47 protein-coding genes and 2 pseudogenes are annotated in these 57,671 nt (G+C 57.8%); 19 read left to right on the top strand and 30 right to left on the bottom strand.

Going from position 1 to position 57,671, the window contains the following annotated elements; genetic code table 11:
• Positions 1 to 147: 147 nt before the first annotated feature.
• Positions 148 to 1,458 (top strand): preATP grasp domain-containing protein, encoded by a 1,311-nt coding sequence (locus BM222_RS32595; protein ID WP_092237742.1) that lies wholly within the window; start codon positions 148 to 150, stop codon positions 1,456 to 1,458.
• Positions 1,459 to 1,744: 286 nt separating this feature from the next.
• Here the strand turns inward: BM222_RS32595 and BM222_RS32590 are convergent, their stop codons facing one another.
• The 13 genes from BM222_RS32590 to BM222_RS32530 all read right to left on the bottom strand — a co-directional run bounded on the left by BM222_RS32590 (position 1,745) and on the right by BM222_RS32530 (position 17,224).
• Positions 1,745 to 2,422, bottom strand: a complete 678-nt coding sequence (locus tag BM222_RS32590) for a 2OG-Fe(II) oxygenase (protein ID WP_092237740.1) — start codon at positions 2,420 to 2,422, stop codon at positions 1,745 to 1,747.
• A 6-nt stretch (positions 2,423 to 2,428) separates the two neighbouring features.
• Positions 2,429 to 3,571, bottom strand: a complete 1,143-nt coding sequence (locus tag BM222_RS32585; protein WP_244547351.1) for a GFA family protein — start codon at positions 3,569 to 3,571, stop codon at positions 2,429 to 2,431.
• A gap of 911 nt (positions 3,572 to 4,482) precedes the next feature.
• Positions 4,483 to 5,343 carry an electron transfer flavoprotein subunit beta/FixA family protein gene (locus tag BM222_RS32580; protein WP_092237737.1) on the bottom strand — a complete coding sequence of 287 codons (861 nt, stop codon included), beginning with the start codon at positions 5,341 to 5,343 and terminating at the stop codon, positions 4,483 to 4,485.
• A gap of 279 nt (positions 5,344 to 5,622) precedes the next feature.
• Positions 5,623 to 7,437, bottom strand: a complete 1,815-nt coding sequence (nifA, locus tag BM222_RS32575) for a nif-specific transcriptional activator NifA (protein WP_092237735.1) — start codon at positions 7,435 to 7,437, stop codon at positions 5,623 to 5,625.
• Positions 7,438 to 7,619: 182 nt separating this feature from the next.
• A complete protein-coding gene (locus BM222_RS32570) occupies positions 7,620 to 8,456 on the bottom strand; it encodes an SDR family NAD(P)-dependent oxidoreductase (RefSeq protein WP_092237732.1) in 837 nt (278 codons plus the stop codon).
• A gap of 690 nt (positions 8,457 to 9,146) precedes the next feature.
• Entirely contained in the window at positions 9,147 to 10,133 is a 987-nt protein-coding gene (locus BM222_RS32565; RefSeq protein ID WP_092237729.1) for a nodulation protein NodZ, read from the bottom strand.
• A gap of 330 nt (positions 10,134 to 10,463) precedes the next feature.
• Positions 10,464 to 11,252: an ABC transporter permease gene (locus tag BM222_RS32560; RefSeq protein WP_092237726.1), complete on the bottom strand. Its 789-nt coding sequence runs from the start codon at positions 11,250 to 11,252 to the stop codon at positions 10,464 to 10,466.
• A gap of 3 nt (positions 11,253 to 11,255) precedes the next feature.
• A complete protein-coding gene (gene nodI, locus BM222_RS32555; protein ID WP_092237722.1) occupies positions 11,256 to 12,176 on the bottom strand; it encodes a nodulation factor ABC transporter ATP-binding protein NodI in 921 nt (306 codons plus the stop codon).
• Position 12,177: 1 nt separating this feature from the next.
• The gene (gene nodU, locus BM222_RS32550; RefSeq protein ID WP_092237719.1) at positions 12,178 to 13,887 is read right to left on the bottom strand and encodes a nodulation protein NodU; all 1,710 of its coding nucleotides are present in this window, start codon (positions 13,885 to 13,887) and stop codon (positions 12,178 to 12,180) included.
• 13 nt (positions 13,888 to 13,900) lie between these two features.
• A complete protein-coding gene (gene nodS / locus BM222_RS32545) occupies positions 13,901 to 14,533 on the bottom strand; it encodes a nodulation methyltransferase NodS (protein WP_092237716.1) in 633 nt (210 codons plus the stop codon).
• A gap of 11 nt (positions 14,534 to 14,544) precedes the next feature.
• Positions 14,545 to 15,921 (bottom strand): chitooligosaccharide synthase NodC, encoded by a 1,377-nt coding sequence (gene nodC / locus BM222_RS32540; protein WP_143106129.1) that lies wholly within the window; start codon positions 15,919 to 15,921, stop codon positions 14,545 to 14,547.
• Positions 15,922 to 15,935: 14 nt separating this feature from the next.
• A complete protein-coding gene (gene nodB / locus BM222_RS32535) occupies positions 15,936 to 16,595 on the bottom strand; it encodes a chitooligosaccharide deacetylase NodB (protein ID WP_092237713.1) in 660 nt (219 codons plus the stop codon).
• The gene (locus BM222_RS32530; RefSeq protein ID WP_092237710.1) at positions 16,592 to 17,224 is read right to left on the bottom strand and encodes a NodA family N-acyltransferase; all 633 of its coding nucleotides are present in this window, start codon (positions 17,222 to 17,224) and stop codon (positions 16,592 to 16,594) included. Before BM222_RS32530 ends, nodB begins: the two co-directional genes overlap by 4 nt.
• An 813-nt stretch (positions 17,225 to 18,037) precedes the next feature.
• Here BM222_RS32530 and nodD1 point away from each other — a divergent pair.
• From nodD1 to BM222_RS32490, 7 genes are all read left to right on the top strand, one after another.
• On the top strand, positions 18,038 to 18,982 hold the full coding sequence (gene nodD1 / locus BM222_RS32525; RefSeq protein ID WP_092237706.1) for a transcriptional regulator NodD1: 945 nt from the start codon (positions 18,038 to 18,040) through the stop codon (positions 18,980 to 18,982).
• Between the two features lie 558 nt (positions 18,983 to 19,540).
• On the top strand, positions 19,541 to 20,530 hold the full coding sequence (locus BM222_RS32520) for a LysR family transcriptional regulator (protein WP_092237703.1): 990 nt from the start codon (positions 19,541 to 19,543) through the stop codon (positions 20,528 to 20,530).
• A gap of 895 nt (positions 20,531 to 21,425) precedes the next feature.
• Positions 21,426 to 22,130: a MerR family transcriptional regulator gene (locus BM222_RS32510; protein ID WP_092237697.1), complete on the top strand. Its 705-nt coding sequence runs from the start codon at positions 21,426 to 21,428 to the stop codon at positions 22,128 to 22,130.
• A 311-nt stretch (positions 22,131 to 22,441) separates the two neighbouring features.
• Positions 22,442 to 23,572, top strand: a complete 1,131-nt coding sequence (locus tag BM222_RS32505) for a branched-chain amino acid ABC transporter substrate-binding protein (protein ID WP_244547349.1) — start codon at positions 22,442 to 22,444, stop codon at positions 23,570 to 23,572.
• A 1,438-nt stretch (positions 23,573 to 25,010) separates the two neighbouring features.
• On the top strand, positions 25,011 to 25,373 hold the full coding sequence (locus BM222_RS32500; RefSeq protein ID WP_092237695.1) for a NolY: 363 nt from the start codon (positions 25,011 to 25,013) through the stop codon (positions 25,371 to 25,373).
• Positions 25,374 to 26,059: 686 nt separating this feature from the next.
• Positions 26,060 to 26,314, top strand: coding sequence for a hypothetical protein (locus BM222_RS32495; protein ID WP_244547348.1), 255 nt, complete (start codon positions 26,060 to 26,062; stop codon positions 26,312 to 26,314).
• Between the two features lie 578 nt (positions 26,315 to 26,892).
• Positions 26,893 to 27,606 carry a hypothetical protein gene (locus BM222_RS32490; protein WP_143106128.1) on the top strand — a complete coding sequence of 238 codons (714 nt, stop codon included), beginning with the start codon at positions 26,893 to 26,895 and terminating at the stop codon, positions 27,604 to 27,606.
• A 497-nt stretch (positions 27,607 to 28,103) separates the two neighbouring features.
• Here BM222_RS32490 and BM222_RS32485 read toward each other — a convergent pair whose 3' ends face one another.
• Together BM222_RS32485 and BM222_RS32480 are read right to left on the bottom strand one after the other, a co-directional pair.
• Positions 28,104 to 29,084 carry a hypothetical protein gene (locus BM222_RS32485; RefSeq protein ID WP_092237689.1) on the bottom strand — a complete coding sequence of 327 codons (981 nt, stop codon included), beginning with the start codon at positions 29,082 to 29,084 and terminating at the stop codon, positions 28,104 to 28,106.
• A 180-nt stretch (positions 29,085 to 29,264) separates the two neighbouring features.
• Positions 29,265 to 29,774: a toll/interleukin-1 receptor domain-containing protein gene (locus BM222_RS32480; protein ID WP_349509892.1), complete on the bottom strand. Its 510-nt coding sequence runs from the start codon at positions 29,772 to 29,774 to the stop codon at positions 29,265 to 29,267.
• A gap of 98 nt (positions 29,775 to 29,872) precedes the next feature.
• On the opposite strand from BM222_RS32480, the gene BM222_RS43140 reads away from it, so the two are divergent.
• Entirely contained in the window at positions 29,873 to 30,010 is a 138-nt protein-coding gene (locus tag BM222_RS43140) for a hypothetical protein (protein WP_349509891.1), read from the top strand.
• A 5-nt stretch (positions 30,011 to 30,015) separates the two neighbouring features.
• Here BM222_RS43140 and BM222_RS32475 read toward each other — a convergent pair whose 3' ends face one another.
• The 4 genes from BM222_RS32475 to BM222_RS32460 all read right to left on the bottom strand — a co-directional run bounded on the left by BM222_RS32475 (position 30,016) and on the right by BM222_RS32460 (position 31,861).
• Positions 30,016 to 30,201: a YjzC family protein gene (locus BM222_RS32475; protein ID WP_092237683.1), complete on the bottom strand. Its 186-nt coding sequence runs from the start codon at positions 30,199 to 30,201 to the stop codon at positions 30,016 to 30,018.
• 337 nt (positions 30,202 to 30,538) lie between these two features.
• Complete coding sequence (locus BM222_RS32470; RefSeq protein ID WP_177243595.1) at positions 30,539 to 31,015, bottom strand: helix-turn-helix domain-containing protein; 477 nt, start codon at positions 31,013 to 31,015, stop codon at positions 30,539 to 30,541.
• Between the two features lie 13 nt (positions 31,016 to 31,028).
• Positions 31,029 to 31,436 (bottom strand): DUF4258 domain-containing protein, encoded by a 408-nt coding sequence (locus BM222_RS32465; RefSeq protein ID WP_092237680.1) that lies wholly within the window; start codon positions 31,434 to 31,436, stop codon positions 31,029 to 31,031.
• 158 nt (positions 31,437 to 31,594) lie between these two features.
• Complete coding sequence (locus BM222_RS32460; protein WP_092237677.1) at positions 31,595 to 31,861, bottom strand: helix-turn-helix domain-containing protein; 267 nt, start codon at positions 31,859 to 31,861, stop codon at positions 31,595 to 31,597.
• Positions 31,862 to 32,934: 1,073 nt separating this feature from the next.
• Between BM222_RS32460 and BM222_RS40515 the strand changes: the two genes are divergently transcribed.
• Both BM222_RS40515 and BM222_RS32455 read left to right on the top strand, forming a co-directional pair.
• Entirely contained in the window at positions 32,935 to 33,327 is a 393-nt protein-coding gene (locus BM222_RS40515) for a hypothetical protein (protein ID WP_143106127.1), read from the top strand.
• A gap of 217 nt (positions 33,328 to 33,544) precedes the next feature.
• Positions 33,545 to 34,267 carry an outer membrane protein gene (locus tag BM222_RS32455; RefSeq protein ID WP_092237674.1) on the top strand — a complete coding sequence of 241 codons (723 nt, stop codon included), beginning with the start codon at positions 33,545 to 33,547 and terminating at the stop codon, positions 34,265 to 34,267.
• Positions 34,268 to 34,593: 326 nt separating this feature from the next.
• Here BM222_RS32455 and BM222_RS42465 read toward each other — a convergent pair whose 3' ends face one another.
• From BM222_RS42465 to BM222_RS40510, 3 genes are all read right to left on the bottom strand, one after another.
• Positions 34,594 to 35,007 (bottom strand): LuxR family transcriptional regulator, encoded by a 414-nt coding sequence (locus tag BM222_RS42465; protein ID WP_244547347.1) that lies wholly within the window; start codon positions 35,005 to 35,007, stop codon positions 34,594 to 34,596.
• Positions 34,967 to 35,146 (bottom strand): autoinducer binding domain-containing protein, encoded by a 180-nt coding sequence (locus tag BM222_RS42460; RefSeq protein WP_244547346.1) that lies wholly within the window; start codon positions 35,144 to 35,146, stop codon positions 34,967 to 34,969. Before BM222_RS42460 ends, BM222_RS42465 begins: the two co-directional genes overlap by 41 nt.
• A 582-nt stretch (positions 35,147 to 35,728) precedes the next feature.
• Positions 35,729 to 35,995, bottom strand: a complete 267-nt coding sequence (locus tag BM222_RS40510; protein WP_177243594.1) for a hypothetical protein — start codon at positions 35,993 to 35,995, stop codon at positions 35,729 to 35,731.
• A 699-nt stretch (positions 35,996 to 36,694) separates the two neighbouring features.
• Between BM222_RS40510 and BM222_RS32440 the strand changes: the two genes are divergently transcribed.
• The 3 genes from BM222_RS32440 (at position 36,695) to hemN (ending at position 40,447) form a co-directional block, all read left to right on the top strand.
• Positions 36,695 to 37,411, top strand: coding sequence for a sulfite exporter TauE/SafE family protein (locus BM222_RS32440; protein WP_092237671.1), 717 nt, complete (start codon positions 36,695 to 36,697; stop codon positions 37,409 to 37,411).
• 1,021 nt (positions 37,412 to 38,432) lie between these two features.
• Positions 38,433 to 38,735 carry a DTW domain-containing protein gene (locus BM222_RS32435; protein WP_502690973.1) on the top strand — a complete coding sequence of 101 codons (303 nt, stop codon included), beginning with the start codon at positions 38,433 to 38,435 and terminating at the stop codon, positions 38,733 to 38,735.
• A gap of 374 nt (positions 38,736 to 39,109) precedes the next feature.
• Positions 39,110 to 40,447, top strand: coding sequence for an oxygen-independent coproporphyrinogen III oxidase (hemN, locus tag BM222_RS32430; RefSeq protein WP_092237668.1), 1,338 nt, complete (start codon positions 39,110 to 39,112; stop codon positions 40,445 to 40,447).
• Positions 40,448 to 40,821: 374 nt separating this feature from the next.
• Here hemN and BM222_RS32425 read toward each other — a convergent pair whose 3' ends face one another.
• Positions 40,822 to 41,271, bottom strand: coding sequence for a hypothetical protein (locus tag BM222_RS32425; RefSeq protein ID WP_244547345.1), 450 nt, complete (start codon positions 41,269 to 41,271; stop codon positions 40,822 to 40,824).
• Positions 41,272 to 41,761: 490 nt separating this feature from the next.
• On the opposite strand from BM222_RS32425, the gene BM222_RS32420 reads away from it, so the two are divergent.
• Complete coding sequence (locus BM222_RS32420) at positions 41,762 to 42,130, top strand: hypothetical protein (protein ID WP_092237662.1); 369 nt, start codon at positions 41,762 to 41,764, stop codon at positions 42,128 to 42,130.
• Positions 42,131 to 42,240: 110 nt separating this feature from the next.
• Positions 42,241 to 43,836, top strand: a complete 1,596-nt coding sequence (locus tag BM222_RS32415) for a carbohydrate porin (RefSeq protein WP_092237659.1) — start codon at positions 42,241 to 42,243, stop codon at positions 43,834 to 43,836.
• Between the two features lie 301 nt (positions 43,837 to 44,137).
• On the opposite strand, the gene BM222_RS32410 is transcribed toward BM222_RS32415, so the two are convergent.
• Both BM222_RS32410 and BM222_RS32405 read right to left on the bottom strand, forming a co-directional pair.
• Positions 44,138 to 46,132 (bottom strand): hypothetical protein, encoded by a 1,995-nt coding sequence (locus BM222_RS32410; RefSeq protein WP_244547344.1) that lies wholly within the window; start codon positions 46,130 to 46,132, stop codon positions 44,138 to 44,140.
• 860 nt (positions 46,133 to 46,992) lie between these two features.
• Positions 46,993 to 48,708, bottom strand: a complete 1,716-nt coding sequence (locus BM222_RS32405) for an NEL-type E3 ubiquitin ligase domain-containing protein (RefSeq protein ID WP_092237656.1) — start codon at positions 48,706 to 48,708, stop codon at positions 46,993 to 46,995.
• 682 nt (positions 48,709 to 49,390) lie between these two features.
• Between BM222_RS32405 and BM222_RS32400 the strand changes: the two genes are divergently transcribed.
• The 3 genes from BM222_RS32400 to BM222_RS32390 all read left to right on the top strand — a co-directional run bounded on the left by BM222_RS32400 (position 49,391) and on the right by BM222_RS32390 (position 52,869).
• Positions 49,391 to 51,217, top strand: coding sequence for an NEL-type E3 ubiquitin ligase domain-containing protein (locus BM222_RS32400; protein WP_092237653.1), 1,827 nt, complete (start codon positions 49,391 to 49,393; stop codon positions 51,215 to 51,217).
• Positions 51,218 to 51,398: 181 nt separating this feature from the next.
• Positions 51,399 to 51,593, top strand: coding sequence for a hypothetical protein (locus BM222_RS32395; RefSeq protein WP_092237650.1), 195 nt, complete (start codon positions 51,399 to 51,401; stop codon positions 51,591 to 51,593).
• Positions 51,594 to 52,245: 652 nt separating this feature from the next.
• Positions 52,246 to 52,869 (top strand): DnaJ domain-containing protein, encoded by a 624-nt coding sequence (locus BM222_RS32390; protein WP_092237647.1) that lies wholly within the window; start codon positions 52,246 to 52,248, stop codon positions 52,867 to 52,869.
• A gap of 355 nt (positions 52,870 to 53,224) precedes the next feature.
• Here the strand turns inward: BM222_RS32390 and BM222_RS32385 are convergent, their stop codons facing one another.
• From BM222_RS32385 to BM222_RS32365, 5 genes and pseudogenes are all read right to left on the bottom strand, one after another.
• Positions 53,225 to 54,223: a pectinesterase family protein gene (locus BM222_RS32385; protein WP_244547343.1), complete on the bottom strand. Its 999-nt coding sequence runs from the start codon at positions 54,221 to 54,223 to the stop codon at positions 53,225 to 53,227.
• A 256-nt stretch (positions 54,224 to 54,479) separates the two neighbouring features.
• Positions 54,480 to 55,778: a glycoside hydrolase family 28 protein gene (locus BM222_RS32380; RefSeq protein ID WP_092237640.1), complete on the bottom strand. Its 1,299-nt coding sequence runs from the start codon at positions 55,776 to 55,778 to the stop codon at positions 54,480 to 54,482.
• Between the two features lie 263 nt (positions 55,779 to 56,041).
• Positions 56,042 to 56,629, bottom strand: a pseudogene (locus tag BM222_RS32375) (flavin reductase family protein); the annotation flags it as partial.
• A 61-nt stretch (positions 56,630 to 56,690) separates the two neighbouring features.
• Complete coding sequence (locus tag BM222_RS32370) at positions 56,691 to 57,437, bottom strand: GntR family transcriptional regulator (RefSeq protein ID WP_092227309.1); 747 nt, start codon at positions 57,435 to 57,437, stop codon at positions 56,691 to 56,693.
• A gap of 3 nt (positions 57,438 to 57,440) precedes the next feature.
• Positions 57,441 to 57,671 (bottom strand): annotated as a pseudogene (locus BM222_RS32365) (aromatic ring-hydroxylating dioxygenase subunit alpha); the annotation flags it as partial.

The following is a 57,671-nucleotide window of genomic DNA, read 5'->3' as shown; positions in this document are numbered from 1 at the left end:
CGACCGGCCGTTCTCTGCCGCTTCATTAGGGTGACAGCGCGACGGCGGGGACACCTTGGCCTCAGAGCCTCACAACAGCACGGCCAGCGGATGGTGGGTGCCATGACGATCCCATCCTGATCACGTCCAGATGCCCGGAGGTCGCGAATGCCGCGGATCCTAATTATGAATGCCGGTACGCCTCAGATGTCGGGCGGCCATCTAACAAAAGCCCAACTCTCGCTGGCCGCCAACTCGGCGTACCGTTCAGCGTGGTTTGCTCAGGAGGGTGACTTGATAGTCTCACCCAAAGAGATCCCGGCAAATCTACTATCCTTCATCGGAGCGACGCTCGATTTCGATGCATCGAGTGTTCGCCTGGTTGTACCTGCGAGCCGCCAACCGGCCATCCTCGATGATTGTACGTTGCTGTCCAGGGCTGTTGTCGAGCGAATTAGAAGACACGTTCGTCAGCAATCCGCCTGGCGACTATGTCCCTGCTACTCTACCGAAGGCGTCGCGCGCCTGGCAGCCAGGTTAGGCATACCGAACACCGGCGACGACTTCGCTTTACAGCGCGGGCCTGATCTGTTGAATCGCAAGAGCCACTTCCGTCAGTTGGCAACAAGCGTCGCACTTCCGCTCCCTCACGGATCAGTCGCGACAGACCCACAGGAACTGTTAGACGCGGTCACCTACCTCAGATCCGAGACCGGCATGGTCATCGTAAAGTTGGATAATGGTGCTGGTGGAGTAGGAAACGTTATCTTGACCAGCAATAAGAGCGATCCCTTACCTGGAGCCAGAGATACCCGGTTGATTTCGTGGCCATCTTTTGATCCCCAGGCACTTTGGTTCGAGATGACAACAGCATCGTGTAAGACGCTGGTCGTGGAATCGTACCACCTAGCTCGATCTTTATTCTATCTCGAGTATGCAATCCAGGATGATTCATCAATCGTCTTTGTCAACAGTGGAAACATCCGTCTGCGTAAAAGCACAGATCGCTCCGAGAGAACTTTGATTTGGACAGGGCTTGAGCTTCCAAGCGACTTGGAGAACGAGCAATGGTTGACCGCCCAAGCGCATGCTTACCGATTTGTGGCACTGGCGCGCGACCTGGGATATCGCGGAATGATCAACATCGACGCGATTTTTGCAAAAGATGGCCGGTTGCTGTTCAATGAAGCTAATGGCCGCTGGGGTGGCGGTTCGGTGTTACACAACATAGCGATCCGGCTGCTAGGCTTCGACTATTCCCATCGCAACGTTATCTTGTCCGTAAGAAATGTGCGATCACCATCCTTCGAAGCGGCGCATGCTCGTTTTATCAAAGACGGACTTCTATTCGACCGCACACGTAAGAAAGGCGTGATCCCGCTTGCCGCCGATGAAGAGGCTGGCACCGTGGAGTGCGTCGTGATTGCGCCTGACAGGCCGGCCGCGCACGATCAGCAGCACCGACTGTTGGGGTCTTAGAAATCAGTCGTGATCCGCTCATTTCTTCGCCCGCTGCCCGGATAGTTCTCCCGCAGCCCCGACGCCTCCCCTGGTTTCACACAGCGAAAAAGATCGCTACAATCACCCGAGCTCGCGTTGCTCAGATGACCGTGGTGGTCTGTTTATAGATCACTGCTACCCACGCCATCGGACCAGAGGTGTCTTAGACTGTTCGGCGTACTGCCTGCCCACGAGATGAAAGGTATCAATTCCCCGGAGAGCTCGCTCGCCATCTTCTCAGAAGGACCATATCAGGCGCGCCACTTCATACCCGCGCAGTAGAGCTTTCGATGATCCGGCGGTTCGCGCCACCGCGTTTTGAACAGAAGTACACGAGGGATCTACGTTCCCCGCTTGAGACCGGCTTGACCTCGTGCCGGACCCTACATGTCGTGACAATCACGGAACTAAATGGAGGGCGGAATACGTGCTGCTCGTACCCCGTTGGATATACCACAAATTCACCGCCTTCGAAGTCTCTCGCTAGCTGCACAATTACCGCGTACTCGAAATCCGGATCACTCTCCGCATCCAAATGGATACCGACGAATGAACCTGGCGGCAGGCGATGGATTTGGCATCGGCGAACCACGTAATCTGAGGATGATCCGAAGATCTTTCTTAGCGCGAAGCTGCGATCTCTACTTTCAATTAGCTCCATGATCTGGGCTGAAGCTGTACCACTCACGTTTATCGGCGCGTGGCCGGGCGGGTCTACCCGAACGCGCTTGACGAAGACGCTGTGCAAGTCGCCCGCATCTCCCTCCCGCACTTCCTCTTCCGGAATCTCCGATTGAAGCTGATCGATCTTGATCAAGTCCTCCTGGGTGAACAATATCTGCGGGGCGATTACGACCGTCCCTTTTACCAATAGCTCTACGCGGTACTTTGTCAGTACTTCTTCTGAAAGCAGACGGGATTTATCAGTCATCGTGCGTGCCATTCAAGCTCACTCCTTTGAATCTTCGACGCATGATTGCGGGTCCTGGTGCATTGACGCGAATGCTCGCTCCCAACGCTCGCCGTCGAACTCAGTTATTCTGATGCGCTCGATCGTCTTTCCATCCAAACATCGGATATTTATGCTGAATCCCGAGGGGTTCGACCTCGGCCTATAGAACGGCTTTACGCCACAAACTCGGCAAAACGTGTGACGGGCAATGTTCTTGTTGAACTGATACGTAGTGAGGCATTCCTCACCACACTCGATGTGGAGCTTGTCGCCAGTTACGAGCAAGTGGACAAATCCGGACATCTGACAAATTGAGCAGTTGCATCGAACTGCCGAGAGCTCGCGCGGCGCGCTTACGTGGAACTTGACAGAGCCGCAATGGCACCCGCCATGATGGGGGATTTCCAAGTGATCATCTTCCGCGCGTGAGACAATTCCCAGAAGATCGCAGCACCACTGGACGTTGAGGCGATAGGCTTGATCGAATTCATCCAAAAAGCGGTCACTCCGGTTCGGCTGCACGAGTTCACCAATCAGCCGGCCTGTCATTTCTCCATGGTACTTCTCCGCGGGATCTTCTCCGCCGACATGGTCGCTAAAATACTCCAGATCGTCCGGCCGCACTCTAAAGGTGCTGGCCAGACTGGTCCAAAGCGACTGGATCATGTCCGCAGCATGGAGCTCAAAAGCGACCATATAGGCGCAACGAACCAAGGAGTCGTTCGAGGACAATCCGGCGTAGAGAGAATGCAAGTACTTCCTCGTCCTGAAACTGTAGTTTGGCGCTATTGCTCTGCCGAGTAGATGCGAGGCATCTTTTCTCAAGACGTTGGAGTGAAACCTTTCGGTCAACAGAATATCTGGTAGCGCTGATTTGCCGCCCTGGAGAATTCTTCCATGGCCGCCGGTCTCGTCCCAACAGATGAAATTCGCGACCACGCTGGTCAGTTCGATATCTCTTGCAATATCGCGGTTGTGATTCATTGCATCGAATATGAGCTCCCTTTGCGACCCCGCCTGCAGGTACGGGAACGCCTGTGACATCGCCAAGTATTCAGGCAGCAGGCTGGCGACCTGATCCTCCGACATCTGCGCAGCGAATGGATGTGGGCCGAAGACGGCTTTCGCGCGCTCAGTCAAATACCCGCAGGATATCCTCGGAGGCTGCTCCGGTACAAATCGAGATGCTTGAGTTGTCATTTGACCTCTGCGGATGAGAAGCGAACGGTCCCTGACGAAGCAACTTCGTCCCGCCCGACTGTTTAGGGGCTGCCAATGCGTTGCCTTAGGACAAGCGCTTCGTGATTACCTTCGCGATGGTAGATCTGGCATGATTAGCCCTGCTCATGCGCATCGAAGCAAAAGTCGTCAATAGTGGACCCGTGGGAGTCCTGGCGAGTTCTGGCCCACCTGCGGACCATTGCCGCGAACGCTCGCCGATTCTCATGGGGACACTTTACTGCGTGCTCCGTCTTGCAGCTAATGTCGTGTGTGCGAATGCCACGCCTGGTCTCTGGACGCGCGTGCGAATTTCGCCATCTAGGGCGAACGGTTCAAGCCCTCGCGGCGGCTGCTGGCGCCTTTTTCCCGATTGGCTGTCAGCGTAGTACAGCATTGTCAGTTCCAATTGTAATTACGAGCTCTTAAGGTCTTCGCTTCGTGGTCGCACACCGCTCCGGCCGGCACGAAGCATCTCAAAGGAGCCCTCGCCCGTTCTACGCGCTCGCGACGACACCCCTCAAAGTCCTCACGGACTCGCAGCAATCATCGTGCCAGGTCTCGATTTCGCTCAGACTGCATGCCGGCATCAGAAACAAGAGCGGAGAGCGAGCGGGCAGTCATACTCGTTCAGGGCTGTGGAATTTCGGCAATGCCGCACAGGCGCGCGGAGCCAGCGACAGCGCTTGGCATGGAGACGGCAGTGCTACCAGGGTGATCGGATCCGCCGATGTATTCTGCTTCGCTCGCGGCCATTCCGCGCCAAGCAATGGCCTTCCACGACACCGAACGCGGCCAACGCCCCCTTCACTCTGGATCGTCCTTAGCTACCGTCACATGGACGCTCCAGATCGAGCGCTGCGAGCAAGTGTCGCCAGATCGGTTTCGAGCTGCGGTTGATGCGTGAAAATTGCCTCTATCAACGCCTGCGCCGGTTGCTCGGCAGCCTCAACCAGGGCCGCCCTCTCGGCCCGCGCGGAGGGGGCGAACACACGCTTGACGACCGTCGGCGAGCCCTTGAGTCCGCATTTAGAGATGTCTTCGATACCGGCATCTTGCGCGCTCCATTTTACGATTTGGGCACGCGCGGCACGCAGCGCATCCGTCATCGCGCCGCGCCGAATCTGATTCGTCGCCTCAAGCATGGTGATGAGGCAGGGCAATTTTGTCTGCAATATCTGAACACCGCCCTCGGCGCGTCGCTCGGCTTCAATTGTTCCAGCAGCCAGGTCCAACGATTTGATCTTGGCAACGTACGTCAGCTGCATTACGCCCAGTCGCTTTGCAATGCCCGGCCCAACCTGAGCAGTATCGCCGTCGATGGTTTGCTTTCCCGTGAAGATCAGGTTTGTCGGGCCATATTCCTTGCCGATTTTCCGGATGGCGGTTGCAAGTGCATACGTTGTGGCCAGCGTGTCGGAGCCGGCAAACCAGCGATCGGTGAGTAGGACGGCTCGATCGGCACCGAAAGTCAACGCCTTTCGCAAGGACTCTTCTGCCGATGGTGGTCCCATGGTAAGCACGGTTATTTCGCCGCCGAACCTGTCGCGCAGCACGAGCGCTGCCTCGAGCGCGAAGAGATCATAGGGATTGATGATGGTCGGCACTCCCTGACGCATGATTGTATTGGTCACCGGGTGAACACGGATTTGCGCCGAGTCCGGAACCTGTTTGATGCAGACGACATTGTGCACGGTGTTGCTCCCAAAGTGGCGATAGCTGCGAGGAGATCAGCAAGTGTTGTACCATCGCCGCCTCTTTGGAATCGACACGCGGTCCCAAAGCTTTAAGGCGGGTGGTGCGCCGCTCGACGCGAAAAAGGGACCGGCGGCCTGATGACTGCCGCTATCACCTACGGCCCCCCGGTTTGCTCCGCAGACAACGCCTTCTCTCGGGCCTGGCGGCTTTCTTCACAAGCCGTGGATTTCTTTACCAATCTGTTTTGGTACTGGCAGTTTCAACCGATGTGGTCGTCAGAACCGCTTTATCTCGATCCCGTATTTCCTCAGCGCATAGCCGATTTGGCGCGGGGTTAGTCCGAGTAGGCGCGCTGCCTTGGCCTGCACCCAGCCCGATTTTTCCATCGCCGCAATGACCCGCTCGCGATCAGCCATCCTCGCACCACCAACGAGAGCGGTGCCGGCTGGAGCGAGCACGGTCAGCTCGCTAAACGATTGCGGCGCCACGGTCGTTTGATCCAGCGGAATGACCGACTTGGCAGGCATCGGTTGAATGGGTGCCGGTTGGCCTATCTTGTCATTGGATGTGCCTTTCCAGAGCATGGTAGAAAGACACTCCCCTTGGCGGCATGCAAAGTCACTTCCCACAATCGATGATCCGCCGCACAGTGTCGCCGTTCGCTCGATGCAGTTCTCAAGCTCGCGGACATTTCCTGGAAAGGCGCAGTTCATCAGTACATCAATCGCCCCAGCCTCGAGCGTTAGCGTACGGCCGTTCTCGCTATTGAATTTTCTGAGGAACTCTCTGGCGAGCAACGGAATATCGGTTCGTCTTTCGCGCAGCGGCGGCAACAACAAGGGAACCACGCTGATGCGATAGTAGAGGTCAGCACGGAACTCGCTCCTTGCCACGGCCTCTTCCAGGTTCTTGTTGGTCGCAGCTATAACTCGAACGTCGACCTTAATCGTATGATTGCTGCCGACGCGCTCGAACTCCTGTTCTTGCAGAACTCGCAGCAGCTTGGCCTGGAACGGCGCCGAGATCTCGCCGATCTCGTCAAGAAATAGTGTCCCTTTGTCAGCCAGCTCGAAGCGCCCCTTGCGCGAACTGATCGCACCGGTAAAGGCTCCTTTCTCATGGCCGAACAATTCCGATTCCAGAACCGTTTCAGGAAGCGCCGCGCAATTCAGTTTAACGAACGGCCGCTTAGCGCGAGACGATGACTCGTGAATGGCCTTGGCAACAAGCTCCTTGCCAGTGCCGGATTCGCCACGTAGCAGAACCGTGCTGTTCGATTTGGCGACAACCGCGATCTTCTCGAGCAGCCTGCTTAACGCGGTGCTGTCGCCAATGATCCCGTGAGCGTCAAGCTTCTTGCGCTCTCGACTGGGCAACCCAAGCTCAACTCTCTGCTTCTCTCCCTGGCTTTTCTCCACTAACGGCGCTTCGCGATCGCAGGCGAAGAAGCGATGGAACTTCCCTGCTTGCCCCACCAGGTTGGCGACCGTAGCAAGCAGCCGTGCATCGTACTCGAGCCGCCCCCTTGAGCCATCGTTCTGGACACGATCTATCGTCAGCGTACCAACAACTCTCGAACCAATATGAATGGGAACCCCGATGAACGAGATGGGCATATTATCTGAGGCGCCGAGGACCTCCCGGTCGGCGGCGCTGAAGGCTGGCGCGGCGGCTACGTTCTCGAAGATGAGAGGCCTGCCTGTCGCCACGATCTGGTCCACGGCATTCCGCGGCAGGCAAACCTGGTAACGTTCGTCGCCCTCGCTCCAACCGGTACCAATTCGCAGTTCCGGCCCTTCATCGCTAAACAACGAGATGATGCCGTGCCGCATCTGCACAAACGATTGCAGTAAGCTAACGACGTTGGCCAGCGTGACTTCGAGCCGACAGGTACCGTTGAGTATTTTGGATATTTCGAAGAGGCCGGTCAACGCGCTCTCGTGCGACAGCTCCCCTGAGGCCTTTTGCTCCGCCTCCGGTTGCGAGGCGGACCTTTCGGTTGAAGCTGGGATATGCAGCATGAGCCGGTCTCCGTTGTCTTGATTATCCTCCATGGAGCCATGTTCGGACTGGCGAGCTAAGTTTTGCATGTCACTCTCGATCTAGCGCCAAGTGTTGACGAGATGACATAGAACCGTGACATCTTTTCATCGCACGACGGTAAACTTGCGGTGTGCCTTCGTTTTCACTTTTGCGGATTTGTGTGTGCGTCTTCAGCGGGCAACATAAGCGCGCCGCAGCTCAATTCAGCTGCAACGCAAAGCTGGCCGCTTCACAGGTGCTGCCCGCCATTTATCGGCACCTCGGCCCCTGTGACATAACTCGCCGCATCCGAACACAGGAAGAAGATGACCTTTGCAACTTCATCGGGCGTGCCCACTCTGCGCAGCGGGATACTTGGCACGAGACGAGCTTCCGTGTCTGGGGACAGCATGTCGGTCTTAATTTCGCCGGGAGCGATCGCATTCACGCGGATACCGTACGGCGCGTAATCATGAGCCAGCTCGCGCGTGAGGCTCGCAAGCGCCGCTTTCGACGTCGCATAGGCGCTACCGGCGAACGGGTGCACTCTCGAGCCCGCGATTGAAGTCACATTCACGATTGATCCCGACGCGGCTCTTAGCTCGTCAAATAAACCCTGCGCCAGCAGGATCGGAGCCACGAGATTGAGATGAAACACCCTCATCCAGGTTTCGGTTGACGTGGTCAACGACGTCATCCGATCGCCAGTGGGCGTTTTCGGCGACACACCGGCGTTATTCACCAGCGCGTGCAAAGGCGCACCAGCCAAGCGTTCCCTGATCTCGGCGATCGCGCGCGGCAGCATTCGATGATCGCTAAGGTCCATCTGGAGATGATCCTCGTGCCCCGCTTCCCAGGGGCATCGCTCACCATCAAAAGGTTGACGCGCGCAAGAAATGATGCGCCAGCCCGCGTCCGAGAACAGCTTGGCGGTGGCATGCCCAATTCCGCGCGACGCCCCGGTGAGCAAGATCGTCTTCTGTTGTCTGCCATCAGCATGCGCTTTATCGGCCCGAACGGAGCAACCCAAATGTGTTCCAGGCGGCAGGTCTCTGATCAGATTTTCATTTGGCAGCTCGAGACTCACAACCGGTCCCTCTAGTGTTACGCCCGCGAACGCGTAGCAGGATTTGCGCCACTGCGGTGCACGTAAATCACTCCGCTTTTGCGTCCTAATGTCGCGCGCGTGGAATACTTGGCGGATTCAGGACAGCGGTGGGTACGCTTTGTGACAGAGATGGCGAATCCGCAACGTACGCTTGCGAGCCCACTCGCCTGTTTCATGACAAGGCAGCAAACGCATTCGCTTTCGTGATCGCGCAATCGAATGAGGTAGCGGCTGGCCGACGCCTCTGATCAACATCGCGCGGATAGCGGGCCAGGGTTCTTCGGCGCGCCTCCAAAGCTGACGCACCAGGTTCGTACGTTAGATTCAGCGGCGATCGATTCTTCTTTGCCGTGCCCAGCTCTGAGCGCACTGTGATATCCTAAGCGCGCTCGCCCCCGCACTGGCGTGCGAATATGTTGATCCGCACATGAGCAAAGTATGGATTTGTCGCCCGCTCGAAGCGACGAGGACTGTTCCGTCTACTTTACCTGTGCAGCAAGCTAGGCCATTATTGTCGACGTTGCGTCTCAGTGACGGGCGTCTGACCGTCTGTCCATTGTGTGCTCTGCGGGCTTTTCGCGGCAGCAGGACCACGTCGCCGTGACAAGAACTGCCAGTACTCCTGGATGCAAAGAGCGGCGATCAGGTCGATCAAGCGGGTTACGACCTTCATGGTGCCACGAGCTCTTGCCAATTGTCTTCAATCAGAACCAACTCGCTCGGATTGTTCAAATCGAATTCTATAACGCGCGGAGCAAAGAGACGGGCATAGCGCGTGAAAGCGCTCGTTGGGGGGAACCTGATCACTGTGTCGCAGCGCGCGAGGAGATACATCTCAGTCAGGGCAGAAAAGCCGCCCTCGGCGCCGAGGGCTGCGTTGTGCAACGGGCCGGCCTGGGGCGCCTGGAACAGTTTTGGGATCACAAAAACATCAGGAAATCTCTTTGAAATCTCCTCAAGGACAAGCGCGCTGTCGGTGCACAGGAATGCTCTCACAGGCTTTGCGTGCGGTAAAGCCTTGGCGTTATGGATGGCAATGCAGACCTGCCGCAGCGCGCGCTCCGTGTCCGCCCAGTAAGGCGCATGCCCCATAATATCCTCGCCATTGCCGTGACGGACATGAATACCGATTACGCTGTACGGCTCGAAGTGCTCGCGGTAGACAGCATCAATCCGAGCCCGGATTTCAGGTCGCGGCTTGATGCTACGAAAGATCTCTCGCTCCGCCTCCTGATCGCAACGCCACATGAGACAGGCATCACACACCACCGTGGTAGCGTCACTATCTTTCTTGCTTCGGAACAGTTGATCGAGTTCGTCACGCTCTCGAAATATCTGCTCGTCCGGGCGATAGACGCAATCAATAGCTGGCTTGTTCCACCATGCCGGAAAGAACGGCCCCGGAAACGAACGTCGATTGAGGTCGTCGTCGCAAATGACGCGCACGCCGGCGATGTCTTCAACCGGTTCGAAGAAGACTGGAAAGGCATTGGTGAATGGTTCGTCAAGATAACAAGACCCCCGCCAATCGATTACCAGGGTACGTCCTGTCTGCTTTGCAAACCGCCAGGCTGCCGCCAGTGACCACAGACAGTCACCGAGCCCAGTGCGTCGCCGGGACACTACGAACCGTTCGTTTATCGAACCGCTAGTCATCTGGATTGCCTTTTCCCGCGCTCCTGGTTGGACAACAGATCTCGATACAGACATGTCGGCCATCTTCTCTCCAAGGTCAGCCCCTGTGATCGCGGTACCGGCGAACTGCGTTGGTAGAACTTCATAGCAGCGCTGGCCCTGATGTGCTGCGCACTCTAAATGTTTGCGTGCTCTCTTCACCGGCAGCCATTTGGTCGGGATTTCTGGCTCACCTGCGCATTCGATGGCTTTGGCAGCTGCCTGCACGCACAGGCATGGCCACGTTCATCGTCTCGCGGGTTGTTGGAAAACCCGCCGCGAGGCGGCATCGTGTTCGCACGAGCTTTCACATCATCGCAGCAGGCGCCGCCGAAACAATAGTGTCGATACGAAGAAGGGCAATACCGCATACAAGAAAAGCGCGCTGACATGCAGCAGAACGTCGCCGACGCTGTGCTCCAGCATCATTGGGCGGATGAGGTCGACCGAATGTGAGAGCGGCAAGACGCCGGCGAAGTTACGAAATGATTCGGGTAGTTGGCTCGTCGGAAAGACCGCGCCACACAGAAACACCATGGGCGTGAGGAGGAGCGAGTGATAAAATACGAAGTAGTCGTAAGTTGGGGAAAGAGATATGACGACCATTGCAAGGCTGCCGAAGACAAGGCCCGTAAGGGCAATTGTTGGTATCGCAAAGAGAATCGACGACCAGGATGCATAGCCAAGCGCGGCAGCGACAATCCCGATTGCTGTCCCCGCTAGTACGGACTTACTTGCCGCCCACACCAACTCTCCTAGAACGATATCGCCAAGCGTGAGCTGCGTGAACAGGATTGCCTCCCAGGTGCGCTTGGCATCCATTCGAGCAAAGGCCGCATATAGGGTTTCAAAGGTTGCGGATGTCATCGCGCTGATTGCGACCATACCCGCCGCCAAAAATGCAATGTACGAAGTCCCTTCAACTCGGCCCACGATGAGGCCGAGGCCAAAGCCGAGGCCAAGCAGATTGGTTATGGGGTCAGCGAGATTGCCGAGCAGCGATGCAAGCGCTACTTTCCTCCATGCCAAAAAATTTCGACGCCATACCGCGATCCAGTTGTACGCGTTAGCCGGCATTACCGACGCATAAGCACCATCCATTGCTTATTTCTCCATCTCGCGCCCGGTCAACCGCAGAAACACGTCTTCCAGATTCGGGGGACGCTGCAGAACGCGAAGGTCCGATCGCCCGCTCAGATGCGGACGGACTTGCTCCGGATAGGGCACGTAGCAAAAAAGCGTTTCGCCGCTGAGTTCGATGTGCTTCGCATAAGGTCTGATCAGCTCTCGAAGTTGATGTACATCACCGCCATAAATCTCGATCACGTTGCAGCCAATATGCTCGTCGATCAAAGCGTCTGGTTTGCCTTCGGCTATCTTGCAGCCACTCTCAAGCACGCATAGGCGATCGCATAGCCGTTCGGCTTCCTCCATGAAGTGGGTCGTCAGCAGGATGGTCTTGCCGCGCGCAAGCAGGACACGTAGGCGCTCCCAGATCAGGTGGCGCGCATGGGGGTCCAGACCGGTCGTCGGCTCGTCCATCACGAGTAGATGCGGATCATTAATCAGAGCACGCGCCAGCGTCAGCCGCCGCTTCATGCCGCCAGACAACTCAGAGACGCGCACGTCTGCTTTAACTTCAAGCCGCGCAAACTCGAGCAGAGAGGGTACAACCGCGGCGATCTTGCGAGTGCTCATGCCGAAGTAGCGGCCAAACACCAGCAAATTCTCTCGGACTGTGAATTCCGGTTCAAGGTTATCGAACTGCGGCACTACGCCGACCCGCACACGCGCCGCACGAGCGCGCGAAGGCACAGGCTCGTCTAGGATCGTAATACTGCCAGCGTCGGGCGAAATCATGCCGAGGAGCATTCGTACGGTCGTACTCTTGCCAGCTCCATTTGGCCCAAGCAGTCCGAAGCACTCTCCGCGCGCGACCGAGAACGACAGGTCATTGACGATGAGCTTGTCGCCAAATGACTTTTTCACGCCGGCAAGGTCGATTGCCACAGTGGACATGTTCATCTTAGGCTGGCAGTAGCAGTTCCGTGGACGATGGCTTCTTGACGACCGTTTTGCTCCAGAGCATGCCCTCGCACCAAACATGCTCGACGCGCCCCCACTTGCACGCCGCCGCAGCGTCCGGAAAGAAGCCCCGTCCGTGGAGGTTGGCGCTCGTGTTGCAGAGCAGCGGAATGCCCGTGAGCTGCTCAAACTCCACGAGAAGCGCGGCAATTTTGTGAGGAGAGTTGCGCGAGATCGTCTGCAGCCGCGCCGAACCGTCAAGATGGACCACGGCGGGGATCTTGTCGCGCCAATTCGCCCGGGTCTGGTGATCAAACAGCATATAAGGATCTGACGTACCCGGGTTAAAGATCTCCGGCGCGCGATCTTCCAGACAAATCGGCGCCACCGGTCGGAAGTGCTCGCGAAGTTTTATGTCGTTGAGATGATCCTTCATTTGGAGGCACGTGGGGGCTGCAACAATGCTTCTGCCACCCAAGGCCCGCGGTCCAAGCTCGGCGCACCCGGAAAGAAAGATGACGGGCTTGTTGTCCGCAAGAATCAACGCAAGTTCACGCAAGCTGCAGGGCGCCGCTTCCCAGTCCGGTGGAATCTCGCTCTCCCGCAGGGCCGGACCACTGTAAACAGACCATTCCAATGGCCCGAAGCCATCTTGCGCTGCCATAGCGCCGCAAGCCGCGCCGATTGCCGAGCCGCTGTCATTCGGAAATGGCGGCACCCAGACATCATCGAACAATCCGGTCGCGCGAAGCGCGCTGTTCCATTTGATATTCAGACCACACCCCCCGGCGACACATAGATTTCGCGCTCCTGGGAGCGACGAATATCTCAGCAGAAGGAGCGAGATTTCCTTAATAAGAAGACGCTCCAGAAACACGTGGAATGAGGCAAGGACATCCTCCGCTCGCTTAGCCGTCAGGCGCAATGCGCATGCCTCGAAGAACTCGTGCATAGCCGCAAGAGACGATTCCGCATTGTTGATGTCTTCACGGTAGCGGCGAGCCTGCTCCGTGTCGCCAGCCAAGCATGTTGCATAGAGCTCCTCAAACACGTCCACGATGCTCTCGTCGACGGTACCAAGCGCGATGTAGGCCATCAGCTTGCCGGCAATACCCAGATCCCAACTGGAACGGTTCGGCTGGCGGTATGGCCCGAAGTGAAGGCCCGCGGCAGCATAGGCGTGTCCAATCACCGGAAACAACGCTGCGATGAGCCGTGCCCCGCCAGGTTCGACATAGTAAAGACGTGGAAAGATACAGCCATCCCAAACCAGGCAGAACGCAGGCTTCCCCGCGACTGCAAAGGGACTCGTGCTATATGCTGACGCGACATGGCCCGTGACATGCGGGTAGCTTTTATAAGGAAACTCCTTGCCTCCGAGCATGAGGCCAAAGCCGTCGATAGAATCGAGAAGGCCCTCAGCATGACGCTCGACATATGGCGCCCCTTTCAGCGCGACCGGCACCGCTCCGCTTAGGACCTGGAACTGCGATTCGTTCTCGCCGTCCCAGCCGTCAATGACGAACTGATCAATATCGGACGGGTCCAGGCCATGCTCCGCCAAAGCGAGCAGTACGGCATCGAGATTGTCGACGGACTGATACCGTGGATTGTTGCCGCGCTTCTCTTGCTCCATGCAGAAAAGAAGGCGACCATCCTCGATGACTGCAATTGCGCCGTCATGTGTCAACTTGATTCCGCAAATGCGCATACGCTCTCCTGGCCTAATGACCGACGTTTGATTGTTCTGACGAGTCGTCCGGCTTCCGAAACCGGACAATCAAGCAGTCTTCGTTGGCCGACCCGCTATGGCAGTTCAGACGGTCGACCTCTGATAGGCTTTCGTTGAAGAGAGCAATCACTGTTTCCGCACCAGCAGCATGTCCCCAACGTTGACATATTTGATCACGCGCAGACCCGAAAATCAGAGTGCCACCTGGCGCAAGCATTCTCACCATGTTGCGAATAGTCGCCTGCATCTCCGCCACATCCTTGAGATAATAAAGCACCTCGGCCACTACGATTAAATCAAACTGCTCATCGGTCGAGAACCGCTGAATGCCGCAGGTTACCCAAGTAATATGTGACCACTTAGTGGCCCGCAGTCGCGCTCGCTCAATTGCCTGCGGCATGACATCCAACACGGTAAGCCGCACGCATAACGGCGCCAGCATCTCCGTGAATGCGCCGGCCGCACATCCTACTTCGAGAGCAGACAAAGCACCTCCTCCATTGCAACGCAACATCCGGAGCATTTCTGCGTATCGCGCTTGCTCGAAGGAACTACCGTCGAGGCTCCATGGGTCGTCGGCGGCCAACTCCCGCTCTAACAACTGATGGTATGCATCCAGAGTCATGAGCTGGCCACCTATTTGAAGGCCGTCGAATGATCGCGACGGGAAATACTTTCCGTTGCGACCAGGCTCGATGTACGATGGGGCAAACTTGCTTTATGAAGGGGCGCAGGGCTCCCCCCCGCATTAGCCGCACCCCGTCCGACGTGCGGGTGCGCAAGGACACGCTGCGCTTCGTCTTCCACCGGCACATTACCTACTTTCCGCGATAGCCAATCGCTATTGCTCAATGTACAAAGCGCATAGGCCTTCAAGGGAAGTAAGAGAAAGATGTTGATCGGTGTGTGAAGCGAGAATCCGATAAACCTCAGTTCGCGAGCACGCAGCGCTGCCACGCTGCACCGGACCATGGTCATCGCTGCAATCGTCAATCCCGTCCACCAGGGTATAGAGCCGTCGATCAGAAGCTGGGCGAGCGCCGCAAGTGATGAAATGGCGAGAAGAATTGGGCCGAGATTTTGCCCGACAACGTCTAGTGTCAAATAACCATCGAGCTCTGGCAGCAGACGCAACGCAAGAAACGTGTCCCGAAAGGTACTGCGCGCCCAGCGGAGTTGCTGTCGTAGATACGGCCCAAGACTGTGGGGGACGACCGTAGCTGCCACTGCGTCCGGGACGTATTCGGTGCGAAACCCCGCCTTCAGCATGAGTATCGTTAGATGGCGGTCCTCGCCGAAGTCGCTCGGCTTCCCACGAAAGAATTGCGCCTCGTATTGATCAAGTAGCAAGTCGAGTGCGGATCTCCGGTACATGGCGCATGGGCCGCAGCAGCACATGACGGCACCGAAGCGCGCCTGCGCCGCACGCTCTTCGTTGCACGCGAGCCAATATTCCATATCGATCAGCCTGGTCAGCCAGGTCTGGTTGCGATTGCTTGCGATCAGCTGACCCATGGCGGCACCGATGTCCGGGTCATGCATCTTCAAGACAAGCTTTGTGATGACGTCAGCAGCAAGTATCGTATCGGAGTCGACGTTGAGAACCAGATCACCGGATGAGCTACGTATTGCAGCGATCTGCGCCTTGCGCTTTCCTACGTTGCTTGCGAGAAAAATGATACTGAATCTCGGATCGTTGGCATACATCTGGTTCACGGGCCCGACAGCGTCGCGGTTTGCAGACCCGTCATCGACCACATAGACCTGCATCTTTCCGGCGTAGTCTTGACTGGCGATCGACTCCAGACATTCGGCGAGGGTGTTTGGATCCTCGTTGAAGCACGGCACGATGACGTCAACCGTAGGAAGGAACACCTCGGCTTGTGTTAAGTTGTCCCGTTGAGATGAGCTCATCGCCGGCTGGGCATAAAGCGCTTGCAGACTCTTATAGACAGTCGAGAGTAGCGCATAAGATGAAACGGCGGCAGCACTGGTTGTCGCAAGCAGGTCCATGGGGTGTCGTTTTTTCAGTGGAGTTGAGGGAGTGGACGGATTGCAAACCCGCGCCCTTGTAGTGCCGGAATTAGAAAGGCCAGCGCCATCGTGGTCTGATCGCGCAGCGTTGTATCCGCGCCCAGACTCCCCTCCATGGGAGGATATCCGTCATGCAGGAGCACAACCGCACCCGGGCGAACGTTCGCTAGGACTGAATTCACGATTGTCTCGACCCCAGGGCGGGACCAATCTCTCGGGTCGACCGACCAGTGCAGAGCTGTGAGGCCGGTGCTTGCTGTCTTGGCAAGCACCTCCTGCGTCCATATTCCGTAAGGCGCTCGCATAAGCCGGGGCGAGGCGTGCGGGCACACCAGACGGATCGCCTCGCTCGCGGTCAGCACTTCATCGTGAAGCTCCGCGGGGCCGCATCTGGATAGATCGGGATGCGTCATCGTATGGTTTCCAACCTCGTGCCCTTCCGCAACCACTCGTCGGACGAGCTCAGGATGGTCGATCGCATACGTGCCGATGACGAAGAAGGTCGCCGGGACCCGATGTTTCGCCAGCACGTCGAGCACCGAAGGCGTACAAAATGGGTTCGGCCCGTCGTCAAATGTCAAGTAGATGGCCGGACTTCCGCTCACGTCAGCGTAGTCGCAGCGGACAACAGATAGGGAGGACCGGTTTGTCACAACTCAGGCCCGTTCCGATCAATCACCGTCCCGGCCGGCCATTCGCTGATCGAGCGACCAACTGGAAACACCACCACGATCACGTCTTCGATGCGGGTCGGCGACAAATTGGGATAGACGTCCGGCAGCGTGGAGAGCACGCGGATGCCATTCATAAGAGTGGCGAGCCCCTGCCTTTGGACCAGTCGCGTCATATGTTTCTCGAGCGCCGACCGAACCGTGCCAAAGCCAAACGGAACGCCCAGCTCGTGCAGTATTGGATACATCACGCGCATTGCATGGCTTATTCCGAGCCCCTCGAGGTCCGGACGCACCGCATACAATCCCAGTTCGGCCACAAGGAGATCGGCTCCGCCAACTTTGATGAAGCGTCGTAGTAGCCCGAGGTGTGCTGCTATTCCGCGCGCGTCGTAACCAACTACACGAACCTCGGGTCTTGCGCCGGCCCAACTTCGGCTGCCCTGAAACGGCTGCGCATTGAACGCACCTGTCGGGCCGTAACTCTTGCGGAAGAACTCAGCGAGGTCGGCGTGCTCGGTAGACCCCAGTTCGCTTTCCCAACGACGCTTCCACTGCACCTGAGCGCGCGCAGGAGCACCCTCCGCAGTCGGAGATACGGCAATGTTCATGGCAAGCTTCCTTGCGTCGGTGGATTTACCAGTTGAGATGGTCACAAGACCTCGTTACCCGCCGAACCGCGATGGCCGCCATGCTGTGTCTGAGTTCGGCACCGCGCTTCTGCCTTCGCACCCCTCGCCTTGCGCCCAGCGCAGCCATGGCTCGGTCCGCACATTTGATCCGGCAGATGTGCCATGCGAGCGATATGTCCGAAGATGCCTTAGAGGCGATTGGACAAGGCAGATCCTGTTTGCGCCAGGAAGCTCTTGCCGCTCCCGTCGCGACGCAATCCGGCATATTGTCGTCTTGCGACAAGCTATTGAGGCGCGGGGCCTCATCGATGGCGCATCTGAGCGGCACCGAATCAAACTGCTCCTTAAACATCTTCACGACGCCCCGAACACGCTGGACAAGCAGGCCGCTTCAAGAGGGCCTGCAAAGCTTGGCATTCGCAAACTGCGTCTGCCGCTATTTCCCGACAGTATAATGAGGCTGAAGCGCTCTCAATTGTACGCGAGTAAACGTCAAATATGGGAACGGTTGAAATCCGCATACCAAGGTTTATCGGGACTTGCTTCGCGCTCGATCGAGCGGGCCTAGCACCGAGAAGAAGCGACACCGCGCACCTATAGGCACCCTCAAAACGGATGACGCGATTCGCTCTCCCATGCGGAAGATTTTCGGCGAGCGCACGTGAACGACAAAGAGGCATCGCGGTGGGCCTAATTACTTTTTCAAACTTCAGTTTGCTATCCAATCTCCCGCAGTTTGGTAAAATCGATTGTTTCGATGCAATGCATCCACGCGATGGATAGACTTACGGCATGCGGTTCAAGGGACTCGATCTAAATCTTCTCGTTGCGCTCGACGCCGTCATGACGGAGCGCAATCTCACAGCGGCGGCTCGCAAAATTAACCTGAGCCAGCCCGCTATGAGCGCTGCTATCGCACGGCTGCGCACCTATTTCCGCGATGAGCTATTTACTATGAAAGGTCGAGAACTCGTCCCGACCCCTGCTGCGGAGGCACTTGCAGGCCCGGTTCGCGAGGCTCTGCTGCACATCCAACTCTCGATCATATCACGAGAGGCATTCGACCCGGCTCAGTCCACTCGGCGCTTCAGGGTCATTCTCTCGGATTTCATGACAATCGTGTTTTTCCGCAGAATCATCGACCGGATGGCACAAGAAGCCCCCGCCGTGCGCTTCGAACTGCTGCCATTTTCCGATGAACCGGATGAGCTGCTGCGGCGGGGGGAGGTCGACTTTCTCATTCTGCCGGAACTGTTCATGTCGAGCGCGCATCCTAAGGCGACGCTGTTCGACGAGACGCTCGTATGCGTGGGATGCCGTGCGAACACGCAACTATCCCGGCAGCTTACGTTTGAGAAGTACCTCTCGATGGGACACGTGACTGCCAAGTTCGGGCGGGCACTGAGACCAAACCTCGAAGAATGGTTTTTGCTTGAGCACGGCGTCAGAAGACGAATAGAGGTCGTCGTGCAGGGCTTTAGCCTGATTCCGCCTATACTGTTAGACACGAGCCGTATCGGCACGATGCCCTTACGCCTGGCCAGACACTTCGAAAAGCGGATGCCACTGCGGATCATCGAACCGCCTCTCCCCCTACCCACATTCACAGAGGCGCTGCAGTGGCCCTCGTTTCACAATACTGATCCCGCGAGCATCTGGATGCGACGGATAGTACTCGAGGAGGCATCCAACATGGCATCTGGTGAGCAGAAGCCTCCAAATCGCAGGCGCTGTTAGCGCTTACCGTCAGCCGCACCCTGAACACCCAAGCACGAATGCGGCGAATGGTCGCGAAGGCGTTCCCAGGTGCAAGGCGATAAAACTCACAAGAGTGGTTTGATACACTTGCGCTGGATTCAAGCTCCATCCGGCGCTATCGCGGAAGAACATGCCTCCAGTACAGATGTTTTGCCTGGCGAATAAAAGAGCTTGAATCGGACATTGCGTCAGATTGTAGGATCACGATCCTGACTGGCGCTGCACGACGCAGCTCTCGACGGGGCGCTTTGGCGAACTCACCGCGCTCACGGCGGCCGGGTTGACCTGGCGTCAGCGATCTACACTGCCTGGTCAACCGGAGCCGGCCAGACCAATCAGCTTAGAGGCTCCTGACGCTCTCCTGCCGCTGCTGACCGGCCTACTGCTGCTCTCTACTCTAGAGATCACTTCGCGATCTTCTTTTCGCGATGCCGGGATTGGCCGACGTTCATTCGGGCGCGCCAAGACGATTGCTCAAGACGCAGCTGCGAGCCCACGCTTTTGCGCCGCAAAGACGTTTGTCCCAGATAGGAAGAGATGCGTTTCAAAGGTCTAGATCTTAATCTTCTCGTCGCGCTCGATGCTCTGATAGCTGAGCGCAACCTAAGCTCGGCGGCACGAAAACTCCATCTCAGTCAGCCGGCCATGAGCGCAGCCGTGGCGCGGCTGCGCTCGTACTTCGGTGATGATTTGTTTGGAATGAGGGGCCGCGAGCTCGTCTTGACGTCCCGCGCGGAAGGCCTTGCGGCTCCCGTGCGCGAGGCTCTAAGGCACATTGAACTCTCAATCATTGCGCGAGACGCGTTCGACCCAGCTCGACTGAGCCGCCGATTCAGGATTGCCCTTTCTGATTTTATAACAATTGTATTCTTCCGAAACGTCGTGGAGCGCGTCACGCGAGAGGCCCCGACCGTCAGCTTCGCACTGGTCGCCCCGACCGATCAGCACGAGCAGCTTCTCCGCCGCGGCGAACTCGATTTTGTCATCCTGCCGGACTTTTTGTTGTCGAGCGCGCACCCCAGAGCGGCGCTATTCGATGAGAGACTCGTCTGCGTAGGCTGCGGCACGAACAAGGAATTACAAAACCGGCTTACATCCGATCGATATATGTCGATGGGCCACGTTGCAGTTAAGCACGGAGCTGTGCCCCCGGGGTCATTTGAGCATCCATTCTTAATCGATCCCGGCCCCTCCCGGCGCATCGACATTCTCGTGCAGAGCTTCAGCATGGTGCCGCCGCTCTTACTTGGGACGAACCGCATCAGCACGATGCCGCTAGGGCTAGCTAAGCATTTCCAAAGAACGATGCCACTTCAGATTGTCGAGCTTCCGCATCAATCCCCCGCTTTCACTGAGGCGGTCCAATGGCCCGCGCTTCACAACAGTGACCCGGAAAGCCTGTGGCTGAGGGAAATCTTCCTGCAGGAGGCCACCCGCATGGCAACAGTACAAGAGCCGCCTATTAGCACTTCCCAAGAATCGCACGCCGCGGGAGATTCCGTACGATCTGTCTCGTCATCGTCGTAAGGACGTTCCGCGGCCGCGAACCTCTCATTCCGACGCAGATCACACAGACGCCTCGCATGGTTTGCTCTCATTGCCCAACAATAGAGACCCTCGCGGTGGACTCCGTTAAGGCGCTCTTCGGCCTTTCGTAGGTTCGCGTTAGCTCCTCCAAGCTGCACACTGTCAGCCGCATTAGAGACGCCAGCGGAGCAATGAGTCCACGCTGAGCGTTACACATCCGGCCGCGGGACGCACCTGCCAAAAGAGGTCGGGACATGCGCGGACTCTCGTCGTCAACTGTCCAGGTCAGCAATTGCTGCCGATGAACCGATCCGATCAGCTTCTCCGGAGCCTTGCCAAATTGCGTTGTGAGCACCGCGGCCCTCGACCTTACACATGGCCAGGAGCCGCCGCGCTGTCTAAGCAAGTGTCGCATACGCGTGTGGCCCTGTCGCATCACCGAGCGGAGCATCGCGACACTCACAGCTGAATGCCGCACCTATGTCTTCTTTTGGCCCTACCGCAGCCAAACGTCTTGACGACGTGCGCTGCGCTTGATGCAAACCAAAATAAGGAGCTTGACGTTGAACCTTTGCAGCGGGGTCTTCGATCCGGAAGAGCTCTCGGCCCTCGGACGAGTTTACGACGACGCAATCAACGCGCTTCCCCCATCCATGCGGAGTCAAGACAATCGCACAGCTATCGCCAAACTCATCTTGGAGCGTACGGCCGCTGGCGAGACTCGATTGGTCCGCCTGATGAACTTGTTCATTACCCTTTCCCCTGAGGTTGATCAGCTGCCATCTTAAGGATAGTCACCACACGCGGTCTGGAATGGAAGACGATTTAGCTGGAGCTTACAAAGCCGCTTGAATCATACGTGACGTCAGGTTGTAGGCTTTGAAATTGAAACAACATGAACAGACCTGCACCAAGACGGCGTCGATGGCGCATTGGCGAACTTGCAGATGCGACCGGAGTAACGGTACGCACGTTGCACCACTATGAGCACACTGGCCTCTTGGCAGCCACGGAGCGCACCGACGGTGGTCACCGGATGTATGACCGAGAAAGCGTGCAACGGGTTCACCAAATTCGTGCGCTGCGTGAGCTTGGTTTCTCGCTGGTCGAGATCCGTAAAGCTATGGAGGGCACCACCTCACTCACGGACCTTCTGCGCAAGCATCTAGAGCGCATAGAGCTCCAAGTTGCCCGAGCCACTCTATTGCGCGACAGATTGCGTAACATGACCGTCGACGGCGAGGCGAAGGTAAGTATGGATGAGCTACCTGCCACCCTCAGTGCGATGTCGCGGGCGGAGACGCGTGGTGATCCGCCGCCATGCGCCTGCAATCTTGCCGCGGACCGCGAGGACCGCTGGCGGCGAATCCGTGACGACCTTCGTGCGTGCATGGAGGAAGGCGAACATCCTTGTGGCGAGCGCGCAAAGGCTGTCGCGGGTGCTGCGCGCTTGCTGATCAGCGAAATCGCGGGCGCCGATTCACGCGTTTCCATGATCCTGAAAGTACTCGCACGATTAAGCGCCCCCCGCAGCCTGGCTGGCTGGGATCCCTGCTTAATGCAATATCTCGATCTCGCCCTTGGCGGGTTGGAAGAATAGCCGTACTGATGCATTCACGGCCATTGGCAGTAGCTTACGTTTCCATCATTCAGCCAGTGTAGGCTGAAAGCGCGGGATTGACGGCCGCCCTCTTTGTGATGCGGCTATGAGGTTTAGCGGATCGCAGAGATTGGACTCTGCCCAACGATCCGCGTCCCCGGAGCATCTACTGCTTGTCCCAAGGGGCTTGATCCGGACGTAACGTCAGATTGTAGACCTTCGCCGATGGGGCCCGTCGAACCAACGCGCGTTTGCCTCGGCAAGCGACCTCGAACGGCGGCAGATCACAACTACATGCGGTTTTACTTTAGATGTCCATCGGAATGGTAAATATGCGGCCTGCCTCTATTGCGCGTGCAGCGCTTCTCTTCTGCGCTTTGGCCTCTCCCTTCGCGCGCGGCTCTGAAATAAAGATCGCGGTAGCTGGTCCAATGACCGGAAGCAGCGCAACGTTCGGCGCGCAAATGCGCGATGGTGCGGCTGCGGCAGTCGAGGCCATAAACGCTTCGGGCCTACTTCCCGACCATGCCAAGGTCGTACTGAGTGTCGTTGACGACGCCTGCGACCCAAGACAAGCTGTCGCAGTCGCGAATAAGCTCGCAACAGAGCGGGTTCTGTTGGTGGTTGGCCATTTTTGTTCCGCTTCTTCGATCCCGGCCTCTCACGTCTATGCCGAAGCAGGCATCGTTCAGGTATCACCAGGCTCATCAAGTTCTCGGCTGACGGAGCGCGGGCTCGAAACGATCTTTCGCATCTGCGGCCGCGACGACCAACAGGGAATCGTTGCCGCCGACTACATTCATGCGAAGCACACCAACGAGAACATCGCGGTGCTCGATGACAAGAGCACTGCTGGCAAGGGTATTGCCGACGTGGTCGAAGCCCAGCTTCATCGGCTCGGGCGAGAGGTCAGCCGGCAAAGCTATATCGCCGGTGAAAAGGACTTCAGAGCGTTGGTTTCAAGAATGAAGAAGGATCGGGTGCGCGTCGCCTATATCGGGGGCTACCACACTGAAATTGGATTGTTTGTACGCCAGGCGTCAGAAGCAAACGCAAACTTCGTAGTCATGGCCAACGATCCGTTGATGAGCTCCGAATTCTGGGCCATCACCGGCAGCGCTGGGAATGACACGTTGTTTACCTTTATGGCTGACCCCGCTGGAGATGCCAACGCGGCCGGCGTGGCCGCCACCCTCAAAGCCTCCGGCCTGTCCGTTGAAGGCTACACGCTGTACGCTTATGCAGCCGTGCAAGCCTGGGCAGAAGCGGTGAACCGGAGCGGCTCCTTCGATGCTGCCCGGGTCGCCAGCGCGCTCCGTTCACGGCCGATCGATACTGTAATTGGGCAGGTCCGGTTCGATAAAAAGGGCGACAACACGGCTTCTAGATTTTTGGTTTACCGCTGGCGCGACGGCCATGCTGAACGGGTCAAGGAGTACTGATTCTCATGCAACGCCGCCGCCCGGAACGAAACGTATCGCGAATGATGAGACGTCCTCAGAACGTCTTCGCAGCGATAATAGCTGGCTGCTTTATACTCCTCGCTCTTGGAGCATTTCTCGCGCTCGCTGCCGCGCTCGCAGAGCTACCCAGCCCTGACCAGACAGAGGTTCTACGTCCGATGATAGACAAATAGCAGCCCCCTTTGCCTGATCCGCCCAGCCATAGGGTCTCTGAAACCGGCCATGTAGTTCTACCGGGTTTGAAGACATGATCGTTCTGCGGCCAAGTGATTGCAGGTTCAAGATAGGGCAAAGCGAAGCTAACAATGCTTATGGTCAAGCACGGCGTAGCTGAGAGGCCGTCGCGCTTTCTGTCAGATTCGGCTGGACCAGCATCCACGTATTCTCTTGTCTCGATCACAAGCTCTGATCCACGAACGAATGAGAGAGGGACGGTATGACGCAGTCGGACCCACTACCTAGGCTATACCAGAGTAGTGGGGGCAGCCGAGCTGCCGGATAGAAGACGCACGTCTCCCACTTCGGAGACCGCCCAGAGTTCGGGATTCATCGAAACTATTCGTGCCCCCTCAATCATGGCCGGCCGGCGGATCAGCAACCTGCCGACATCCCTCAAGCTTGCCGAGACTAGACAGCCGGAAACACCAATCAACGGGTTTCCGATGAAGGCAGTGAGATAGCTGCCTATCAACGAACTGGATGCATTCCATCAACACTTTCGATTTTACTAATTCTAGCCTAACACCGCATAAGTCGGCCGCCGGCTTACGGAAAGCACAGCTCACGAATGTCGCGTGTTATCAAATGCTTTTCAGCTTGGTCGCAGTCCAGCTCACGTCTGTCGTGGCTGCGTCGAGCGTTGCTTGGCAGCGAGACATGTGGGGGCGAATGCAGTGCGAGGTCAAATCTCAGTCTGGCGCGCAATCTCTCACATCGTCGCCATCTCTTTTGGCATGATACTTGATGAGGCCAAGACGTCAGCTCTCACGCAAACTGTTCGGCAATGGTAAATGCTCTGCAGCATAGAGCTTGGGCAGCTGAACTGCCCTCTGCACCGGTGCGGGTTGGACTTTTCGCTCCGACCAGGCCGGTAGCGTCACCTGTCCGACACTGTCATCGCGGCCTCCGACCAAAGTGGTACAATCGGCTGCATGGCGTCGAACGGAGTCACTGCTGCTGCCGAGCGCAGGATGGCTCGCAAATCCGTTCAAATCGCCGGCAATCAACAGTTTTCGTTTTCCCTTTGGACCGTCAGTCTGCCTTTGCAGACCTTTCGCGGCACCTATGTGCCCCTTTTAGGAAACCGGCGCACCTCCCGTGCAGCATTCATTTGTCCAGCGAAGCTTCCGCCGTTTGGCGTACGCAAAGCGATACCTTTAGTCAGCCTGTGTTGCATTCACTACTTTGGAGAAATACCGTGGAACTTGACCCTTCCAATTCACGCATACAACACCTCGAGGATCGCATCGATCTGCAACTCGACATCGTGGCGGGACTCATGCGCGAAGAAGGCAACGAGCTCGAAGCGATCCGACTGCTCAATGCGCTCTTAAGTCAAATGATTGCGGCGGAGCTGGAGCTCGTCCAGCTTGGCGACGCCCGAACCGGCGGCGGACGAATGCGACTGTCGCAAGACCGCGGCGTCTACTACCCCGAGGATCTTCGGGTTTTGGGACGCCTTTTTGATCAAACTGTGGCGTCGTTACCGGAAGCGCTACGCACCTCCGCCAATCGAATGACGATCGCCAAGCTCATTTTTTCACGTGCAGCAGTGGACTGAGGTTTATTACGAATGCTCGGTGCCGGCTTCCCCTCCGCTCCTTCTGTTTTGAGCCCGGAAACGAACGGCCACCGCTTCTTTTACCAGGTGACAAACAGCCCGTCTCGCGAGCATCTCAATTGCCGTTGCATCGCGCTCCCGTGTAGGCGACTGACCTGGAACAAGCGCCACACACAGAGCAGAAAGCCGTACGCTGGGTGAGTAACACGTCGATGGGTCATTCGGGATGTGTCAGAAAGCCGACACGTCGCATCCGGAACACGCTACGTGATCCTGGAGCGAATATAACCAGCGCCATTGTGTTTGAACGCTTTTTGGCCGCAGAGCGAGAAATGATCAGGCCTGTCATTTTCATAGCGCTCGGCTTGAGTCGCTACTGTTTGGTGCAGATGCTCCGAGCATGAAGCGCAGCCACATCTAGCGATTTTTGACCGATGCCGACCAACAGGACCACTCCGGCAAGCAAAGAACGATGGACCCGCATTTCGATTTCGATTCTAACTTTTTCCGAATCCTTCCGATTGCGGCCAAGCAATGCGACGTTAGGTCATCGGAATTTCAACAAGCATGTATATGCTCCCTACAAAGCATCGAGAGCAGACCGATAGAAAGTCTGCTGGGTTGATGTCCTGCCTGCTGACACACGCTGCATAATCTCGGTTTGCTCTGTTTCAGGATGTCGAGGAATGTTTGAGATGGATCAGATCTTTTCCCAGAACGCGCAGGTGCCAGACGCCGTCGTGAGCGCCGCATTTGACAAGGCATGGAGCTTTGTCGAGACGGATCCGTTGTTAGCACATAATCTCAAGGCCGTTCTTCATAGCCGGTTGCGCACTTACCTCGAATGTTCGGTTAAAAACGGCGAACGGAATACTCTAACTCTGGCAAACGAAGCGATACGAAACTTGCGGGCTGAATTGGCGCCGTCGAGTCGGAAGTGAGGCGCTTCACCTTTCCCGTCGAGAGGGTTTGGTCTCATCGCATTCAGCGGTGCAATACGATAGAACAACCGGGTTAGCGCGCGATCGAGCAGACTTTACTCTCCTCTTGTGCATCTTCGTTGATGAGAACGTTGCCGAAAGCTGTTACCTCTGCACCTCATCTGCCGACCCGAGGCCCGTAAGCTGAACACCGGGCCGGGTCGACGATGAGAGGCCGCGGCAGCACTGGTATTCGTTGACGTCAGGGCACTGATCATCATTTTCTCTCCTGCCCCTGAGCTCGGCACAATCGTGCAAGTGTTGCCGGACGAGCCACGTTGGCGCGCCATCGAGCCAGCATTTTAGGCGCGGCTTGTTGGCGTCCCTTGCGACAGATGGAGCCAGACACCTCCGCTCTGCGTCGCAGATCATCGTTAACCTCTCGTTAAGTCTACAGCATTGAAATCGTTAGGTAGGATGCGCTGTTGGGGGCAGAATGCGTCGGTTGTTCGCAGATGTTCACAAGGAAAAGCGGTACCGACCATACTTGACCTTTTTCGCCGATCGCGGATCGTACCCCTTTGGATATGGAGGAGATTATGGGCGAAGCAAAACGCCGCAAGCTGATGGATGTCCAAGGAGGTCTCGTCGTCTATCACCACACCAGCACACTTCGAACCAACTTGCTTTGGATGTCAGGCGTGATCGAAGTCGAGGGTAAGGGGCTTCCGCCAATCCATCCTCGTCTCGGCCAAATCACGACGGACGCTAAACTTCGTCGGTCTATGACAGATTTCCCTCCCCTGGCCTGGTTCACCTCCGAGATCACGATCCCGAATTGCTTGCGTGACACGCAAATCAGGTTGGTGGACGCCAATGGTTCCATCAAACACGAGGATTTCCCAGGAGAGGACGTATCGGACGCTCTGGCGTTGAACCGGGTCGCCATCGGGTTCAGGCTTTCTGAGAATCCAACAATCGGTCGTTGGCAAGATCATCCAGGGTATTCAACCGCAGAAGGCCGGGAACTGAATGAAACGGCTGCCGCGCTCGGCGATGATCCGAGTCGCTGGTATGTCTCTGAGGAGCCCGTCGACCTCCTAAAGTCAGTCCAGTTTTGGAGCTCGAAAACGGTGATGAACCCGCGTCTCGAACGATTCGATGCGTACCTCAAAGACATGCACAATATGGTGCGTCTCTGTCGCGCTCGAGGCGCATATATACCTCCGACATGGCTAACGGCAGCGGAGGCGGAACTGCTGGCAGCGCGGGTTGGACTTCCAGCTCAATCAGGCGGCGCAAGGCCCACCTAGTTGCCGAGCCGAAGTTCCGTCCCCGACTTCTACAAGTTCTATTCGACCTTCAAATGCGACGACGATGTTTGCTTTCCGCCCGTCCAGTTTGGAGGTCTCCCAAGCTTCTGTCGTGTGCACTTAAAAGCAGGTGATCCAACCGCTGTGGAATGGATTAACGCTTGGCCGGCGTCGAAGATAGCGACGACCTGTCCGCTGATTTAGAGCTTGGCGTCGATACGCCGAGGACGCCATTCGATAAGCGAGGCATATGCGTCGCCCTGGCTTCATCGCAATCGTCCTGGCCGCAATTTGCCTCGCGCTCAGATAGAATCTTGCATCCAGCAATGTGGCGGCTGGTTTTCACGCGCGGCTTGCAGACCTGGTGAGTGCGAGAGCGTTAAATTAGAGCCGGCCCAAGCCCATCAGCTATAGCCCACGTTGTCAAAGATAGATGCCGCTTTGGGAGCGGCCTACCCGCCATCTGCCACGAAACTTGCCAGCACCATGAGCACGAGCTAGCTCGCGCGACGATACTCCCAAATACAATCGAGCAATGTCTCATCAAGATCGGGCAATGGTAGAAGAGTCATTCCCTGATTTAGATCATCGGCAAAGAACAACCCGTTTGAACGCGCAACCAGTTTGCGTCTTATTCCGTCATTTCGATCTGTCCAGCGCGCGACACGACCGAAATTTTCGGTCGATAGAAAAGAGGCCACGTCGTTATAGATTTCCGCGCATCGTTGCAGACATTCGAATGAGCGTTCGACCGCCTTGCGGCGCTTCTTCATATCGAGCATCAACGCCATCTCGAACGAATGGTCATTGATGCTCCGAATAGCCTGAGCTACCTCTCGATGCGTGTTCATGGGATCGAAGAAGCCAGATCCGAGCAATGTGCCAACAGTAACCTCTTGGTAGGTAAATCGCCCCTTGTATTCGTCGTCGCCCCGAGTTAGAGCCTGTTGAAATGCGGAAGCTCTAACCTTCCGGTGAATGCTCAGTCTACCGTCACCGCGAATTGCCACTTCGTTGAGTCGGGAAGAGACTTCTCCAAAAATCCGACAGAACGCCGCCCTTCGGCCCTCAAGATGCTCGAAGACCCGAAGCCACTGCGGCAGTTTGGCCTCCAGTGCGTCTCGGATCATCGTCAGACGGTCATACATTAGCAATTCGTACTGATGATCGCTTCTGAACTGCAGACGTTTCTCGGCCTCTTCCCAACTCGCACCGAATTTCTTTTGACCGCATGCGCTTCCTACCAGCACGCGCTGGCCAGTTGTCAGCGCGGCAGTGAATCCTCTTTTGTGGCGGTGAGCCTTACAGACAACGCAAAATGCCTTTTCGATCGGGAAACGTGCAAACTCGTAAATGTTCAGAATATCGAGCAGCTTTGCGTCATCCGGAATGTAACTGATCAGATCTCGCTGATCATACGGGTCGGTAAGGCGGAAAACGGTATTACGGATTAGGTCGGTATTAAGAGCACCTGCCATTGACGGATTTCTCCTAGGCTGTTGATGCGATTACGTTGCCTGGTTGGCCGCAGTTTCCCCAGCCCGCTGGCATCAGGCACACGAATCATCGGTCTGATCGCATCTTAATTCGTTGAGATGCAGAAGACGTTTTTGGATAGTTTCGGGGAGCCCGATATCGTCCTGTGTGTGGTTCTCTGGCTAAGCAGTCCGCGCTATTGGGCCCAACACTGTCACCACCTCGGCGAGTTTCGCTGCCACCTTCGCCATAGTATTCTCCGCAGTAATAGTCAGACCGCTTCGCGAGGCGAGCATCGGGCTAACGTTGCGGAGAGCTTCAAACGTCGTGCCATACGCAATGGGGACAAGTTGGTCGCGCGATAGGAGTACCGATAGCTCTTTGTCAGAGATGGCCCCCTCTGAATCGAGGCGGCTCAGCAACGCAGGTGTCACCAGCACAATCCCGATTCGGGACTTCGCTAGGCCCCTGTCGATTTCGCGAAGCAGTGACGTGCCGAGTGCTACATCTTTCTCGCTGAACCAGACCTTAACACCTTGTGCCTCGAGCAGGTCGTGCAACTGCTTGGCGGAGCCTTGGCGATCGTCCCACGCATGGCAGAGAAAAATGTCTCGAAGGTCGGGTAGCGGCGCTCGCTTCTCAACAGTATCGCGGATGGGAGTGAGCGTCTGAACCTCGGCGGGCGAGTACACCACGGATGAACCGGCACGCGACCATCGCGGTCTTGGGCTGCTATCGGACCCGCCGCCGCCGCTTCCGCCACCACCACTTCTGACCGACGGAGAATACGATGCGGACGAGTAAGATGGCGCCGAGTAGCTACTGTAGCCACCATAGCGGCCGCCCCAGCGTCCGCGGCATGCAGGGCATCTCGCTGCAGCGCTCGCTGAGCGATGGCCTTCTGAAGGTGCTGTGCATCTTCCCATGATGCACCTACCGTCCTGTACGATGCTTGGTGGCATCGACGAGAATGTAGCTCATACCAGAAACTGGCGTCGACGGAAGTGGCTCGCCACGGGTAACGATGCGCTCCTCTCCGGTCCGTCCGCCGCGGGGGCCGACTTGCAGGTAATTCCCTGATCGTGGGGCTTCTTCACCCGGCTTAAATGTCTTTAGCATGCGCCCGTCCAATGCAAGAGCCAGGATTGACCGCAGGCAACGACCAGACGAATATCAGGTCGCCTTACCGGGGCCTGTCCCATGACGGCTCTCAACGACATGGGGCGGTTTTCGAAGCCGTCAGGTCTGACCACCTGGCTGCTTCGTCGTTCAGGCGCGCGTTTCATTGGAATGCTCACCCCAACGACCCATAAATATTATGGGTGAATAAAGGTTTCAAGGCGGAAAAACAGGAAAATTTTGGAGAACGCTCGATGGCATCCCTAGACGAAAAGGGCCCGTCTCCAGGCCCTTAAAACGCTCAAACTGTCGAAATTCGTAGCAGTGATCCAGAGGCCTATGCCTGCATCTGCTCAAGTTGCGGCACGTGTAACGGCTTCCAGTTGCTATTGTTTTTCTTAAAGCAGGTAGGCCTGTTTTCCAGTCGGTCGAGGTCGGCAAGACGCTCAAGCATTTGCCGAATGTGGACATCTCCTCCAACGAACTCCGAATACAGGGCGCGGAGCAGCCGATCGGCAGTGCCCGGGATGAACTTGCCCCGGTTCTTTTCCCACAGCCTAAGGGTTTGCTCGGTCGCACCGATGATGCCGGCGAGATCGCGCTGGGTTAACTCCATTTCAGTGCGAAGGAAGCGGACCTCTGCACCATTGAGCGGAATAGGACGCGCGACGAGGTGTTTGCCGATTGCCTTGTGCAAGGCGGCAGCGTTTTGAATCGATACGCCTTCGCCGTACGGCGTTTTGTGGATCGTGAAGCCGTCAACCAGGTAAATGTTATCAAGGCCGCTTTCTGTGTAATGGTGGCGCTTTGACATGGCCTTCTCCTCCTCAGAAGGTGGTGACGATGATCAACCGCGAAGGCCAGTCAATCGCGACAACGCAGGTGATTTGCTCACCAGCGGTGAAGCGCGAGAGATTGACTTGCCAGCTCCCATGCGAGTTGATGAACGGACCTTCTGTAATGCTCCCCATTTGAATGCACCGCTCAATCTGAGGGCGCGTGATACTCCGCTGTCTTCCGCGCGCACGCGCGTGTTTGATGACGACGATGTTGTTACTGTCGGCAGCGAGCATGCGAACGAGCTTGAGCGCGTCCGCACTGTTGAGCCGATCTGGCTGTTGGGCCGGCGGGAACGCGCGGCCGATCTGAACGACTTTGGCCGAAGCACGGACCGGTTGCGCTTCGGCAGCCTGTATCTTTTTCGGTCGCCTTGGCTTATCGTCCGGTTCATTCATGCACGTATAAATATTATAGGTTACCGCGCTGTCAACACATCCTTTGCACGATCGTTCCTGACAGACTTAATTTCGCGGGAATGTGACACGCGAGAAACATGGTATGCAGCAAAACAGCCTATTTTAGCGTCCATTTGCGCCCTCTCGCGGCTGAGGCGCTACTTCCCCTTGCCGCGCTTCGCCAGCCTCACACCAGCTCCTCCTCCGTTCTCCGGGATGAACTCGACGCCGGCCTTCTCAAGGGCCACAACAAGCGCTTCGCCTGTTTCCGGGCGACCGCCGATAGGTTCGTCGCTATCGATCGCCTCTAGGCGTCCGACTGTCGGCTTCGAGACCCCTGACTGAACTGCGAGGTCCTCTTGGGACCATCCAAGCAAGGATCTTGCAGCCTTAATTTGTCGGATTGATATTTTTAATATTGACACAAACCCTTCTCCCCTGTGATATTAAAATTATCGAACGGCGGTAATCAAGGCAAGCGAAATGACGAACAGCACCCTCCCGGTGAACGGCGGAGCTATCCCCGCTCCTTTCCTTTCGGTGGGACGGAAGGCTTCTGTCGATGTCGCTTCGCGTTCGGCGGCCAACGACCTGTGCGCGAAGCTCTTGGCTGAAGCCCACGCCCGCACGAAGGCGGACTTCGCCGACGCACTCTCTTGCCGTGGCCGCGCTCATCACGTCGACCATCCCTAAAGCTATTACCTCGGCCTCTAGATCCGCAGCAGCTTCGGTCAGGCCCGCGTGGCCCGCACTGGCATGGCCCCGCTTTCGAACTCCCTGCGCAGCGCCGGGCATAGTGGAGCAGGCATGCTTTCCCCACCGTCAACACCACCCGCATTCGCGTTCCGGCCCGCCTGCTTCACACGGGCGACGTGACCGGCTCAAACGAAACCGTGCTTGGCGTGAGCGCTGGCGTTGCGATGCCACGCCGCAAGGTCGAAGTCTTCCTTGAGAACGCCGGTCGCCAGCGCAAGGCGGTCTGGAACGCCAGCACTATCATTGTGGTTCGACGTGGCTCGCCGGTAGCCGCCAATTGACGACGCAGATATCCCACTCTCCGACCATCTACCGACCTTCCATGAACTCCCACCTTTGACGCCGGCAAGGCTTGGGACGGGCTCACGCCAGAACAGCAACGCGCGATCGGCGTGCTCGCGCCCCGTTTCGGCACAGTCGGGCAGCGCAATGAGAATTTCCACGAAACCATTGAGGACGTCCGCAACGGCTTCGCATCGAGCCATTGGACGCATCAGGTTCAGGCAACAGCCGTTCTGGCCGCGCCTGAATATCCAACTGATCGCGAGTGCCGCACAGTCCGCATTTCAGGATTTGTGCGACCACTTCGATCCGCTCTGGCCCCAGCTGTTCGGCTAGCAAGCTCGGAAGTAGGTGAAGCAACCCTAAGCTGCCTTCCATCGCGATCGGCTGAGCGAGGGAGGAACCATACCGCTTGGCCGCAAGCGATAGTCCTTCATCCTCCTGACATTGAGAGAACGACATGCGCAACGCGGTACCGACCGCGCGGCAACGGGGAGGTGCGTCCGCGAAGAGCGGGCAGAGCGTCGCACCGGCCGCGCGATCACAATCCGACACCGTCACCCAAATTGATAAGCTGATAGTTGAGGGGCCGCCGGCACATGTCGCCCGGGCTCTAACCTCACGCGGGCCGGCCTGCTCCTGCGATAAAGCCTTTTTGGTGCGAGAACTCGAAACCAAGCTGATGGGCCATAGCGCCAGATCGGAGACGACGGGCAAGGCGTACGATCGTGCCAAGCTCGAAGCTCAGCGGCGCATCGCAGCCGCGAACCGGTGTTCGCGATACGGACTGACACGGCGCATCGCCCGGCGCACCCACTCGAACGATATCAGCAGTTTAGAGAACGACGTTTGAACCCATCGTTTACGACGAAGGATCGGCGCGGCGACCGCCGCCGAGCCACAGCAGTCGGTAGGAGCGAAGCAGCTGCGAGTTGCGCGGCGAGCAATCTGACGTGGCGTGCGATTGCGCACATTTCTTTCCAAGACATGTTGTGCGGCAGTTACAGCAATTCGCGTTCATGTTGTTAAACGCACAGCGCCCGGGGGCACCGAAAGGAAACGACACTGCAATGAAAAAGATTCTAGTTCTGACTGCCAGCATCGGCGCACTTGGTGCGGCCGCTCCCTCATTCGGCGCGGACTTGGCCGAGCAGCCTGCCAAGGTCAAGGCGGCACCGCCGGCGCTCGCAGCCCCAATCATCGATTGGTCCGGCTACTATGTCGGCGTCAATGGTGGCTGGGGAACGAGCCGCAATTGCTGGGACTTTAATGGCGTCACCTCCGAGGGCTGTCATGATTCGGCTGGCGGCACCTTTGGTGGCCAGATCGGCTATCGTTGGCAAATCTTCAACACGGTCTACGGCTTCGAAGGTCAGGGCAACTGGGCGGACTTCAAAGGTTCCAACGTTAGCACCGCCTTCCCGGCAGACACCATTGGCACCACGACAGATGCATTCGGTCTACTCACCGGCCATATCGGATACGCATTCAACTCTGTGCTAGTGTACGGCAAGGGCGGTGCTGCGGTGACCAGCAACACCTATCACGTCAACTCGGCGGCAACCGGTGCGGGTGGCAAAAACGATGATGTGCGTTGGGGAGGCGTGCTGGGCGCAGGCGCCGAAGTCAGCCTCACGCCGAACTGGTCAGCTGGCGTCGAGTATAACCACTTGTTCATGCAGCGCAGCAACATCAGCTTCCCAGCGACACTTGGCACCGATCGCGTGCATCAGGACGTCGACCTCATCACGGCTCGGCTTAACTACACGTTTGGCTCGCCGTTTGCCAGATAAAGATCCCCACGCACTTGCATGAATCGGGACCCCGACCCTTGGTCGGGGTTCTTTCCTCAAGTGCTCCTCTCCGGCCCAGCTCCAAGGCCACAGCTGCGAGCTTGTTTGAGCAAAGGCTCGCCCGCTAGATAGAGTGAGGCCGTCACGTCCAACTCGTGAGGCAAATAGCTCCCCCAGTTCCACACCCCATCGGCTTTACGAAAGTCCAAGAACCTCCATCAGCGCGATGGTAGCCGACTAGTTCAGGAGCACTTTGTTTGCGAGTTCGTGACCATGCTCAACTCGCCGGAAAGATGTGACGGTCAGCGGTCGTCGCTCAATCGAGTTCAAAGAACATCAAGGCGAATAGCCATAGTGACTGCTTGAATCCGGCTGTTCGCACCCAGTTTGCGCATCGGGTTCTTGACATGAAAATTGACTGTATTTTTGCTGATTTCTAGGATCATCCCAATTTCCCATGACGATTTTCCCTCAGCGACCCACCGCATACAACTGAGCTCCCGCTTCGATAGCATCGCTTTCTTCTCGCAAACGGTGCTGCCAGGACGAGCGATGTCGCTGTAGGCGGCGTCAAACAGACAGGCGAGCGTGTTCAGATGCCCGATGCGCTCCTGAGGATCAGCATCGTCGAAGGCGGATGCAAACGGCCCACAGATATCCGACCCAACGGGCCAAACAACGGCACGCTCATCCCATGCTTCAGGCCCCCTCTCTCGCTTCCTCCAGGACGCGCCTTTCATCCGGTTGAAGTTGATAGTGTTCGGCGAGGTGATCCCACAAAAACGGTCGCGAAAGCATCGGCGTCCGCCGGACCACTGGATCGATGGTATGGTACTTGCGCTTAAAGTACCGCTCGCACCAGTCCGGCGGCCACTTCACAGCCACAGTCGGAGGTGGATAGTCCTCTAGCCGAATTGGCTAGACGAAGTTGAGAGCGCCGTAGGCGACTTCGCTGAACCCTTCCTTGGTGGCATAGCCCACAACTAACTCGAACAGCGCCCTGAGGGGAATGCGTCTGGTTCGCGCATTCGGTGAAGCTGAAGAGGTCCATAACGGGCGTTTCATTTCGACGGCCGATCAGCGTTCTCAATTGCGCTTTGTTCAGGCGGAGCCAAATTCCAGTCCATGAGCTACACTCTACGATTGGGTGTTCGCTAAGTGCGATCGCTCGCCAGATTCAGACGTCATTCGCCGCACTCGGCGCTTTGCTGCCGGCGATTGCCTGATCGCATGGTCAAGGAGCCGGGATATCGCCATCATCCCTGCTACGAGACGAGCGACGAAGTGATTGGTCTAGGTCGCCGATAGCGAACAGACAAAAATCGGAGATCATCGCCTGCCGCCCGTTTTGTCGAACTTTGCCGTCGATGAGGACCAAACGATGCACCCATTTTACTTATGTCGGCAGTGGCAGAAGGTGGGAGGCCGCGGATTGCGCCTGGCGGCAAGGACCAAGCAGTACTAACGGCTAGATGCGAGGCCCTGTTTAGCTCGCATGACGATAAAATGCAGTCGTGCTCGGATGAGGCCTCTCGCAGTCTCGAATCCGAGCACGAGACGATCCTGTGCTCGAAATTGCGCGATATAGGTAAGGTAGAGCATGCGCCTGGCGGTGCGGGACTCGACCAGCCCCTCGTCGGTATCAAGACCTTGCTTCCAACCGAAGACAACACGAGCGTCATCTTTTTTACCAATATTGCGAATCACCGTGGCCAACTGTTCGTTCATCCTCCGCCCTGTGGCGGCGACGCGAACGCGCTCGATGAGCAACACGAAACACCCGAGGCACAAGACATATTTTTCGCATCATTGTCCGGCGTCTCATTGGGTCCGCCCGGCGTGACAGGCGCGAAAGAACCGAACGCTCAGAAGCAGGCCATGCAATAGGCGCAACGAGACCTACTCGTACTCGCGAGATCTGCTTGATGCGGAGGACACTGTGCATGCGCTTCTCCAGCAGGGAGATGACCCGGGCCAGGCGAACCAGCAAATGCCATACCAACTATTGGTTTTGCCAAAATCAGGCGTCGCAGAACTCGCTCCGAACGTGGACGACTCGTTGCAAGGTAGGTACCTCGAAGCATTCATGACATTGCGAGGGAAAGCGACACCACTATTGTGAGCCGCGAAGCGAGCTAGAGGAAGAAGTGCACTTCACCTCGGCAGCTCACTGTGGCCGGCCGCCTCAAGCCCCGCCTTTTTAGAGCGCAATCCCATTGCGACCTGGTCAAGTACCAACGTCGGCAATTGATGGGCCGATCCACACATGGCAGTCGTTGAGGAACTTGAACCAACTGCACTTCCGGCTGGGCGTGTCGGCGAAGCGCTTAGATCGGTCGAGCGGAATACAGCTAGGCCGCACCTGATGGATGAAACGTGATGAGCTTGATGGAAAAAGACGAAAATCGCCGCCAAGATCGGTGAAGCATGGCTTCTCTGTTCATCGCGATCATCTCACTGCTCTATGCGAGCGTTGGCCAGGCTGGTGGCACTGCGTTCCTGTCCGTGATGGCATTTTTTGGTATGTCATCGACAGAGATGCGCCCGACGGCACTTGGTCTCAACATTGTTGTCGCGACCTATTCTACTTGGCTCTTCAACCGCAACAAGGTCGTTGAGTGGGCAATCCTGCGGCCGCTTCTCTTTTCGTCAATGCCAGCGTCCCTTGCCGGTAGCTTAATTGTGCTGGGTGAGCACATGTACAAGACACTGACGGGGCTCGTTCTTCTTCTGGCGAGCGCAGCGATGATCATGCAGCGGGGACCAGCTGCCGGTCGCGCTCGCGAAACCCCGCTGCGGGCGAGCGTGAGCATTGGCGCGGTCTTAGGCCTCGTTTCCAGGCTGACTGGGGTCGGGGGCGGAGTGTTCCTCGCCCCGGCGCTCATCGCACTGAATTGGGCGTCGCCGAAGCAGACCCTGGCGCTATCACCGCCTTTCATATTGGCCAATTCCACAGTCGGTTTCCTCGGAGCTCTTTTCGACGGGCAATTTCCCTCACCGGATTTTGCCCTTTACGCGATCTCAGCGCTGGCGGGGGCAGTCGCTGGAACGATAATCAGCCTGAAATGGCTGGACGCCACAGGAATCAGATTTATTCTCGTGGCGGTTCTGCTCATTGCCGGCGTCCAGTTGGTTTTCGCTTGAAAGTCTCAACTCTCTCTTTAGTAGGATTGCCAGCAGATCCTGCGCGGCCAGATCGGCAGGCACCATGATGGAGGCCGCAGCGGGGTCTGGTCCGAGTGTCTTGCCTAACTCCAAAAACTGACACACGCGATCACGACATTCTGTCCTTGGAAAGAGGTCATAACTTGAGGGCGCCTTTCACCACAGCGATTTCGGCTGCAGGCTTTCGAGGATTGAGCGCTCGCTATCCGTGCGCAGAGCCGATGGATGCTTCGTCTCGGAATAGCGCGTCATTTGCTACTCGCTGGTCTTTCAGGCGACGCCGACGTTAACCCAGAGGCATCCGACATTATGGAGCTTTGTTGAGCCACGTAACTTGGCAACGAGCGATACCTACAAAGGCAATTTCAGAACGAAAACAACCCAGCTGGTGAAGCAGAATTGAATATCGCAGATAGTCTGCCCTTTGAAGCATGCTCTTGCCTTTAGCAAGACGTTCACAGTCATTCCGGATCTATGAACCGCATCGGGGCAGGAACGAGACGCCGCCGGCGAATGAAGGCGCCCCGACGCACTTCGCCGATGGCCGGAAAGTGCGCTGGGGTCGCCCCAACATCATCAGTACATCCGTGATGATGCTTGCGGCAATGAAACAACTAGCGTGGCGGAATTGAGGCTCATGTGTTCGATACTCGGGATCAAGCTTATCTTCGTGGGCTGTGCCTAAGGACTTGAATCGCACGTTGCGTCACGTTGTACTATTACGCTACTCACACTCTCATGGAGATTATCTTCCATATCACGTCCGCCTCAAAAGGAGGCGCGCGTTCGACGGGTCGGGAGCCGGGAACGACGTCTGGCGATGTCACGAAAACGCTGCGAGCGTTGGTCGTGTTGCCGCGCTATTTTCGATCCAAGTCTACGCTCAACGACTGGTGCGCCAGCACATCCGTCCAAGCGATAATTGTGTGGGACTGCCGGCAATCAAAGGCCACGCAACCCCCACTGATCTGCAACTGGCTCGCCAAACGGCCGCGTTCGCATATTTATCCACACCGACCAGTTCGCCCTGAAATGCCAGCGCGTGATCTTCAATCCGGCGCACCCGTCGCGCTACGGTCGCCTGCGTCGCGAGCCACGCAAGGACGGATTGTCGACCATCGAGGCGGCGGCGACGTTGCTGGCCGGCCTCGAGCGACGCCCTGATATCGCCTCGACGCTGAACGCCAGCTTCGAGCGGCTGTTGACACGCTACCGCGAGGTTCAGGCCGAGATGCCGGAACTGGCGCCGAAGCCGGCGCCGAAAGGCCGCCGGCGCGATTTCCGCCGTGGCAAGAAGGCTTGAGCCCCCGCTAGTTCTCGACGCTCTCCTCGTCCTCCTGCGGTCCCGCATCGGCGGCGGCGGTTCACTCAGGTTGAGCGCTTCTTCGCGCTCATCACCCGACAAGAAGATCAGGCAGGGCGTCTATCGCAGGGTCCAGGCCGTGCGCGCGGACATTCTGGACTTGATCAGTCATCACAATGCCGGTCCCTTGCGATCCAAGTGGACCAAGCCCCAGACGACATCCTCACGTCCATCGAACGCTTCTGCCGACAGCCAGGTATCGCAACGTTGCGAAGTTCTGGTTCAAGCCCACTACGTTGGTTTGACATAACGCAAAGACATTGGAGAGGGGATCTGTCACCTTTATGTCTGCCTGAGCATGGGAACGTTAGGACTTGCAGACCTCTCTTTTGAAGAAGTATTGCGATGCTCGCCTGCCTTGGTACACGATCTACCCGGCCGCGCGGGACTTTTCCGCGATGGTTGGCCCCGAGACTTGTGCAACATGGCTGTCTCGGCTGCTGCCCGACGAGCCTGTGTCACTCTACATCCACGTTCCGTTCTGTCGCTCTATCTGTTGGTATTGCGGCTTCCCTACCAGCCTTGCTCGCAGCAAGCGACCGCTTCGCAACTATTTGGCAGCAGTGCGGGATGAGATAGGCTTGGCCGCAGAGCAAGTGCCGAACGGTCTGCCGGTGAACGATGTGCATTTCGGCGGTGGGACGCCGACCACCATTTCACCTTACGATTTTCTTGCCCTGATGGAACTCCTGCGCCACCGCTTTCAGTTCAGCAAAACAGCTACCATCGCCATAGAAATCGATCCGCGTGGACTCACGGCCGAGATGGTCGAAACGTTACAAGCGGCCGGGGTCAGCCGCGCGAGCATCGGCGTGCAAAGCTTCGATCCGGTGGTTCAAAGGTCGGTCAACCGCGTCCAGAGCGAGGAGCTGACGGCTTCCGTCGTCGACAGTCTACGCCAGCATGGGATAAGACGCATCAATTTCGACCTTCTTTTTGGGCTACCGCATCAGACGGTGCGGTCCTGCGTAGACTCCGCGCGGACAGTACTGGCAATGCGGCCAGACCGGCTTGCCGTCTTTGGCTACGCTCACGTCCCCTCCTATATGAAACGTCAACGTCGTATCGATGAGACGGCGCTCCCGGATAATATTGCCCGTGCTGAGCAGGCCGTGGCTATTGCAGATACGCTGGTCTCGGCGGGCTACCACCAAATCGGGCTCGATCATTTCGCTCTGCCCGGCGACGAGCTCGCGCTGGCGCAGAAAGCTGGTCGACTGCGCCGCAACTCCCTCGGTTATTCGGCTGACACCTGCAAGACCGTGATCGGCTTAGGTCCGTCCGCCATCGGCCGGTTGCATGATGGTTACGTTCAGAACGAGATGTCGACCACTTCCTATCACGAACACATTCGGGCCGGCCGCCTGGCCACCTCAAAAGGCTATTGTCTGTCCGCCGAAGATCGCCTCCGCGCCGCAATCATAGAGCGTCTGATGTGCGATTTGCAGGCCGACATACCAGCGATCTGTGCTGCTCACGGATTTGATCCGGCTCCTCTCCTCGCTTCCGCAGGTCGCCTGGGAATGCTTGCCGATGATGGGATCGTGGACATTGAAGAGGGATTTGTCCGGGTCAAGCAGGAGCACAGATTTGTCATTCGTGCAGTTGCTGCCGCATTCGACACTTGTCTCGATCATATTCCTATTACGTAAGCCACGCATGTGAGCAGACTACAGCCACTAAGCTAGTTGCGATGGAGAGATCCGAAGAAGCGCGTCCGGGCAGACAGGTCCGATCTCGGGAATGCGCCGGTATGACAAGGCTTTCAGCTATGGCCTCGAACTGGCGAGAGCTGATGAGAGGGGCGAAAGAGAAGCGCAGGGGGTCGCTCCGGCCTACCCCGATCACCGGGAAGGCTCTCCCGCTGTGGCAGAGTGGTCTCGATCGTGAGTGCCTAATCAAACTCGGACACGATGCGCCGGCACCACCTTAGCCTTCGGCTATTTCGCGGCCGGAGCAGCTTTGCGAAGCATGGCCCTCCTCGGGGGCAGCTGCAAGCTCGGGTACTGCTGCAGCGGTCTCGACCTCAAGGCTCGCCTTTCTTCGGTCCTGCGACCACTGGCGCTCCTCCGACAGAAACAGGCCCTTCTGGTTTGGACCGGCCGAAGCCTTTCCTGGCGCCGCTTGAAATAGCCCGGGCTGCCGGCAAAGAAGACACAGGAGCAGCAGGAGGCAGAAGTGTTGAACTTTGCAGCGAATCTATTCGCGACGCTAGCACGCTGATCTGATCCAGAATCCCTTTCAGGTCCTCACGCAGGGCATCGACCCGCCGGTGGAGTTCCACGATCTCATCGTCAGCTTTCTGTTGTGCCCACCTCATCTCCGACAGGAAAGTCCTGTCCCCTGCAGGCGAGCTCATCGTTGCAGGGACGTCCTGGACTTCCGGCGTCTCGGCAAACTGTTCAAAGTTGGCCCAGAGCCAGGCGCCGCCAGAAGCACACGAACCGGCGAGGAGAACCAGCAGCACAAAAAACACTGTGAGATTTCGTCTTGACGGACTGTGCAAGAGCGGCCGCAAGTCTGAAGGGGCAGCTGGATCACTCAACTCCATTGGTGCTCGCTCAACATCCCATTCCAGCAGGTTTCTTTGTCGGTCAACGGTCTGCGATGCAGACGCGCTCTATGAGCTGGCAGCGTCCGCAATAAGCAATCCTGGCGACCTCCTGGCCGGCTGCTCCCGCTTCTTTTTACCTCTTAGGCGCAGCTTGCGCTCATCCTCGATTATTGGGTCTCGCAGCGAGCAATGGTTGTCATCTTCGTTGGTGATGGCGCGGCATTTTCTCATCATTCAGACGAAGAACCTTGCAGATTTTCTCAGCCTTGCACGAATACAAGTCGTACGCGGATTCCGGCAGCGTGTTAGCTGGAGCAGCCTCGCCTTGCGCTTTGAAGACATCAGCAACTTCATCCGGGACACCAAATAGCCTGAGCGGCTGAGCCGCCCTGTCAGATTGGACCAGCTATCAATGTTACTGTTCAACTACCAATTCCGGCGGGTTGTTCGAGGCGACGAATACCTGGCAAGCGTGACCAACGAATGCGCGCACGTCGGGGAATCGGATGCAACACAGATTATCGCTCCGGCCTCCTGGCCGGCAGGTCAGACGTTGTGCTGGGATTGCCGGATGCGCAAATTCGAGCCGCCAGATTCGCCTGAGAAAGGGGGAGCAAATGGACATTCGCAACCGTTTTGTGCCCGTGACAGCTTCGCGCTCGTCGTTAGCATTGACAAGCCGACGCTCGCGGCGCGCTCTCGGCGCACCGGCGCCATAAACATGGTTGCTATACTGGTCAATGCCCCCGAGCACAGCTTTGCAAAGCCTGAGCGGTTCTGATCGAAAAAATTGAGATCTACCGCGTCTCGCGAGCGCTTAGACACGAAAGCGCTCAGAGCGTTACTCTTGGCCAGACAGGCCGCACCGCGATCTATTCATGGCTGGCAGAGATGGAATCGAAGTACGCCGTGCGTGACTGTTTTCTTAGGACGATTTTGCCGCGGAGATGCTCCGCGGCGGCCGCACGTTCTTTCAATTTAAAACCAAGCCAAAAACAATGTTGGCTTGTTTTCGCCTTTTCGCTAGCGGCTTATCTGTTCGACAATTCCGTACTGGCACAAACGGCGAGCGGGGTTGATCCAAGTAACCACCCTGTGGATCAGGCCAGCAGAAGACGAAACGCTTCTGATCGCGTTGAAAAGCTCCGGATCAACCGGGCAATCACCTCTCCTGCCCTGGGGCCAGCACCAAGGCCCGGTGCGCTCCTCGAAAAGCGCGCACATGCGGACAGGGCTGCTCAGACAAGCAGGCAAAAGACCGACGACTTCGCAAGGTACGATAATCTGCGTGAAAAAGGATTGTGGTTCAACGTACCTGGCCCTGCGGACACGATCGATCAAGACAAGGGCGGCGTAAGATCGGCGCTTGCAGGTGTCGGAATCGGCTACATCGGCTGGACACAGAACAGCTTTGCAAACAACCTGCTGCCGAATGCTGCCAGAAGCACTATCGCGAACCAGCTTTACATGGGCCAGAATCCGACCTTCGCATCTGCAAACTTTATGATCGTCACTTACGATCTCAGCCAATTTGGCATTTCCGACGGACAGATTGTCCTAGGGGTCGAGCAGCAATACTCAACGTGGGATCGCCCGGGTCCAGATCGAGTGGGTCTCAACACGCTCGCCTACTACCAGACTTTCTTCGACAGGACCGTAGAGCTGAAACTTGGCTACCTCAGAAACCAAAATGAATTCACCGGCACACTGTTCGGAGGGATCACAGGATCGAACATGGCCGCCTTGTTTCAGGCAGGCATGAGCACCAATGCCGCACCGACGCCTGCGATCAACCTAAAGTACAATTTTGATCCCCGCTTATACAACAAGGTCTCCATCCAGCGCTCGATTAGTCCAGATGGTCCCTATGTGCAGATAACGGAAAATCCCACGGGCTTGAACTGGAGCACGCCCCATGCAGGGATTCTTCTCGTTGATGAAGCCGGTTACAAGAGCAAGGCAGCTCCAGGCGTACCCGACACCTGGCTGCGGGCGGGCGTCGGTTTCAATAGCAGCCGATACGCGAGTTTGACGGATACCTCGCGGCGGAGGGAAGACGGGAATAACTTTCACTACATCTCGGCGGACAGGCAGTTCTGGCAGAGTGATGCGAGTGGGACGCCATCTCGGGGCATCTATGGCGGCTTCTCCATGATGGGAGCTCCGGCGGAGCTGAACAGGATCAGCCGGTATTATGAGCTTCGTCTTTACGCGAGGGGGGCATTTGACAGTCGGCCCAGCGATCTGATTGCACTCGTTGCCAGCAACACGAGCTGGAGCAAATTTGCGGTGGATGCTGCCCTGGCGAAGGGCCAGCTTGCGCATAGCGATACCACGGCCATCGCCGGAACATATACCGCCCATCTTGCTCCGGGAATATATGCAGGCGTGGGACTGTCATACATCCATAACCCGACAAGCATCACACACACGCACCAGACCAAACACGCGCTCAATCTGTTGCTATCAACGTTGATATTCTTCTGATCATCGCAATCGCCATTCTGCTCCCAGCGCCTCGCGAGGTACCGGACCTCGAGCTTGACGATCTCTCGTATGGACAGCCATATCTGCGCTGGGCGAGCCCGTTGGGTCCGATCTGAGGGGCGCTAGCTGTAAAGAGATGATGAAAAAAGATATCGTTAGGTCTCCAGTGAGGATCCGGCGGATTGTTTAGAATCGGTTGATCCGCAGCACCGTCATTTCGCACTCGGCCAGCACGTTTAAGCCAGCGTGATCAAATGGCTCGCTCGAGTTGCCCGCTGCAATTGAAGCCAACCTTGTTTCTTCAGCCACCTTCGGGATAGATGCGAACGCGCTGGCGTCCCTCGCTTTCCACCAACCCGCCCCTATACGGCACTCCACGGATCTCGAAATAGGTCGGCCGTCCGGGCTGGGGCATGATGCGCTGGCCTTCCAAAACGCGCACGAGGTAAGGCGGCAGGAACCGCACTCTATGCTCCCAGCCGCCCCGGATAAGATGGCCAAGATCGACTGCACCTTCCACGGTTTGCCTTGCGCTTACGATTGGTGGCGGGCGATGCAGCGGCCGGGATGGCCCGGCTTCGTTCATCCCACCGGCGCGCGGATGATGAATCAGGCGGACATCCCTGCGACCGCCTGGTCCGAATGTCGCCGAATAGCGCTCCCCATTGATCACAAACTGACTTGGCCCGAACTGATTTGGCAGCAGATTGATATTGCCCAAAACATCGACCAGCACGTCTGAAGCCGGCTGGGAGCCGTGGCGCCAGTTGCCGTGGCGCCAGTTGGCGCCAACGATCGCTCCAATGTCCCGTAACTCCGGGGCCGCTCCCGGAGGTCCTGCGAACGACGAGGCGGCCGCGAATTCAGATGCTGGCGCGGAGCGCGCATCGTCCCGCAAGTCGTGGGGTGTGGGTGGATCCAGCTCAACGAAGGAGCCGAGACCGCCGTAGATATTTGATGATTCGGGTCGAACTGACGATGTCGATGCGGGCTCTTGCATCTGTTGCCCAAGCCAGGCCCATGCGCCCTCGCTTGGGGTGGCTGGAGTCGCAGGAAGTTCGACTGGCAGATCAGCCTGGGCCGCCCAGAGCGGCGCCGGGACCGGTGACACAGGACCGTGAATTTGCTCGCCAAGCCAATCCCAGGATCCCGCGCTATGCGCCGGCGTTGCGGGAAGCTGCTGGGACGAGCCGGGCTGCCATCCGATTTGCGGTGCCGGCATCGGCATCGATGAGCCAGCTCCGTGCATTTGCTCTCCGAGCCATTCCCAAGCTCCCACGCTCGGCGTGGCCGGCGTTGCCGGAAGCTCCTGCGGCGAGTCGGCCTGCCCAGCAACTTCCGCAAAAGGTTGACCCGGGTCCTGAGGAGGCGGCAATCCAAGTGCGCTGTTTGCCTGAAGGACTTGCTGGTAACGGCCGAGCCTGACCAGATCAGGGGTGATCTTGCCGTCCCCCGTTTCGCGCTTGTACTGCTCCACATCCTGGGCGAGGCCAGGGGGGGACAGTCGGCCGGCGATCGGCTGTCTGTCATGGGTCCGCAGCCAGTCACTCAGCCTGAACATGCGGCGAGTTTGCCTGTCGATCGTCTCTGGGTCGATCCTGGGTGTCGCCTTTTCCGCCGCCGCCCACCTGCGGATGAGGCTTGCGTCTGCATCATAAGGAGCCAGTCGACGGACATCAGCCGCCAGGCTGTTCCCGGCCCCCACCTCACGAAGCTTCTTCAAGGCCGCCTTGATGCGCCTGGCGCGGTCATTTGCGTAAGTATCGACGTCCTGATCGAGCTCAGCCTCCAGTTGGTAATTTTCCACGTCGGGATTTTCCAGCTGCGCGTTTTCCAATTCCCGGCGAATTCGATCGGCGATTGAGGGCCTGCCGGCCGTGCTCAGGCGCGCGCTCAAATGGCGCAAATCGGTCGCCGCATTCTTGATCGTGCCGTCGCTGAGGTTACCCGTCGCCTTGTTTCTGAAATCGTCGATGAGCTCCTCGTCGGCGGCAGCGACCCCGCGCGTCCGGCCCGGTTGCCTTGCATAATCAATTCGTAGATTCGTCGAAAAGGGCTCAGATTGCCCCGCCTCGCGCGAAGACTTTTCACTGCCGCTCCCTCCGAGGGCCTTGCCGATTCCCGACTTAAAGCGTGACCATAATCCTCGGCTTTTTCCGCTCTTGGTCGCCGCGGCAGGCTCCGCGTCCGAGAAGCTATAGCGTGCGCTGCTGAACAGGTCATCGCGCAAACTGGACTGCGGCGCTTGCGCCGGAGCGGGAAGCTGAGAGCGGGGAATGTCGACGCTCCGGCGCATCCCGCCTATCGAACTTTCCCTAAACGCAGCGTGTGGCGGCATCCGCATGGACCCACCCAGCTCATCCCGCCGAACTGCTCGTGCGCGTGGGGCAAGGGGCTGATCAGGCGACGTTGATTTGATTTCATCGGAACGATCGAGGCTCAAGCCCTCAAGCCGGCTTTCAAATTCAACTTCGGAGGGACTACCCTCTCGCTGCCCACTTCGGCCCTGCAGGGCAGCGTACTCCCGCAGCCAGGCTCCTGAATTGAAGAATGGGTCAACCGGATCCATCCTGCTCTCCTGATGTTTGTATTGGCAATGCAGCAATCCGTAGGGCGGTAGCAGATCGCCTAGCAAGACACGAATTCTGGATTGTTGTAGCTGCAACCTTTCGAAAAGCTGACGAGATCAGGACATTGCTGCGCGATTGACGGCCTCTTTACCCGGCTCCCCGCTTGGCGACAGGACGGGGGCGCTCCCGCTATTCGCACCTCTTCGGCCGGCCTCTTCCAGTCGACGAGATATCAATGGATTGCCCTGTCGCTCGTGAGAGGAATTCAAACATCACAGGCGGGATCAGTCAGCCGCGACAAGGATTATCGCGCAGGCACGATAGCTTCCGGCCATCGACCTTTGTCTTGAGCGACCAAAGCGAGTAGGTCCGATGCGGTAGCGCCCTCACCCGACGAGGCCTTCGAGCGGAGTACAGCTCGCCTTTGCGTCCCACCCTTCATAGCTCGGCAAGACGCAAGAAGAGCAGATCGGCGCAGCGCGCCTTCGAAGCGTGAAAGGACCTAGCCAGCGACTAGCGAGGCTTCTGCATCGATCTTTAGCTTCCGCCTCAGAGCAATGATGATTTCCCTGCGGCGGTTGAGACTTCATATTTCGAGGCCATGCGCTGCCAGCACGCGGTGCATGACGTCGCCTTTAATCTCGCTGGCGAGCTCGTTTCGGACCTGGGCTCCTAGCACGCGCTCGGCATCCGAATCGCCTAAAATACCGTGCTCGGCCAGTCGCTGATCCAAGCGGGTTTGAAACTCCTCGCCCATGGCTTCGACGAGCCGTTCTTGCATCGCTTCATATTCATCAGGAGCGATTCGTCTCAGCACCGTCTCCCACGGTTGCCAGCGGGTGGCCATGTAGCCGGTAAACTGGTTCGCTTCTTGCTCGCGGACCAAGTCCAAAGCGCGCGCTGCATCCTCGGATGTTACGTGAGAAACCGTCAGAAAGCGCATGTCAGGGGCGACGTGGATGAGCTCCAACGGCTCGCGCAGAAGATGTTGATAGGCTAAGTAGACTTCGACGTCGTCGACGTCCGGGTGCGTGGTGAAGAGCGAGTTGAGCCTGTCGCGCGCAATCCCGTCCAACACCTCCAGCCGGAACGCAACGCGGCCGCGCTGGATAAGCTCGCCGAGCCTATTATCGTACACCCCTTCCTCGACATCAGCATTAAGACGCGCGGCCCGCATCCCGTTCCAGTGCAGAGTAATACGGTCCTCGCAACTCGCGTTGGCTTCTAACGCGTGCGTGAAAAGCTGTTCGCGCAATCTCGGATTGGTCGCCGCCTGCCGCAGATCATCTGCCACGGCTTGCCGAAACTCGTCACGGCCAAAATTGACAGTCCCCCGCAGCCTTTCCAGGAACCGGGCGTAGTCCTGCGCGCCCGGTTCATCTGCAAAGTGCTGCCATTCAGACAGCGCTGCCGGATCATCTCCAAGCCAACGCGCGGCAGCCTCGTACAGAGGCACCTGTTCAAGATGCGGTGCTGCGATGTGAGCGCGGACTTCGTCCGGGAATGGGTTATCGCCGAACTCTACGTTTTGCAGCGCATTATCAAAATTCCCTGGTAGCAGATTTTCAGGCAGGCTGGTCAGTCGGTTACCGGTGAGAATTATCGCCTGGAGCCAACTTGGAACGGCTTCGGGGAGGTTGGCCAATTGATTGTTGCTGACGTCGAGTTCAACGAGCCACTGTGGGAGCGACTCGGGAAGTTCAGTCAGCTGATTGCCCCCAAGGGTGAGTGTGGTGAGGTTGCTCGGGAGAGCGTCGGGCAGCCTACTCAGTCGGTTGTTGCTTGCGTCCAAAATTCCCAGCTCTGCTGGGAGGCTATCTGGGAGACTGGTCAACCTGTTATAGCTCACGTCGAGGTGATAGAGGCTCGACGGAAGAGCGTCCGGCAAGCTTGTCAGCTGATTGTGGCTAAGAAGAAGCTCGCGCAGACCCGGCGGCAGGCTAACGGGGAGCCTGCTTAGCTCATTGTGACTGGCGCGAAGATCCCGCAGCCTCGGCGGGAAGGCGGCAGGCAAAACAGTTAGCGAGAGGGAGGACAAATCGACCGAGTCCGAACTGGTGCCGTCCGCAGCCCTGATTCGCGAGCGCCCTTGTCGCCTGTTCTCGGCTTCGCCCTGTCCTTCTTCGGCAACCCAGCCGTCCAGGATTCGCGCGCGCTCGGAGGCCGGAGTACGATACCCTGTCAGGCCCTCGACCAAATTGGCAAGGGCACGGTTGAAAACGCCGAGGTAGCTTTCCCGCTCTCCTTCATCAAAAGTATCGGGGCCGGAAGCTGCGCTCCCTTGTGTCCGTCCTGTGTCCATCACTTTTCTCCGTCATCAGAAACTTAAGGAATGCGCCTGCTGCATTGCAGGCTGAGAGCCTCGAGCTAGCACGACAATCATTCACGCAGGCGCACATGCGCAACTGGAGGCCCAATGCAGTCGAAGGGCTACAGCTTTAATCGAGCTCGAGGCGACGAATAGATCGACGCAACTGTATCGTTTGCTGCCATACGTGGGCAGATCTGTAAGACCGCCAACGTGAAAGCATTCCGCCCCTAGCAACGACACCTGTCGATCAGCTGACGAGTTTCGCTGCGGAGCAGCAAAGTCACTCGGGGCCACCCATAGCAAAGGCCAGCCTTGAATGGGCTGAAGTGGCACATGACACATGAAAGGACCGCCGCGGAGTTGAGCGCTCGAGGCCTGTGCTCTTCATTTCGCGCACTCGACCGAAATGGTTTCCTGCCTTGCCCTTGAGGTAACGTAGCGTTGCCGCGTCAAGGCTCGATTTGTAGGCCGCTCGGTCGGTTGGCGCGAAAACGGGAGGGCGGATAACGACCCGCGATTGCGACCGATTCACTGGTCCGATGAGCTGTACCAACTTTATGCCGAGCCGTCGCCGCTAGCTGCAATAGGCTGTCAGCTTGTCGAAAGATAAGTGTCGTAGGTCCTAGAGCGTGTCGTCGCCAGCTGAGTTGGCTCGCTGTGATGGGAAAGTGGAATGGATCCTTTTGAGGCAGAACAGATTGGGCGCAGCGCTGGCATCCCTTCTGCGTCGTCCGGCCAAGAGGGGGCGGAGAGCGGCGGAATGGCACAGTGGGATACGATCGCGGCAGATCTCGCAGCGAACTCCGGACATTTGGCGCGTGGGGCGGCCGAAGACGAAGATGAGCTAGAAAATTGGGTTGCCGAACAGCACGTCGGTCCTCTTGAGGACCGGGAAGAAGCCGCAAGGCGGATAAATGAGCGGACTGAAGACGCCATACTGGGTCTCCAGTCGCTGTCTCTTACCAGTCTTCCCAGACTTCCAAACGAAATCGTCGTGCTCGATGTGCCCTTTAATCGGCTTACCAATCTGCCCGACGAACTCCCAGCTTCGCTCCAACGCCTTAACTTGAGTGGCAATCAGCTGACCAGCCTGCCCGCGCTGCCGCGCGGGCTCAGAGGTCTCGACGTGAACTCCAATCGGCTAGAGAGCCTACCTGCCGTCCTGCCTTCGCAGCTTCAGTTTCTCTCCGCTAACTACAATCGCTTGCCGAATCTGCCCGAAGACCTCCCTTCTTCGCTCCGATTTCTCTACGCCAGCCACAATGAGCTGACGAATCTGCCCCAGGTTTTGCCTGGCTCGCTCGAGTTTTTTGACGTAAGCCAAAATGAAGTGATGCATCTGCCGGCGCCCCTGCCTGCTTCACTCGAGTTTCTCGACGTGAGCCAAAACCATTTGACGAGTCTGCCAGAGGACCTGCTGACGCGCTTTGGCGTTGGCACCACCATAGTTTTGACCGACAATCCGCTAGCCGCGCAGGTGCTGACGAGCTTGGATGCAGCCCTAAACGCGGAGGATTATGCTGGTCCGACCGTCCACTTTTCGCGCGACGAGGAAGGTGTGCTGTCCGAGACAGACGATGAACAGGCCGACGCGCTCGCCGAGAGGGTCGCAGACTGGCTCAGAGAAAATCCACAGGACGGCGATCAGGAGGTGCTGGCGGCGTGGCAGAGCTTTGCTGAAAACCCGGGCGCACAGGAATACGGCCTTTTCCTTGGCGAACTGTTCGACTCCGTCAATTCTGACAATGAAGAATTCCGCCTTTCGGTAGCCAATGACTTGCGGCAGGTGGCGAAAGATCCGCAATTGCGTACGCGCTACTTTCAACTGGCCCTTGACGCCAACGAGAGCTGCGAGGACCGCAGAACTTTGACCTGGAACAGCATGCAGACTGCACGCCTCATCGCAGACGTCGAGAACGGCGCCTACAACAACAAGGCCCGGCTTCCCGATCTCGTCGCACTGGGCCGGGTCATGTTCCGCCTGGACGCGCTGGAGGTGATTGCGCACGAGAAGGTTCATTCGCTACGCTCGGGTAACAACGTCGAAGACATTGATGCGATTGAGGTCTTTCTAGCTTATCAAAATAAGCTCCGCGAGCGGCTAGGACTGCAACACGTCGCCCCGAACATGCGCTTCTTTGAGGCTTCCGGTGTGACCGACGCTGACGTTGACAGCGCAGAGGCATCCGTTCGGAACCGAGAGGTGGCGGAATTCGCCGACTATTTGTCGGTAGACTGGGGACCTTGGGACGACGTCGTGCGACGCATCGCCCCCGAAGACCACGCCGAGGCGAGGGACCAGCTCATTGCTGCAATGGGGACGGAGTTCGACAGCCGGTTGCAGCAACAACTCGCCGATCAAGGTTTGATCGGGGCCGAAGCTGACCTGGTCGAAGATGCCAAGCGGACGTTAGGCCCCGCAATTCGCAAACAAATCGCCCGTGAGATCAAGGGGGCTCTTAGAGACAAAGTGCTCAATGAGCACGGCCTCACATTGTGAAGTGGCCTGTACCGTAGGCTTGCCGTTCCCGCTGGTGGCAGAGCCAGCCTGCGGATTCCGCTCAATGTCGCCAGCATTCGGAGATCATCTCGCCCACCGTTCCGCGATGATGTCGCCCGCGTGACGAGGCCTCTTCTGGCTCCGACCACCTCAAGCATCCTCAGACTGACGAAACGGCGCGATGAGTTCCCTTGATCAGTTCATCGTCAAACAGAACATGCATTGGATCAATCGTTCGATCGAGGACTACCTCGGAATCGGTGCGACGATCGACGATGTCATGGCCCTCATTGGGAAATGGCTGACGGAACGAAAACGGTCGACGCACTCCGCATCGCCAGGCGTTATCGAGCTCGGTGCGTCATGGCTCAGTTAGTTCTTTGACTCCGGAACTCTATCGTCCGACCAGGCTCTTCATGTGCCCGAGCAGGTAAGATACGAGGTTCATGATCCGCTCGTACTTCATGGCATAGCGATCGGAAGCACTTTATACCGTCGGTCGTTCTTCTCGGAGAACGCCTGCTTGAAAAGCCGCGGGCACTCAATCCAATCCCGCAGCCGTAGAGAAGCCGATGCACCCGCTCCAGCAGAGCCAACGGTTCAAGGCAATGGCTGGTGAACAGAGGGGCTTCGTCACGGCCCGCCGCCGTGCGTTTTTCGTGAACGAGCAGATCCAAATGCCCTGCTTGGCGACGGTGCGCTATCTGTTTCGCTAGGCAAACGGACGACTTTCCGAGCTCTGCGCAGATACTACAGAGCATCGCTTTTTGGTGAGTATTCCCCCAGTCCCGTTCAAGACGTGCTGTGCAGAACCCGACAGCAAATTGCGATCAAGCTGATCTGAGATCGCAAAAAGATGATGGTCTGAGCCAAGCTCGGGATCCTGGCATGTCGATTGCTACGAGGTGCCTGCTACATCATGCACCAAGTGAATCCCAAAGGTCGAGCCAGACCCAACTTGCCGTCCGAAGCAAGTTCCTACATAGAAGCGGCGCTGTTAACTGCCGCTCCGTCAACGGAGCCAGGTCATGCTGATTGACACATCCGAAATCCTCGCCTCCATTCGCATCAATAAACAGGAAGCGCAGGAGCGCCCGACCGCGGCGCTATGCGAATGGCCTGGTTGCAAGAATAAGGCTGCGCATCCCGCGCCCAAGGGCCGCGGCAATGCGCGTGGCTACTGGCACTTTTGCATCGGGCATGTCCGCAAATACAATCAGTCCTATAATTTCTTCTCGGGGATGGACGCGGAAGCGGTCGCCCGTTACCAGAAGGATGCGCTGACCGGTCATCGTCCGACCTGGAAGATAGGCGAGAACATCACTGCTAGCAAAGGGACCGGCAGCACTGCCAATTTCGAGGACGACTGGCATACCCTCTGTACGCTCGCCGAGCTGAACGGACGCGCCAGTGCCCGCCCACGCGCGAAGGCCAAGCCCGAGGCACGCGAGATTTTCAATGCCCGAGGCAAAGCGTTGCAGGTGATGGGCCTCGATGCCAATGCGACGCTCGGCGACATCAAGGCGAAGTACAAGACGCTCGTTAAACAGCACCATCCTGATGCCAATAGCGGCGACCGATCTGGCGAGGACCGCCTAGTCGAGATCATAAAGGCGTACAAGTACCTGAAGACGGTGGTGCGCGAGAACTAGCCCAATTTCATTGGCGCTCAGCGGTGCTTCAGAGAGCTCTAGTCTTGCCGGGGCTCTGCAGTTTGACTTTCCTGACCTACCCTTCGGCCAAGCATGATAAGCAGCTTGTTTTTTTCCGCGCAGCGCCAGCAATAAGGAAAAGATACGGCTAGACCGTGCGCAAGTGCGACTGTATCGGCCCGGCGCGCCGAGTTTGTGAGATGCCAGACGTTCTGTCCCGTCCCGACAGTCGAGCCGCTACCACAGGCGGTTCCATCTCGAAGCTTCGCCAGGAGTGTCGGTGGGGCCTGACAGGGACCGCCGCCGTCGATCTGATCTCCGCGTTATCCGAAGTAATACTGCCGTTTCCTCACCGTCACTGTTGCTTTGTGTTCTCTCGATGCCGGTCAGTTGTTATCCAGTCTGTGGCACCTCCAAAGAAAGCTTTCAGCGACCATCTCGAGGCTTGGCTATCGGTCAATTGATAGGAGTGAGGTTCGCGGCCTGAGGGGTTAGCCCCTGCCCCGACGGATCTATATTCGGCATAGTAACTCGTGCTCAAGGAGCTGGTTTTGCCCGGATCCCATTCTCGCCAGCCCTCCGCAACGACGCGCGCATCTATCTTTGTCGACAGAAAGATCACTGTGGCGTAAGGCCGCCAGGGCCGGCCCAACGCGATGTCGCGCGCCGCAGCGTCGGCACTTAGGAGGCAATGATCAAAAACAAAGCCGCTGTCCTCATCCGGAGCTGCCTTACTCTGGGCGGTAAAGACGACCGCTTGATTGGCGATGCCGTGCAACTCACACTGTCGGAACCAGGCCTTGGCATTGCCAAAGACGAAATCGACATGCCCTTCGATGTAGCAGTTCGAGAAGTATTGGCGTGACATTCTGCCGTTTGGACCCTTGCCGGCAAAAAGCGTGTCCTGGGCGCCGAGCAGGCGAACGCGCGTAACGACGTCCTTGTCTCCGGTAACGGAAAGTGCAACCGCTTGCGAGCGTGGATTGGCCGGATTGAGGGCGTAGTCATTCTGGATCGACAAATTGTCGAGCCGGAAGTCATCCCCAGTGGCACTCAACGTCGCCGAGCGGGCGGTTCCTCCTACATTGATAGCGCCGTCGCCATACACAATGACGGTATCCTCCGGATTGCTACCAGTCCCTGAGAGATGAACGCCGGATTTGGGGATTATGACCTTCTCACGATAGATGCCCGGCGTGATCAGGACATTCCCGCCTTCCGCCGGCAAAGCATCGATGGCTTGCTGTACGGAATGATAATCTGCATTTTCGGCATGCGACACCAACAGTGGCTGAGCGTAAGCCGCCGGGATCCAGAAACATCCCGCCAGAACTACAGCGCGGCGAACGAACATTCTCATGTGATCTTACACTTCGTTCAGTCAGCGGCACCTTGGGCGCAGTTGGTAAGCGTGTCTCAGCGGGACAGCCGCCGCGCCCAGCCAACACATTTTTCGCGCGAAATCCGCACCTCCACGTCAGGTTCGCATCCGAGCTTGGCAAGCCGTCGGACAATCGTAACAGAAGGCAGGACAAGAAGCTCACCTTCGTCAACACCGTCGTTTTGACTACGCGTAACTCACCACCCGAGTTCGCCGGCGGATGCCGTGCTTACCCTTTGCCGTCGCGGAATGCCCCGGAACAAACCTCGGACCCGCGCAGCAGCGGTCCTGCAGCTCGCCCCGGCAGCGGCGGCGATACGTCGGACTGATCTGCGGTGACTTTCGCGTGCTCAACTTGCCAAGTCGCGGTCCTGGAAAATCGGACATCTTCGAGTGTCACGTCAAGTGCATGCCCCTCGTCTAGGCCGCGCATCAGCAACAGACCGGTGTCACCATGCACGTGACGGAGAACGATTTGCCGATAGACCGGAATCTTAGTGCCTTGAGCGCGTGGATCATATTTTGCGTCGAAAGACACCGGCCACCGGTTGCCCCGCAGGCACACGTACTCATAAGTCACACCTTCGACCAGACCGCCTCGACTAACATCGCTCTTGATGCGCAGACCCGACGTCGTGCCGTCCAATGTCAGATTGCGCACCAATATGTCTCTGGCACCGGAATTCACCTCACTGCCGATCGACATGCCATGCCCCGACCCGAAATAATTATCGATAATCGAGATATGGCTGCTTGAACCATTGTCGCCGGCCTTGATTGCGACGTTGTCGTCTCCCGTGCGGATCAAGCTGTGGGTGATGGTCACATCCTGACTCGCGCCAACGTCGATGCCGTCAGTGTTGCGGGCATCCGCGGGCGTATCGATCGAGAGGCCCCAAAATGTGGCACCTTCGCCCCGGTTCATCGCGATATGAAAATTGGGAGCGTTGCGCAAGGTGACACCAGAGAACGTGATGTTTTGCGCTTGATCGATCTGGATCAAGCGCGGGGCGTTCTGGTGGCCGCCTTCGGCTTGGGCGCGCCGGGCAAGCTGCCACCACGTCTCCGCACTGCCGGCAATCAATGCGCCGCCCTGACCATCGATGATGCCTTCTCCGTAGATGCCGCCGCCTCGCGTCTTAGAAAAGCTGATGAATGGCCGGCAACCATCGCCCTTGTCCGCAATGCGCCCACATTGTCCGAGACCCTTGTCGTAAGCAGCAGGTTCGGGGATGGCAATCAGCGAGGCACCACGTCCGACCCACAACGTCACGCCCGATTTCATCTCGAGTGGGCCCGAGCGGAATTCGCCACGCCCTAAATACACGGCGGCTCCGGAAGGACATTGATCGATAGCATCTTGCAACATGGTGGTATCTTGCTTGCCAGACGGCACGGGGCGGTCGCACACCGTCTGAGGTGCAACAGGTTCACTGATAATCCGGCGGTCTTGGGCTTTCGCTGGTGGGAAGCCAAGCAAAGAGGTGAGTACGGACAATATTGCCAAATTACGAAAACGCTTTCTCATCGATCTCCTCGTGTTTTGTCCCGCGCATCTCTAGCCGTTGCTGTCTATTGCCGAGCACTAGCTTGATCGAGCCGCCGCGCCAGGTACTGGCCGACGCAAGATGACATTTATAAGACGCGGCATTGGCCCGGACCGCGCGCCCCCAACGGTAGCACTCCGCGCTAACGCAATAACGTGGTGTGGGATGCCTAATGCTGTAACCGCTTCGTTAAACGATCAGCAGAAGCTGGATGCCGGGAACAAGCCCGGATAAAGACCTCGTCTCACCTCGCATCGGCCCGCAGCAGCGTATCCACTGTGATCGTGCCCCGCGCCCGTGAGACGCAAGTGCGGATCTTCGTGTTGCTTTGCTTCTGGTAATCGCTGAAAACGACGTCGCGATGGTCGCTCTCGCCGTCGACGGCGACGACGTCGATGGCGCAGAGGCCGCATTCGCCGCGCTTGCCGTCGGATATCACCTCGAAGCCGCTGGCGTTGAGCACGTCGAGCATCGAACGCTCGCGCGGAATCTCGAGCTCCACATCGGTGTCCTTCAGGCGCACGCGAAAGGTTTCGGTCGGCAGCGTGCCGCTGGAGCCGAAGGTCTCGTAGCGCAGATCTGACAGCGGATGGCCGGCGCCGATCCAGGCGTGGCGGGCGGCATCGAGCATGCGCATCGGGCCGCAGAACAGCGCGAGGGTGCCCTTCGGCAGCGAAGCGAACAGCGCGTCGAGATCGAGCCGCTTGCCCTCGCCGCTGGCATGGACGACCAACCGATCACCCAGCAGGCCTGCGATGTCATCGAGATAGGCGGCATCCGCACGCCCGCGCACGGCGTAGTGCAGCGTGACATCAGAGCCGCGGCGCGGCAGCAGATCGCGCGTCGAGACCAGCGTTGCGGGAATCCAGGTTTCGATGAAGCGCATGGTGCCCTCAATCGGTTGTGGTCTTGATCAGCGCGAGCGCCGGCAAGAGGTCGAGATGGGTGCGATTGCGCAGTGCGAGGCGGAGATTGCGCACGGCAAGCCGGGCGTGCTCGCGCATGATCGCTTCGGCCCGCGCTCCCTCGCGGTTCTCGATCGCGTCGATCACGACGCGGTGGTGCTCCTGCCCGATGATCAGGATCTGCTGCGCCTCCGGCAGCGCCGACTGGGCCATGACGAAGCCGCTCGGCGAGGCAAACGGCAGCGCGGAGGCGCGGTCGATCTGCCGGATCAGCGGCGGGCTGCGCGAGAGCTCGGTCAGCAGGGCGTGGAAGCGCGCGTTCAGCGTGACATAGGCCGAGAAGGCCTCGATCGAGATCGGGACCTGACGCAGGAGATCATCGATCGCGAGATGGCATTCTTTCAACGGCTCCAGCTCGCGCGCGGAAACGCCGCGCTCGGCGGCGAAGCGTGCGGCAAGGCCCTCCAGGGTGCCGCGGAGCTCGATGGAATCGGAGATGTCGCGTTCGGAGAACGCCTTCACCATGAAGCCGCCGGAGGGGATCGCCTCCAGCAGCCCCTCCTCCTCCAGCCGCACCAACGCCATGCGCACAGGGGTGCGCGAGGCGCCCGTGGTCTCCACCGCCTGGAGCTCGGAGATGCGCTCGCCAGGCCGCAACGATCCGGACAATATCTGGTCGCGCAGCGCGAGCTGCGCCTTCACGGTCTGCGAGACGGAGCGGTCGACCTCGGCCATGCCCTACTCCGCGGCCTGCAGATGCTGCGGCCCGTTTTCCTTCGCCACCATCTTGTCGATCAGCTTGCGCATCCACATCGCGCCGGCGTCGATGTTGAGATTGTAAAAGATGCGGTCCGGGTTCTCGTCCATGGCGCGCTGCTGCGCTTCCAGGATCAGCTCGTCCTCGCGGAAGATGCTGGAGACGCCTTCGCGGAGTTCGGTGGTGAGGCGCTGCTCGCCGAGCCGGTAATT

Source organism: Bradyrhizobium sp. Gha, from assembly GCF_900113735.1.
Classification (GTDB): Bacteria; Pseudomonadota; Alphaproteobacteria; order Rhizobiales; family Xanthobacteraceae; genus Bradyrhizobium.
Note: the sequence above shows the minus strand (reverse complement) of the source record. Positions and strands in the feature narration are given on the sequence as shown.

Excerpts from the sequence above, each read along its gene's own strand:
- BM222_RS32565 (WP_092237729.1), bottom strand. The coding sequence starts at position 10,133 with ATGACTAGCGGTTCGATAAACGAACGGTTCGTAGTGTCCCGGCGACGC.
- BM222_RS32400 (WP_092237653.1), top strand. The coding sequence starts at position 49,391 with ATGGATCCTTTTGAGGCAGAACAGATTGGGCGCAGCGCTGGCATCCCT.
- BM222_RS43140 (WP_349509891.1), top strand. The coding sequence starts at position 29,873 with ATGCGGACGAGTAAGATGGCGCCGAGTAGCTACTGTAGCCACCATAGC.
- nodC (WP_143106129.1), bottom strand. The coding sequence starts at position 15,921 with ATGGACCTGCTTGCGACAACCAGTGCTGCCGCCGTTTCATCTTATGCG.
- BM222_RS32420 (WP_092237662.1), top strand. The coding sequence starts at position 41,762 with ATGTTACTGTTCAACTACCAATTCCGGCGGGTTGTTCGAGGCGACGAA.
- BM222_RS32595 (WP_092237742.1), top strand. The coding sequence starts at position 148 with ATGCCGCGGATCCTAATTATGAATGCCGGTACGCCTCAGATGTCGGGC.
- nodU (WP_092237719.1), bottom strand. The coding sequence starts at position 13,887 with ATGCGCATTTGCGGAATCAAGTTGACACATGACGGCGCAATTGCAGTC.
- BM222_RS40515 (WP_143106127.1), top strand. The coding sequence starts at position 32,935 with ATGCGCAACGCGGTACCGACCGCGCGGCAACGGGGAGGTGCGTCCGCG.
- BM222_RS32530 (WP_092237710.1), bottom strand. The coding sequence starts at position 17,224 with ATGAACATTGCCGTATCTCCGACTGCGGAGGGTGCTCCTGCGCGCGCT.
- BM222_RS32415 (WP_092237659.1), top strand. The coding sequence starts at position 42,241 with ATGGAATCGAAGTACGCCGTGCGTGACTGTTTTCTTAGGACGATTTTG.
- BM222_RS32590 (WP_092237740.1), bottom strand. The coding sequence starts at position 2,422 with ATGGCACGCACGATGACTGATAAATCCCGTCTGCTTTCAGAAGAAGTA.
- nifA (WP_092237735.1), bottom strand. The coding sequence starts at position 7,437 with ATGCAAAACTTAGCTCGCCAGTCCGAACATGGCTCCATGGAGGATAAT.
- BM222_RS32370 (WP_092227309.1), bottom strand. The coding sequence starts at position 57,437 with ATGGCCGAGGTCGACCGCTCCGTCTCGCAGACCGTGAAGGCGCAGCTC.
- nodI (WP_092237722.1), bottom strand. The coding sequence starts at position 12,176 with ATGAACATGTCCACTGTGGCAATCGACCTTGCCGGCGTGAAAAAGTCA.
- BM222_RS32405 (WP_092237656.1), bottom strand. The coding sequence starts at position 48,708 with ATGGACACAGGACGGACACAAGGGAGCGCAGCTTCCGGCCCCGATACT.
- BM222_RS32470 (WP_177243595.1), bottom strand. The coding sequence starts at position 31,015 with ATGTCAAAGCGCCACCATTACACAGAAAGCGGCCTTGATAACATTTAC.
- nodS (WP_092237716.1), bottom strand. The coding sequence starts at position 14,533 with ATGACTCTGGATGCATACCATCAGTTGTTAGAGCGGGAGTTGGCCGCC.
- BM222_RS40510 (WP_177243594.1), bottom strand. The coding sequence starts at position 35,995 with ATGAACGAACAGTTGGCCACGGTGATTCGCAATATTGGTAAAAAAGAT.
- BM222_RS32505 (WP_244547349.1), top strand. The coding sequence starts at position 22,442 with ATGTCCATCGGAATGGTAAATATGCGGCCTGCCTCTATTGCGCGTGCA.
- BM222_RS32390 (WP_092237647.1), top strand. The coding sequence starts at position 52,246 with ATGCTGATTGACACATCCGAAATCCTCGCCTCCATTCGCATCAATAAA.
- BM222_RS32440 (WP_092237671.1), top strand. The coding sequence starts at position 36,695 with ATGGCTTCTCTGTTCATCGCGATCATCTCACTGCTCTATGCGAGCGTT.
- BM222_RS32410 (WP_244547344.1), bottom strand. The coding sequence starts at position 46,132 with ATGCGCCGGAGCGTCGACATTCCCCGCTCTCAGCTTCCCGCTCCGGCG.
- BM222_RS32490 (WP_143106128.1), top strand. The coding sequence starts at position 26,893 with ATGGGCGAAGCAAAACGCCGCAAGCTGATGGATGTCCAAGGAGGTCTC.
- BM222_RS32385 (WP_244547343.1), bottom strand. The coding sequence starts at position 54,223 with ATGTTCGTTCGCCGCGCTGTAGTTCTGGCGGGATGTTTCTGGATCCCG.
- BM222_RS32485 (WP_092237689.1), bottom strand. The coding sequence starts at position 29,084 with ATGGCAGGTGCTCTTAATACCGACCTAATCCGTAATACCGTTTTCCGC.
- BM222_RS32560 (WP_092237726.1), bottom strand. The coding sequence starts at position 11,252 with ATGGATGGTGCTTATGCGTCGGTAATGCCGGCTAACGCGTACAACTGG.
- BM222_RS32380 (WP_092237640.1), bottom strand. The coding sequence starts at position 55,778 with ATGAGAAAGCGTTTTCGTAATTTGGCAATATTGTCCGTACTCACCTCT.
- BM222_RS32520 (WP_092237703.1), top strand. The coding sequence starts at position 19,541 with ATGCGTTTCAAAGGTCTAGATCTTAATCTTCTCGTCGCGCTCGATGCT.
- nodD1 (WP_092237706.1), top strand. The coding sequence starts at position 18,038 with ATGCGGTTCAAGGGACTCGATCTAAATCTTCTCGTTGCGCTCGACGCC.
- BM222_RS32475 (WP_092237683.1), bottom strand. The coding sequence starts at position 30,201 with ATGCTAAAGACATTTAAGCCGGGTGAAGAAGCCCCACGATCAGGGAAT.
- BM222_RS42465 (WP_244547347.1), bottom strand. The coding sequence starts at position 35,007 with ATGAAAGGCGCGTCCTGGAGGAAGCGAGAGAGGGGGCCTGAAGCATGG.
- BM222_RS32395 (WP_092237650.1), top strand. The coding sequence starts at position 51,399 with ATGAGTTCCCTTGATCAGTTCATCGTCAAACAGAACATGCATTGGATC.
- BM222_RS32455 (WP_092237674.1), top strand. The coding sequence starts at position 33,545 with ATGAAAAAGATTCTAGTTCTGACTGCCAGCATCGGCGCACTTGGTGCG.
- BM222_RS32465 (WP_092237680.1), bottom strand. The coding sequence starts at position 31,436 with ATGAATGAACCGGACGATAAGCCAAGGCGACCGAAAAAGATACAGGCT.
- BM222_RS32495 (WP_244547348.1), top strand. The coding sequence starts at position 26,060 with ATGTTTGAGATGGATCAGATCTTTTCCCAGAACGCGCAGGTGCCAGAC.
- BM222_RS32510 (WP_092237697.1), top strand. The coding sequence starts at position 21,426 with ATGAACAGACCTGCACCAAGACGGCGTCGATGGCGCATTGGCGAACTT.